44 protein-coding genes are annotated in these 42,228 nt (G+C 71.3%); 26 read left to right on the top strand and 18 right to left on the bottom strand.

Features of this window, described 5'->3' with window-relative positions; translation table 11 throughout:
- Window positions 1–96: 96 nt before the first annotated feature.
- The 6 genes from ybeY to hrcA form a co-directional block, all read right to left on the bottom strand.
- Window positions 97–663, bottom strand: a complete 567-nt coding sequence (ybeY, locus tag ACWEF6_RS33400; RefSeq protein WP_449686590.1) for an rRNA maturation RNase YbeY — start codon at window positions 661–663, stop codon at window positions 97–99.
- Window positions 660–1,727: a PhoH family protein gene (locus tag ACWEF6_RS33395; protein ID WP_013228400.1), complete on the bottom strand. Its 1,068-nt coding sequence runs from the start codon at window positions 1,725–1,727 to the stop codon at window positions 660–662. The genes ybeY and ACWEF6_RS33395 overlap by 4 nt, the downstream gene beginning before the upstream one ends.
- 86 nt (window positions 1,728–1,813) lie before the next feature.
- Entirely contained in the window at window positions 1,814–2,182 is a 369-nt protein-coding gene (locus ACWEF6_RS33390) for a histidine triad nucleotide-binding protein (RefSeq protein ID WP_449686589.1), read from the bottom strand.
- 423 nt (window positions 2,183–2,605) lie between these two features.
- Window positions 2,606–3,358: a 16S rRNA (uracil(1498)-N(3))-methyltransferase gene (locus ACWEF6_RS33385; RefSeq protein WP_449686588.1), complete on the bottom strand. Its 753-nt coding sequence runs from the start codon at window positions 3,356–3,358 to the stop codon at window positions 2,606–2,608.
- Window positions 3,359–3,361: 3 nt separating this feature from the next.
- Window positions 3,362–4,528 carry a molecular chaperone DnaJ gene (dnaJ, locus tag ACWEF6_RS33380; protein WP_449686587.1) on the bottom strand — a complete coding sequence of 389 codons (1,167 nt, stop codon included), beginning with the start codon at window positions 4,526–4,528 and terminating at the stop codon, window positions 3,362–3,364.
- Window positions 4,529–4,559: 31 nt separating this feature from the next.
- Complete coding sequence (hrcA, locus tag ACWEF6_RS33375; protein ID WP_449686586.1) at window positions 4,560–5,585, bottom strand: heat-inducible transcriptional repressor HrcA; 1,026 nt, start codon at window positions 5,583–5,585, stop codon at window positions 4,560–4,562.
- Between the two features lie 240 nt (window positions 5,586–5,825).
- Between hrcA and ACWEF6_RS33370 the strand changes: the two genes are divergently transcribed.
- Genes ACWEF6_RS33370 through ACWEF6_RS33355 form a run of 4 tightly spaced genes read left to right on the top strand, consistent with a single transcriptional unit; the run spans window position 5,826 to window position 8,201 of the window.
- Window positions 5,826–6,206 (top strand): YbaB/EbfC family nucleoid-associated protein, encoded by a 381-nt coding sequence (locus ACWEF6_RS33370; RefSeq protein WP_449686585.1) that lies wholly within the window; start codon window positions 5,826–5,828, stop codon window positions 6,204–6,206.
- The gene (locus ACWEF6_RS33365) at window positions 6,206–6,532 is read left to right on the top strand and encodes a type VII secretion target (RefSeq protein ID WP_449686584.1); all 327 of its coding nucleotides are present in this window, start codon (window positions 6,206–6,208) and stop codon (window positions 6,530–6,532) included. Before ACWEF6_RS33370 ends, ACWEF6_RS33365 begins: the two co-directional genes overlap by 1 nt.
- Window positions 6,529–7,710: a PPE domain-containing protein gene (locus tag ACWEF6_RS33360; protein ID WP_449686583.1), complete on the top strand. Its 1,182-nt coding sequence runs from the start codon at window positions 6,529–6,531 to the stop codon at window positions 7,708–7,710. Before ACWEF6_RS33365 ends, ACWEF6_RS33360 begins: the two co-directional genes overlap by 4 nt.
- Window positions 7,707–8,201, top strand: coding sequence for a hypothetical protein (locus ACWEF6_RS33355; RefSeq protein WP_449686582.1), 495 nt, complete (start codon window positions 7,707–7,709; stop codon window positions 8,199–8,201). The genes ACWEF6_RS33360 and ACWEF6_RS33355 overlap by 4 nt, the downstream gene beginning before the upstream one ends.
- On the opposite strand, the gene ACWEF6_RS33350 is transcribed toward ACWEF6_RS33355, so the two are convergent.
- The gene (locus ACWEF6_RS33350; protein ID WP_449686581.1) at window positions 8,182–9,240 is read right to left on the bottom strand and encodes an aldo/keto reductase; all 1,059 of its coding nucleotides are present in this window, start codon (window positions 9,238–9,240) and stop codon (window positions 8,182–8,184) included. The genes ACWEF6_RS33355 and ACWEF6_RS33350 overlap by 20 nt on opposite strands.
- Window positions 9,241–9,351: 111 nt before the next feature.
- Here ACWEF6_RS33350 and ACWEF6_RS33345 point away from each other — a divergent pair, with 111 nt between their 5' ends.
- Window positions 9,352–10,176: a helix-turn-helix transcriptional regulator gene (locus ACWEF6_RS33345; protein ID WP_449686580.1), complete on the top strand. Its 825-nt coding sequence runs from the start codon at window positions 9,352–9,354 to the stop codon at window positions 10,174–10,176.
- On the opposite strand, the gene ACWEF6_RS33340 is transcribed toward ACWEF6_RS33345, so the two are convergent.
- Window positions 10,148–11,638, bottom strand: coding sequence for a CoA-acylating methylmalonate-semialdehyde dehydrogenase (locus tag ACWEF6_RS33340; protein WP_449686579.1), 1,491 nt, complete (start codon window positions 11,636–11,638; stop codon window positions 10,148–10,150). The genes ACWEF6_RS33345 and ACWEF6_RS33340 overlap by 29 nt on opposite strands.
- A 133-nt stretch (window positions 11,639–11,771) precedes the next feature.
- Here ACWEF6_RS33340 and ACWEF6_RS33335 point away from each other — a divergent pair, with 133 nt between their 5' ends.
- Together ACWEF6_RS33335 and ACWEF6_RS33330 are read left to right on the top strand one after the other, a co-directional pair.
- The gene (locus ACWEF6_RS33335; RefSeq protein WP_449686578.1) at window positions 11,772–13,409 is read left to right on the top strand and encodes a PucR family transcriptional regulator; all 1,638 of its coding nucleotides are present in this window, start codon (window positions 11,772–11,774) and stop codon (window positions 13,407–13,409) included.
- A gap of 58 nt (window positions 13,410–13,467) precedes the next feature.
- Complete coding sequence (locus ACWEF6_RS33330; protein WP_449686577.1) at window positions 13,468–13,800, top strand: SSI family serine proteinase inhibitor; 333 nt, start codon at window positions 13,468–13,470, stop codon at window positions 13,798–13,800.
- A 123-nt stretch (window positions 13,801–13,923) separates the two neighbouring features.
- Here the strand turns inward: ACWEF6_RS33330 and ACWEF6_RS33325 are convergent, their stop codons facing one another.
- From ACWEF6_RS33325 to ACWEF6_RS33315, 3 genes are all read right to left on the bottom strand, one after another.
- The gene (locus ACWEF6_RS33325; protein WP_449686576.1) at window positions 13,924–15,315 is read right to left on the bottom strand and encodes a DUF4153 domain-containing protein; all 1,392 of its coding nucleotides are present in this window, start codon (window positions 15,313–15,315) and stop codon (window positions 13,924–13,926) included.
- A gap of 344 nt (window positions 15,316–15,659) precedes the next feature.
- Window positions 15,660–16,652, bottom strand: coding sequence for a HAMP domain-containing sensor histidine kinase (locus tag ACWEF6_RS33320; RefSeq protein WP_449686575.1), 993 nt, complete (start codon window positions 16,650–16,652; stop codon window positions 15,660–15,662).
- Window positions 16,649–17,320 carry a response regulator transcription factor gene (locus ACWEF6_RS33315; RefSeq protein WP_449686592.1) on the bottom strand — a complete coding sequence of 224 codons (672 nt, stop codon included), beginning with the start codon at window positions 17,318–17,320 and terminating at the stop codon, window positions 16,649–16,651. Before ACWEF6_RS33315 ends, ACWEF6_RS33320 begins: the two co-directional genes overlap by 4 nt.
- 241 nt (window positions 17,321–17,561) lie before the next feature.
- Between ACWEF6_RS33315 and ACWEF6_RS33310 the strand changes: the two genes are divergently transcribed.
- The 6 genes from ACWEF6_RS33310 to ACWEF6_RS33285 all read left to right on the top strand — a co-directional run bounded on the left by ACWEF6_RS33310 (window position 17,562) and on the right by ACWEF6_RS33285 (window position 25,330).
- On the top strand, window positions 17,562–19,121 hold the full coding sequence (locus ACWEF6_RS33310; protein WP_449686574.1) for an NCS1 family nucleobase:cation symporter-1: 1,560 nt from the start codon (window positions 17,562–17,564) through the stop codon (window positions 19,119–19,121).
- 10 nt (window positions 19,122–19,131) lie between these two features.
- On the top strand, window positions 19,132–19,914 hold the full coding sequence (locus ACWEF6_RS33305; RefSeq protein ID WP_449686591.1) for a nitrilase-related carbon-nitrogen hydrolase: 783 nt from the start codon (window positions 19,132–19,134) through the stop codon (window positions 19,912–19,914).
- A complete protein-coding gene (gene hydA / locus ACWEF6_RS33300) occupies window positions 19,914–21,296 on the top strand; it encodes a dihydropyrimidinase (RefSeq protein WP_449686573.1) in 1,383 nt (460 codons plus the stop codon). The genes ACWEF6_RS33305 and hydA overlap by 1 nt, the downstream gene beginning before the upstream one ends.
- Before the next feature lie 9 nt (window positions 21,297–21,305).
- Window positions 21,306–22,304: a TIGR03842 family LLM class F420-dependent oxidoreductase gene (locus ACWEF6_RS33295; protein WP_449686572.1), complete on the top strand. Its 999-nt coding sequence runs from the start codon at window positions 21,306–21,308 to the stop codon at window positions 22,302–22,304.
- A gap of 71 nt (window positions 22,305–22,375) precedes the next feature.
- Complete coding sequence (locus ACWEF6_RS33290; RefSeq protein WP_449686571.1) at window positions 22,376–23,812, top strand: alpha/beta fold hydrolase; 1,437 nt, start codon at window positions 22,376–22,378, stop codon at window positions 23,810–23,812.
- A 75-nt stretch (window positions 23,813–23,887) separates the two neighbouring features.
- Window positions 23,888–25,330: a type I restriction endonuclease gene (locus ACWEF6_RS33285; protein WP_449686569.1), complete on the top strand. Its 1,443-nt coding sequence runs from the start codon at window positions 23,888–23,890 to the stop codon at window positions 25,328–25,330.
- On the opposite strand, the gene ACWEF6_RS33280 is transcribed toward ACWEF6_RS33285, so the two are convergent.
- The 4 genes from ACWEF6_RS33280 to ACWEF6_RS33265 all read right to left on the bottom strand — a co-directional run bounded on the left by ACWEF6_RS33280 (window position 25,309) and on the right by ACWEF6_RS33265 (window position 28,166).
- Entirely contained in the window at window positions 25,309–26,538 is a 1,230-nt protein-coding gene (locus tag ACWEF6_RS33280) for a serine hydrolase domain-containing protein (RefSeq protein ID WP_449686567.1), read from the bottom strand. The two genes, ACWEF6_RS33285 and ACWEF6_RS33280, sit on opposite strands and share 22 nt — an antisense overlap.
- A gap of 9 nt (window positions 26,539–26,547) precedes the next feature.
- Complete coding sequence (locus tag ACWEF6_RS33275; protein WP_449686566.1) at window positions 26,548–27,360, bottom strand: siderophore-interacting protein; 813 nt, start codon at window positions 27,358–27,360, stop codon at window positions 26,548–26,550.
- A gap of 63 nt (window positions 27,361–27,423) precedes the next feature.
- Complete coding sequence (locus ACWEF6_RS33270; RefSeq protein WP_449686565.1) at window positions 27,424–27,759, bottom strand: hypothetical protein; 336 nt, start codon at window positions 27,757–27,759, stop codon at window positions 27,424–27,426.
- Window positions 27,756–28,166, bottom strand: a complete 411-nt coding sequence (locus ACWEF6_RS33265; RefSeq protein WP_449686564.1) for an SgcJ/EcaC family oxidoreductase — start codon at window positions 28,164–28,166, stop codon at window positions 27,756–27,758. Before ACWEF6_RS33265 ends, ACWEF6_RS33270 begins: the two co-directional genes overlap by 4 nt.
- Window positions 28,167–28,256: 90 nt before the next feature.
- Here ACWEF6_RS33265 and ACWEF6_RS33260 point away from each other — a divergent pair, with 90 nt between their 5' ends.
- Window positions 28,257–28,958: a TetR/AcrR family transcriptional regulator gene (locus tag ACWEF6_RS33260; protein WP_449686563.1), complete on the top strand. Its 702-nt coding sequence runs from the start codon at window positions 28,257–28,259 to the stop codon at window positions 28,956–28,958.
- Here the strand turns inward: ACWEF6_RS33260 and ACWEF6_RS33255 are convergent.
- The 3 genes from ACWEF6_RS33255 to ACWEF6_RS33245 are packed head-to-tail and all read right to left on the bottom strand — an operon-like array spanning window position 28,955 to window position 31,630.
- Window positions 28,955–29,875 carry an NADP-dependent oxidoreductase gene (locus tag ACWEF6_RS33255; RefSeq protein WP_449686562.1) on the bottom strand — a complete coding sequence of 307 codons (921 nt, stop codon included), beginning with the start codon at window positions 29,873–29,875 and terminating at the stop codon, window positions 28,955–28,957. The two genes, ACWEF6_RS33260 and ACWEF6_RS33255, sit on opposite strands and share 4 nt — an antisense overlap.
- A gap of 59 nt (window positions 29,876–29,934) precedes the next feature.
- Window positions 29,935–31,167, bottom strand: coding sequence for a radical SAM family heme chaperone HemW (gene hemW, locus ACWEF6_RS33250; RefSeq protein WP_449686561.1), 1,233 nt, complete (start codon window positions 31,165–31,167; stop codon window positions 29,935–29,937).
- A gap of 46 nt (window positions 31,168–31,213) precedes the next feature.
- A complete protein-coding gene (locus ACWEF6_RS33245) occupies window positions 31,214–31,630 on the bottom strand; it encodes a VOC family protein (protein WP_449686560.1) in 417 nt (138 codons plus the stop codon).
- 116 nt (window positions 31,631–31,746) lie between these two features.
- On the opposite strand from ACWEF6_RS33245, the gene ACWEF6_RS33240 reads away from it, so the two are divergent.
- From ACWEF6_RS33240 to ACWEF6_RS33185, 12 genes are all read left to right on the top strand, one after another.
- Complete coding sequence (locus tag ACWEF6_RS33240; protein ID WP_449686559.1) at window positions 31,747–32,187, top strand: hypothetical protein; 441 nt, start codon at window positions 31,747–31,749, stop codon at window positions 32,185–32,187.
- Window positions 32,188–32,297: 110 nt separating this feature from the next.
- Window positions 32,298–34,304: a tetratricopeptide repeat protein gene (locus ACWEF6_RS33235; protein ID WP_449686557.1), complete on the top strand. Its 2,007-nt coding sequence runs from the start codon at window positions 32,298–32,300 to the stop codon at window positions 34,302–34,304.
- Window positions 34,305–34,378: 74 nt separating this feature from the next.
- Complete coding sequence (locus ACWEF6_RS33230) at window positions 34,379–34,465, top strand: putative leader peptide (protein WP_396136942.1); 87 nt, start codon at window positions 34,379–34,381, stop codon at window positions 34,463–34,465.
- A gap of 95 nt (window positions 34,466–34,560) precedes the next feature.
- A complete protein-coding gene (locus ACWEF6_RS33225) occupies window positions 34,561–36,255 on the top strand; it encodes a nitrite/sulfite reductase (RefSeq protein WP_449686556.1) in 1,695 nt (564 codons plus the stop codon).
- The gene (locus ACWEF6_RS33220; protein ID WP_086860657.1) at window positions 36,252–36,401 is read left to right on the top strand and encodes an eL43 family ribosomal protein; all 150 of its coding nucleotides are present in this window, start codon (window positions 36,252–36,254) and stop codon (window positions 36,399–36,401) included. The genes ACWEF6_RS33225 and ACWEF6_RS33220 overlap by 4 nt, the downstream gene beginning before the upstream one ends.
- On the top strand, window positions 36,398–37,093 hold the full coding sequence (locus ACWEF6_RS33215; protein WP_449686555.1) for a phosphoadenylyl-sulfate reductase: 696 nt from the start codon (window positions 36,398–36,400) through the stop codon (window positions 37,091–37,093). The genes ACWEF6_RS33220 and ACWEF6_RS33215 overlap by 4 nt, the downstream gene beginning before the upstream one ends.
- An 11-nt stretch (window positions 37,094–37,104) precedes the next feature.
- On the top strand, window positions 37,105–38,025 hold the full coding sequence (gene cysD, locus ACWEF6_RS33210; RefSeq protein ID WP_310972388.1) for a sulfate adenylyltransferase subunit CysD: 921 nt from the start codon (window positions 37,105–37,107) through the stop codon (window positions 38,023–38,025).
- Window positions 38,025–39,287, top strand: coding sequence for a sulfate adenylyltransferase subunit 1 (locus ACWEF6_RS33205; RefSeq protein WP_449686554.1), 1,263 nt, complete (start codon window positions 38,025–38,027; stop codon window positions 39,285–39,287). Before cysD ends, ACWEF6_RS33205 begins: the two co-directional genes overlap by 1 nt.
- Window positions 39,284–40,021, top strand: coding sequence for a sirohydrochlorin chelatase (locus ACWEF6_RS33200; protein ID WP_449686553.1), 738 nt, complete (start codon window positions 39,284–39,286; stop codon window positions 40,019–40,021). The genes ACWEF6_RS33205 and ACWEF6_RS33200 overlap by 4 nt, the downstream gene beginning before the upstream one ends.
- Window positions 40,022–40,175: 154 nt before the next feature.
- On the top strand, window positions 40,176–40,805 hold the full coding sequence (locus ACWEF6_RS33195; RefSeq protein ID WP_449686552.1) for a cyclase: 630 nt from the start codon (window positions 40,176–40,178) through the stop codon (window positions 40,803–40,805).
- Between the two features lie 42 nt (window positions 40,806–40,847).
- Entirely contained in the window at window positions 40,848–41,351 is a 504-nt protein-coding gene (locus ACWEF6_RS33190; protein WP_449686551.1) for a DUF3291 domain-containing protein, read from the top strand.
- A 37-nt stretch (window positions 41,352–41,388) separates the two neighbouring features.
- Entirely contained in the window at window positions 41,389–42,156 is a 768-nt protein-coding gene (locus ACWEF6_RS33185; protein WP_449686550.1) for an enoyl-CoA hydratase family protein, read from the top strand.
- Window positions 42,157–42,228 lie beyond the last annotated feature (72 nt).

Genomic DNA, 42,228 nt, shown 5'->3' with positions numbered 1-42,228 from the left:
GGTGCGTCCAACGCACCGAACGCCACATTGGGTGCGTCCAACGCAACCAACGCCACATTGGGGCGCTTGGGCCGGCGCTGGGATTGGGGCGCGACACTAGGGCGTTTCCCCGGCGGGTGGCTCGGCGGCGGCGGGCGCGTCGAGGCCGGCGATGCCGAGGACGCGGTCGTCGGTGTTGCGCTGGGCGTCCCGCTTCTCCAGCGCGGCGACGGCCTCCTGGTACTCGCCGAGGATGCGCTTCTGGAGGGCGAACATCTCGCGTTCCTCGGCGGGTTCGGCGTGGTCGTAGCCGAGGAGGTGGAGCACGCCGTGCACGGTGAGCAGGTGCAGCTCGTCGATCAGGGCGTGGCCCGCGGTCTTGGCCTGGTCCTTGGCGAAGGCCGGGCAGAGCACGATGTCCCCGAGCAGGGCCGGTGACGCGTCGGGCGCGTCGGGGCGGCGGGAGGAGTCGAGCTCGTCCATCGGGAAGGCCATGACGTCGGTGGGGCCGGGGAGGTCCATCCAGCGTTCGTGCAGGTCTTCCATGACGTCGAGGGTGACGAGGAGGATGGACAGCTCGGCGAGCGGGCTGACCTCCATCTTGTCGAGGGCGTAGCGGGCGGCGGAGACGATGGACGTCTCGTCGACGTCGACGCCGGACTCGTTGGCGATTTCGATGCTCAACGCCGGTTGCCCTTCCAGCCGTCGTTCTGCTGGGCGTCCTGCACGGCCTGCCACTTCTCGTAGGCGTCGACGATGCTCGCGACGAGCCGGTGCCGGACGACGTCCTGGCTGGTCAGTTCGGCGAAGTGGAGGTCCTCGACGCCGGTGAGGATGTCGCGGACGACGCGCAGGCCGCTGCGCTGCCCGCTGGGCAGGTCGACCTGGGTGATGTCGCCGGTGACGACGATCTTGGACCCGAAGCCGAGCCGGGTGAGGAACATCTTCATCTGCTCGGGCGTGGTGTTCTGGGCCTCGTCGAGGATGATGAAGGCGTCGTTGAGCGTGCGACCGCGCATGTAGGCCAGTGGCGCGATCTCGATCGTGCCGGCCTGCATGAGCCGCGGGATCGACTCCGGTTCGACCATGTCGTGCAGCGCGTCGTAGAGGGGCCGCAGGTAGGGGTCGATCTTCTCGTTCAGGGTGCCGGGCAGGTAGCCGAGGCGTTCGCCGGCTTCGACGGCCGGGCGGGTCAGCACGATGCGGGTGACTTGCTTGGCCTGGAGGGCCTGGACGGCTTTCGCCATGGCGAGGTAGGTCTTGCCGGTGCCGGCGGGGCCGATGCCGAAGACGACGGTGTGCTTGTCGATGGCGTCGACGTACCGCTTCTGGTTCAGCGTCTTGGGGCGGATGGTCTTGCCGCGCCGGGAGACGATGTTGAGGCTGAGGACCTCGGCGGGCGAGGCGTCTCCGGTGGAGAGCATGCCGATGGTGCGGCGGACGGTGTCGGGGCCGACCTGCTGGCCGCCGGTGGCGAGCTGGACGAGTTCGGCGAAGACGCGTTCGGCGAACGCGACGTCGGCGGGCGTCCCGGTCAGGGTGACTTCGTTGCCGCGGACGTGCACGTCGGCGGCGAGGAGTTCCTCGGCGACCCGGAGGTTCTCGTCGCGGGAGCCGAGCAGGCTCAGGGCGGCGGCGTCGGGGATGGGAAACCGGGATTGCGCGGCCTGGACGGCGGCATCCTCGGTCTTGGCGACGTCTCCGGGGACGTCGGGTCGGGCGGCACCACCCGGTACGGTTCCGGCCACGTGGCCTCAGGCCTGCTTTCTCGGTGAGGGAGAACGGACCCCACCGATGCTACTGGCACCCACCGATCGGACGCAGGCCGGTTTCCCTAGTCCTGGTCCGGGGCCCCGAACAGCCCGAGCGGTTCGCCGCCCAGGACGTGGGCGTGCACGTGGAAGACGGTCTGCCCGGCATCCTCATCGGTGTTGAAGACAACCCGGTAGCCGCTCTCGACGATGCCCTCGAGCTCGGCAACCTTACGGGCGGTGGCAACAACATCACTCAGCAACTGAGCATCCCCGGCGGCAAGCTCGGCAAGGTTCCGGTACCGCTTCCGAGGAACGACGAGCACATGAACCCGAGCCTGCGGCCGAATGTCCCGAAAGGCAAAGGTGCTCGCATCCTGATAGACGACATCGGCGGGGATCTCCCCACCAATGATCCGTTCGAACAGCGTCTCAGCCTCAGTTCCGCTCATGAGAGCACCCTATCCACCCACACCAGACCAACACCGGATCCCCACCAGCGAGAAGGCCGAAGGCCGCCGAGCCGGCAACACGCCCTCACCAACGCAACCACCCACCCGAATCGCGGGGGGTCCGGGGGCTTGCCCCCGGCTGGGGGTCTGGGGGTTTGCCCCCCAGAGAAGAGGACGAAACCAAAGCCGCGGCTCGACGGCGAGCGAAGCGAGCAAGGAGATGCCGCGGCGGCGGTGAAGCCTGGGGGTCGCCTCACCGCGGCCGCGGCGGCCGCCGGACCGAGGGGGGAGGTGCCCGGCGGAGTCTTTCTTCCCAGTGCGCACCGAGCCGATGGTCGGTGCGTTAGTAAATGAGAGTAACGGGTCGGAGCGTGATCGCGCCATAACTGGGCGCAAAAATATGGCGTCGATTTTCGCCGTGGGCTACTGCCAACGGGTGGTGAGGGCGCCGAGGGCTCCCAGTGCCACGGCGGCCGCGGTGGAGGTGCGCAGGACCGTCGTTCCCAGCCGTACCGCGCGGGCGCCGGCTTCGCGCAGCGCGGCGAGTTCCTCGTCCGTGATCCCGCCCTCGGGTCCCACGATCAGCAACACGTCTCCTGCGTCGGGGAGCGGCAGGTCGGCGAGCCGGTCGGGGACGTCCGACTCCAGGACGATGGCCAGCGACATGGTGGCCACGAGCCCGGCCAGCTCCCCGGTGGTCACCGGCTCGGTGACGTCCGGCACGTGCGCCCGCCGCGCCTGTTTCGCCGCTGCCCGGGCCGTGGCCCGCCACCGCGCGAGCGCCTTCTCCCCGCGCGCCCCGTCCTCCCACTTCGCGACGCTCCGCGAAGCCCGCCACGGGACGATCGCGTCGACCCCGGCTTCGGTGGCGAGCTCGACCGCGAGCTCCCCGCGATCGCCCTTGGCCAGTGCCTGTGCGACCAGGACGCGCAGTGCGGGCTGCTTCTCGGTCCAGTGTTGCTCGACCGTCAGCGTCACCTGGGCGTCGCGTCCCGCCTGGACGCTCTCGACGACGCAGCGGGCCATCGCGCCGGCGCCGTCGGAGAGGATCAGTCGTTCGCCCACGCGCAGGCGGCGGACGGTTGCCGCGTGCCGGGCTTCCTCGCCGTCGAGGACCGTGCGGCCCGAGGCCGGGACCGAGGCGGCGAGGAAGACCGGCAGGGTGGTGTCGGGCACGGCTCAGCGGTGGTTCTTGGCGCGGAGCTTGGAGAACAGCCCGCCGTGCTTGGTGCCGTTGGAGGCCAGCGTCGGGACTTCTTCGCCGCGCTGCTGGGCCAGCTCGACCAGGAGGTCGCGCTGGGCCTCGTCGAGCTTGGTGGGGACCACGACGTCGATGTGGACGTGCAGGTCGCCGCGGCCGTCGACGCGGCCGGAGGACCGCAGCCGCGGCATGCCCTTGCCGGTGAGGACGATTTCGGCGTTGGGCTGGGTGCCCGGTTCGACGTCGAGTTCGTAGTCGCCGTCGACCAGGGTCGAGATGGGCACGGTGGCGCCGAGGGCGGCCGTGGTCATCGGGATGCGGAAGTTGCAGTGCAGGTCGTGGCCCTGCCGGACGAAGACCTCGTGCGGGGTCTCGTCGATCTCGACGTACAGGTCGCCGGCCGGGCCGCCGCCGGGGCCGACTTCGCCCTGGCCGGACAGCCGGATGCGCATGCCGTCGCCGACGCCCGGCGGGATCTTGGCGGTGACGTTGCGGCGGGCGCGGATGCGGCCGTCGCCGCCGCACTGGCGGCAGGGGTCGGGGATGACCTCGCCGAAGCCGCGGCAGACCGGGCAGGGGCGGGCGGTGACGACCTGGCCGAGGAACGACCGCTGGACGGACTGGACCTCGCCGGCGCCGCCGCAGGTGTCGCAGGTCTTGACCGAGGTGCCTTCGCTGGTGCCGGCGCCGCGGCAGAGGTCGCAGACGATGGCCGTGTCGACGGCGATTTCCTTGTCGACGCCGGTGGCGCACTCCTCGAGGGTGAGGCCGAGCCGGATCAGCGCGTCGGAGCCGGGCTGGACGCGGCTGCGGGGGCCGCGCCCTCGCCCGCCGCCTCCGCCGGCCGCGCCGAAGAAGGCGTCCATGATGTCGCCGAGGCCGCCGAAGCCGGCGAACGGGTCGCCGCCGCCTCCGCCGCGCGCGCCGCCGTCCATCGGGTCGCCGCCGAGGTCGACGATCTTGCGCTTCTGCGGGTCGGACAGCACCTCGTAGGCCGTCGTGACCTCGCCGAACTTGTGCTGCGCGTCTTCCGACGGGTTGACGTCGGGGTGCAGCTCCCGGGCCAGCTTCCGGTACGCGCGCTTGATCTCCTGATCGCTCGCGTTCTTGGCCACCCCGAGGATGCCGTAGTAGTCCCTCGCCACCGTCTCTGCTTCTCCTTCTGCTCTGCCCGGCTCAGCGGCCGGCCAGGATCTGCCCCACGTAGTTGGCGACCGCCCGCACCGCGGCGATCGTGCCGGGGTAGTCCATCCGGGTCGGGCCGACCACCCCCATGCCGCCGAGCACCACGTCGTCGCGGCCGTAGCCGATCGAGACGACCGAGGTGCTGCGCATCTGCTCGTCTTCATTTTCCTCACCGATGCGCACCGTGATCGCACCGGGGTTGCGCGCGGCGGCCAGGAGCTTGAGGACGACGACCTGTTCCTCAAGCGCTTCGAGGACCTGCCGCAGCGAGCCCGGGAAGTCGGCGACGTTGCGCGTCAGGTTGGCGGTGCCGCCGAGCACCAGGCGTTCCTCCGGGTGTTCGGCCAGCGATTCGACCAGCACGGTGGTGATCCGGATGAGCGCGTCGCGCAGCTCGCCGGGCGACTTGTCGGGCAGTTCGGCGACGCGCGCGGCGGCGTCGTTGAGCCGCCGTCCGGACATCTCGGCGTTGAGCACGGTGCGGAGCCGGGCCACGTCCTCTTCGACGACGACGTCGCCGAGGTCGACCGTGCGCTGGTCGACGCGCCCGTTGTCGGTGATCAGCACCAGCATCAGCCGGGCCGGGGTGAGCGGCACCACTTCGAGGTGCCGCACCTTGGCGTTGGTCAGCATCGGGTACTGGACGACGGCGACCTGCCGGGTCAGCTGGGCGAGCAGCCGGACCGAGCGCCTGAGGACGTCGTCGAGGTCGGTGCCGCTGTCGAGGAAGGTGGTGATGGCGCGGCGCTCGGCGGCGCTCAGCGGCTTGATCTCGGAGAGCCGGTCGACGAAGAGGCGGTAGCCCTTGTCGGTGGGTACGCGGCCGGCACTGGTGTGCGGCTGGGTGATGTAGCCCTCTTCTTCGAGCGTCGCCATGTCGTTGCGCACGGTGGCGCTCGACACACCCAGGTTGTGCCGCTCGACGATCGCCTTGGACCCGACGGGTTCCTGGTTGGACACGTAGTCGGCCACGATCGCGCGCAGCACGTCGAAGCGGCGTTCCTCCGCGTTGGCCACCGGTTCCTCACCTACCTCGCTCGCTGCTCGATCCGAGTTTACGGAAGCCTGAGCCGGTCGCGCTCAACGCGGCCCGCCCCCGCCGGGTAAAGAGCACGCAAACGGGCTCCCATGAATTGTTCTCGAAATACTTTTCCGACTTGAACGGGGAACCGAAAACCGGTTTGCTCCCTCTGATCGACGCAGCTTTCCCCGACGGACGAGGTCGCCGTGAACAATTTTGACCCGGCTACGGCCGGTATGCCCGAAATCGCCCGGCGCGCGGCCGAGGCGAAGGCGCGGTTGCAGCGCGTCTCGGCGACCGCCACGAGCGCCGACGGGGCCGTCACGGTCACCGTCAACACCGCCGGTGCGCTGCAGGAACTCCGGTTCGGGCCGCGTGCGGACGAGCTGCCGCGGACCCGGCTGGCCCAGGCGGTCCTGGCTGCCGCCAAGCGGGCCCAGCTCGACGCGGCGCAGCAGCTGACCGCCGTCATGGCGCCGGTGATCGGCGAGCGCAGCGAGGCGATGGAATTCCTGAAGGAACAGATTCCGGCGCCGGAATCGCCTGCCGAAGAACCGCACCGGAAACCGCCGTCCGACGACGACTTCGGCGGCCCGGTCCTGCGCCGGGGGCTCTGATGACTCCGCAGGGTCTGAGGGTCGACTTCGACGCCCTCGGCGGGCACGAGGACGAGATCCGCGAGATCGCCGGCCAGGTCCGGCAGGCCCTCGACGCGGCGGGCACCGCACAGGCCCTCGACTTCGACGCGTTCGGGCTGGTCGGCCAGGTCTTCGCGGTCCCGATCCAGGGGTGGCTGACGACGGCCGACGGCTTCCTCGCCGCGGCGGTCGAGGCCGGCCACGAGGTCGCGGACCGGGTGAAGACCGCGCACACCGCGTTCCGCGAGCACGAGCAGAAGACGAAGTGCCTGCTCGAAGGCATCGGCAAGGAGCTGCCCGCATGACGGAAAACCCGCTGGTCGCGACGGCCGAACCGGCCGGCGGCTTCTGGAGCGGCATGGGCGACGGCTCGAAGGGCGAACTCGACAACCTCAACGCGCAGACCGGCGGCGCGGGGATCTTCAACGACGCGGCGGCCACGCTCACCGACGCGCGCAACGGCGACTGGGGCAACCTCGCGCTGGACGTCGGCACGGACGCCCTCGACCTGCTCGGCGCGGCGATGGACCCGCTCGGGACCCTTGCCGGCGCGGGCGTCGGCTGGCTGATCGAGCACATCAGCTTCCTCAAGGACGGCCTCGACAAGCTCGCGGGCAAGCCCGAAGCGATCACCGCCAAGGCCATGACCTGGACGAACATCGCGAAGCAGCTCACCGAGACGGCCGAGAGCTACGAGCGGAAGGCCAAGCAGGTCCAGCAGTCGTTCAGCGACTGCGGGTCGGCGGAGGCGTACCAGCGGACGGCCGAGAGCTACGTCGGCGTGCTGCGCGGCGCGGCTTCGCACGCCGAAGGCGCGTCGACGGCGATGAACGTCGGCGCGGCGCTGGTCGGCACCGAGCGCGGGCTGATCCGGGACCTGATCTCGTCGTTCGTGGGCGAGCTGATCGTCAAGGCGCTGGCCGCGCTGGCGGCTTCGTGGTGCACGTTCGGCGGGACGATCGCGGCGTTCATCGCGGACACGGTGATCGAGGGCGGGGTGCTGGCGGAGAAGATCAGCACGCGCATCGCGAAGATCGTCGAAAAGCTGGAGGGCCTGGCGAAGGGCGCGGGCAAGTCGAAGGCGGCGCTCGAAGGCGCGGCGAACGCGCTGAAGAAGGCGGGCAACGCAGCCGACCGGATCGTGGACCGCAGCGTCGAGACGGCGGCGGGCATCGAGCGCCGGGCGAACGAGCTGAAGCAGGCGGGCCGCGAGGCGAAGCCGGCGGAGGAGACGGCGAAGGGCTGGAGCGACGCCGCCAAGGAGCGCGTCCCCTTCCGGGAGAAGCTGGAAGGCCCGGGCCGGTACTCCGAAGAGGGCCGCAGCGTCCTGAACCAGAAGAAGTGGCAGGAAGGCGACGGGGTGCCGGGGTTCAATTTCGCCGACGGGATCGGCGTGGCGACCGAGGGCCGCCGCCAGGAGAACGAGCAGTACGACCGCTACCACGAGGCCCAGGAGGCCTACGAGAAGGAGCACCCCGAGTGAACGACCGGCCCGAGGTGGAGCTGGCCAACCGCACCGGCCGGCTCCACCCCGCGCAGCGCGGCACGCTGCTCGACCTGACCTTCTGGATGACGGCGGCCGTGGCCGTCGCCGGTCTCGTGGTGACGGTAGGCATCGCCCTCGTGGCGGAGACCGCGGGAGAGGTACTGGGCACGGTGGTCCCGCTCCTGGCGATCACCGGCTGGTTCGCGTTCGTCTGCTGGCGCCGGCTCGCCGACGCGTTCGGCGGCCGGCTGGTCGCGGTCACCGGCTGGACGCACGACTTCGACAGCGCCCGCCTCACCGACGAGTACCCGATCGGCCTGCACCGGAGCCCGGAGGGGTTCAAGAGCCTCGAGTCGTTCAGCCTCCGCGCCGGCGGCCGGACCTACCCGCTGGAGCGGAAGCTCCGCGAGCGGATCGAGCCCGCCCGGAACAACACCGTCCTGATCGCGCCGCGGTCCAAGCTGCTGATCAACGTCCTCCCGGCGTAGCCCGGGGCTCGATCACCAGGTCACCGCGGGTCACCGCGCGGAGGTGGTCGCCGCCGAGGAGATCGTGCGGGTAGCCGAGTTCGATCGCGCTCACCTCGTCGAGCCGGGCCACCTGCTCCGGCGTGAACTCGACGTCGAGGGCACCGAGATTGCCCGCCAACTGGGCGAGCGTGCGGGCACCGACGATCGGGGCCGTCACGGCCGGGTTCCGCAGCGTCCAGGCCAGCGCGACCTGGGCGGGCGTGCGGCCCGCCGACGCCGCGACCTCGGTCACGGCGTCGGCCACGGCGAGCGTGCGGTCGGTGACCAGGCCCAGCCCGGCGTTGAAGCCGCGGCGGGTGCTCCCTCCGGACCCGGCGCCGCGGTACTTGCCCGACAGCACGCCGCCGCCCAGGGGCGAGTACGGCGTCACGCCGAGGCCGAGCTCCCGCGCCATCGGGATCAGGTCGCGTTCGGCGTCCCGCCGGATCAGGCTGTACTCGACCTGCAGCGCGATCAGCGGCGACCAGCCCCGCAGGTCGGCGATCGCCTGCATCCGCGAGACCTCCCAGGCCGGGACGTTCGACATCGCCACGTACCGGACCGTGCCCCGGCGGACCAGGTCGTCGAGGCCGCGCAGGATCTCCTCCACCGGCGTCGTGAAGTCCCAGACGTGCAGGTAGAGCAGGTCGAGGTAGTCGGTGCCCAGCTGCCGGAGGCTGGCCTCGACGGACGCGAACAGGCTCTTGCGGTGCGGGCCGCCGGAGTTCGGGTCGCCGGGGCGGCGCAGCGTCGAGTACTTCGTCGCGAGCACCAGGCTCTCGCGACGGTCGCGCGCGAACTCGCCGAGCAGGCGCTCGGAGCTGCCGTCGGTGTAGGTGGGCGCGGTGTCGACGAAGTTGCCGCCGCGCTCGACGTAGGTGTCGAACAGCCGCCGCGCCTCGTCCTTCTCCGCGCCCCAGCCCCACTCGGTGCCGAACGTCGCCGTGCCCAGTGCCAGCGGGGAAACCCGCAGCCCGGACCGGCCCAGCAGCCGGTAGGTGTCGAGGGTGAGAGCCATCGGTTCCTCCTGTACTCGGTCGTCGGGCACCAGCCTCGGGCCACCGCGGACCGGGGGTAAGGGAGGGAACTTCCTGGGAACACGAGTCCCACCCCGGTGGTTGGACCGGGCATGATCACCGCTACCCGGGAGCTGGCCGCGTTCCTGCGGACCCGGCGGGAACGCCTGGACCCGCGCGACTTCGGCCTGCCGGTACGCCGGTCGCGGCGGACCCCGGGGCTGCGCCGCGAAGAGGTCGCCGAGCTGGCCGGCGTCAGCGTCGACTACGTCGTACGCCTGGAGCAGGCACGCGGGTTGCGCCCTTCGGCGGCCGTGGTGGAGGCGCTGTCGGCGGCATTGCGCCTGACCGGGGCAGAACGCGCCTACTTCTTCGACCTGACCGGGCAACGTCCCCGCGGCACCGGCGACCCCGTCACCACCGCGGAGCCGGCGCTCGCCCGGCTCGTCGAAGACCTGTCACCGCTGCCGGCCATGCTGCTGAACCACCGCTTCGACATCCTGGCCTGGAACGCGGAGATGGCCCACCTGCTGCTGGATTTCGCCGAGCTGCCACCGGCCCGGCGGAACGCGATGTGGCTGTGCCTGGTGCACCCGGAGATCCGCGAGTACTACGTCGACCGCGAACGCGTGGTGCGGGAGGGGATCGCCCACCTGCGCGCCGCGTGGGCCGCGCACCCGGACGACCCCGTGCTGACCGCGCTCATCGCCGAATGCACCAGCGGCAACGAAGAGTTCGCGCGGTGGTGGGCGGAACGGGACGTCCGGGGCACCGGCCGCGGGAGCAAGGTGCTGCGCCACCCCGGCGCCGGGGTGCTCACCGTCGACTTCGAGGTCCTCGTGCCGGTGCGGGACGCCGGCCAGCGGCTGCTGATCGGCCGTCCCGCGGACGACGCGAGCCGGGCCGCGCTCAGGAGTTCCGCGGGAAGCCCAGGTTGACCCCGGCGTGCGACCGGTCCGGCCACCGGGAGGTGACCACCTTGGTCCGGGTGAAGAAGTGGAACCCCTCCGGCCCGTACGCGTGGCTGTCGCCGAACAGCGAGTCCTTCCAGCCCCCGAACGAGTAGTAGCCGACCGGCACCGGGATCGGCACGTTCACGCCGACCATCCCGACCTCGACCTCGTTCTGGAACCGCCGCGCCGAGGACCCGTCGCCGGTGAAGATGGCCGTGCCGTTGCCGTACGGGTTCGCGTTGATCAGCGCCAGGGCCTCGTCGTACGAGGCCGTGCGGGCCACCGACAGCACCGGGCCGAAGATCTCGTCCGTGTAGATCGACATCGACGGGCGGACGTGGTCGAACAGCGTCGGGCCGAGCCAGAAGCCGTCCCCGGGCACCTCGATCCCGCGGCCGTCCACCACCAGCGAAGCACCTTCGGACACCCCGGCGTCCACATAGGACGAAACCCGGGTGTGGTGCGCCGCCGTCACCAGCGGCCCCATCTCCGACGCGGGGTCGCGGCCGTCGCCGACGCGCAGCCGGGACATCCGCTCGGTGATCTTCTCCACCAGCGCGTCGCCGACCGGGTCCACGGCCACCACCACCGACACCGCCATGCACCGCTCCCCCGCCGAGCCGAAGCCGGCGGACACCGCGGCGTCCGCGGCCAGGTCGAGGTCGGCGTCCGGCAGCACCACCATGTGGTTCTTCGCCCCGCCGAGGGCCTGGACGCGTTTGCCGTGCCGGGTGCCGGTTTCGTAGACGTAGCGCGCGATCGGCGTCGACCCGACGAACGAGATCGCCTTGACGTCGGCGTGGGTCAGCAGCCCGTCGACGGCGGCCTTGTCGCCGTGCAGCACGTTGAGCGCGCCCGCGGGCAGCCCGGCCTCGGCGAACAGCTCCGCGATGAACACCGCCGCCGACGGGTCCTTCTCGCTCGGCTTGAGCACCACGGTGTTCCCGCAGGCCAGCGCGTTGGGGACGAACCACAGCGGCACCATGGCCGGGAAGTTGAACGGCGAGATCACGCCGACCACGCCGAGCGGCTGGGCGATCGAATAGACGTCGACCCCGGTCGAGGCGTTCTCGCTGAAGCCGCCCTTGAGCAGCTGCGCGGCGCCGCACGCGAACTCGACGTTCTCGATCGCGCGGGCGATCTCGCCCGCCGCGTCGGACTCGACCTTGCCGTGCTCGCTCGTGATGATCTTCGCCAGCTCGTGCTTGCGCGCGGACAGCAGCTCGCGGAAGGCGAACAGCACCCGCGTCCGGCCGGCCAGCGACGTCCCGCGCCAGCCCGGCAGCGCCGCCTTGGCCGCGGCGACGGCGGCTTCGACCTCGGCGTCACCGGCGAAGTCGACGTGCGCCCGGACCTCCCCGGTGGCCGGGTCGAAGACCTCGCCGGAGCGCGTGGCGGTCCCGCCGAACGGCTTCCCGTCGATCCAGTGGCTGATGCGGTCGGTCACGGCGGGCACTCCTCGCACTCGGCAACATCCCGTCCCGAGTCTCCGGGCAGGCGCCACGCCAGGCCATCGGCAACGTGTACGCCAGTTGGTTCGCGGCCGTACAGTCTGTCCCTGCCGATCATCTCGAGGAGCCATGTACCCGACCGTCGCCGAGGTTCTCGCGCTGCCGGTGCTGCGCCAGGGCCGCCCGCACGTCGTCGCCGGCGCCGCCGGGCTGGACGCCCCGGTGCGCTGGGCGCACGTCGCCGAAGTCGCCGACATCGCGCACCTGCTGCGCGGCGGCGAGCTGGTGCTGACCACCGGCGTCGCGCTGCCCGACGACGGCCCGGCGCTGGCCCGGTACGTCGCCGACCTGGCCGGGGTCGGCGCCGCGGGCGTGGTGGTCGAGCTGGTCCGGCACTGGAGCGACAAGCTGCCCGCGGCGCTGGTCGGCGCGGCCGACGAGCACGGCCTGCCGCTGGTCACGCTCTCGCGGGAGACGCGGTTCGTGAGCGTCACCGAAGCGGTGAACGGCCAGATCGTCGACGCCCAGGTCGCCGAGCTGCGCGCCGCCGAGCGCGTGCACGAGACGTTCACGGCGCTGACGGTCGCGGGCGCCGAACCCGGCGTCGTGCTGGGCGAGGTCGCCCGGCTCACCGAGCAGCCGGTGGTGCTGGAGACGCTCTCCCACGAGGTCCTCGCCTACGACGCAGCGGGCACCGACCCGGCCGAGCTGCTCACCGGCTGGCCGTCCCGCTCACGGGTGGTCCAGGTCGGCGAGCGGACCGGCTACCACCCGGGGTCGGGCTGGCTGGTGACCGTGGTCGGCGCCCGCGGGCACGACTGGGGACGGCTGATCCTCGTCTGCGCCGACCAGCCGCCGCACCGCCACCGGGTGGTCGCCGAACGGGCGGCGTCCGCGCTGGCCGTGCACCGGCTGGTCGCCAAGGATTCCGACGGTCTCGAGCGCCAGGCCCACCGCGCGGTGCTCGCCGAGCTGCTCGCCTCGCCCGCGCCGACGGCGGAGCTGCTGGCCCGCGCCTCGGCGCTGGCCGTGCCGCTGCCCGGGCGGCAGCTGACCGGGCTGGCGGTCCGGCCGCGGCTGACCGGGACCGCGCGCCCGGCGCTGTCGGCCCCGCCGGTGCTGCGCGAGCTGGCCGAGGCGACGGTGCTGGCGGCCCGCCGCGCGAAGGTGTCGGCGCTGGTGGCGACGGACGACCTCGGCGTGCGGGCGCTGATCGCGCTGTCCCCGGAGGCGAACGCCGACGCCGTGCTGCACCGGCTCGCCACCGACGTCCACGAGGCCCGCGGCAGCGCCCCGGGCGTCCTCGCGGTCGGCACGACGGTGTCGTCCCCCGCCGAAGCCCGCCGGACGCTGCTGGAAGCGAGCCAGGTCGCGGCGGCGGCGCTGGGCACCGGCACCGATCGGGTGGTGCACCGGTTGTCCGACGTCCGCCTGCGCGGCCTGCTGCACCTGCTTTCCGGCGACGAGCGGGTGACGGCGTTCGCGGCGCGGGAGCTCGGGCCGCTGGTCCAGCGCGACGCGGCGTCGGGCAGCCGGCTCGTCCAGGCGTTGCGGCACTACTGCGAGCAGGGCGGCAACAAGTCGGCGGCGGCCGCGGCGGCCCACACTTCGCGGACGGCCTACTACCAGCAGCTCGCCCGGATCGAGCAGGTGCTCGGTGTCCGGCTGGAGGACCCGGAGTCGATGTTGTCGCTGTATGTGGCGCTGCTGGCCTGGGATCTCACCCGGCCGAGCGAAGAAGACTCACCCGGACGTGCAGCACAGTGATCGACTCCGGACGGCCGATGACACCGATATGGCCCTACTCCCCTTCGCAGCCTGCTTGATGAGCCTCGGCTGTCTGGCGCCGGCGCACCCCCCGGCCTCGACGCTGCAGCTGACCACCCACGACACCGCCGGCCGGATCGGCTCGGTGGTCCTGACGTGCGACCCGGCGGGTGGCACGCACCCCCACCGCGACAAGGCGTGCGCGGTGCTGTCCGGCGCCGGCGGCGACTTCTCCCGGATCAACGCGCGGCACCAGGCGTGCACGCTGATCTACGCCCCGGTGGAGGCCACGGCGATCGGCACCTGGTACGGCAAGCCGGTGTCGTTCAGCACGACCTACGCGAACCGCTGCGAGGCGGACCGGGATTCGGACGAAGTCTTCGCGTTCTGAGTGCTTCCGACTGCTTTCGAACGTTTCCGATCGCTTTCGAACGCGCGGAAGCCGCCGGGCCGCCCCCACGACGGCCCGGTGGCTCCGCGCACCTCTTAACCACGCACCACCCACCGGTCCGGTTCAGCCGCAGCCGGTGACCGGGCCGAACGTCACGTCCCGGGCCGCCGAGCGGCTGATGTTCCAGGCCGGCCAGCCGTCCGGCGTGTCGTCGCGCAGGACCTGCCGCAGCACGCACGTGCGCAGCGGTTCCGGCAGGCGGGCCGAGACGACCGGGACCACGTCGGCGGAGAAGCGGGCCAGGTAGCGGTCGTCCAGGGATTTGCCGGCGGCCGCGCGGTCGAGGTTGGCGTCGGCGATCAGGCGTTCCGGATCGAGGACGGCGAGGACGAGCAGCGCCGCCGCGGCCGTGCCGATCGCCGCGCGCGGCAGCCACGCCGAGCGCAGCCGGACCAGGGCCGCCAGCACCAGCACGAACACCACGCCGAACCACAGTTCGCAGACCTCGACGAGCAGCCGCAGCACGGTGAAGCCGTACGCCTCCTGGTATGTCCACATGCGACTCAACGCCGAGCCGACGAGCACCAGGGTCAGCGCGCTGAGCGTCCCGAGCAGGACGCGCTGCCGGAGCCGGTCGGCCTTCGTCGCGTCGGGCGCCCACCGCAGCGCCGCGGCGACGATGGCCAGGGTCAGGACGGTGACGGTGCACAGCTGCCAGAAGCCGCCGCGGGCGTACTCGGCCGACGTCAGGCCGCTGGTGCGCAGGACGTATCCGGTGCCGCCGAACAGCACGACCAGCCGGACCCCGACGAAGACGCCGAACACCAGCACGAGAACGCCGAGCGGGAACGTCCACTCCAGACCGTATTCGGTCCGATGTGGACGATCATTGGACGCGCGCGGCGCCGGAGCGGCCAGGAAGTAGCAGGCCCCGGCGGCGACCAGGGTGACGACGGCGAAGACGGAGCACCACCGCGCGAGCGTCGCGACGCTGAGTTCGGGGACGACGGCGTTGACGACGGCGGCGAAGGCGGCATCGGCACTGGCCAGCAGCGGGACGAAGACCCCGACGAGCCCGGCGGCGGCGAGCACGGCGAGCGCGATCCGCCGCGCGACCCCGTCCCGGCGGCCGGCGAAACGCCCGGCCCCGCGCCCGACCCACGGGATGGCGCGGAACGCCTCGATCGGGACGGCGAGCATGTCGTAGAGGACGGAGTGCACGGTCCGTTCCCCGACGACGGAGAGGGACCCGGCCACGACGGCGGCGGCGACGCAGAGGACGAACAGCCACCCGGAGGCCCGCACGGTCCCCACGGCGAGCAGCGCGAGCGCGAGGGCGGCCCACCCGGCGTTGCGCCAGGTGAGAGCGCTCGGCTCACCGTCCCGCGAGCGCCGATCGGCAACCACGACGGCGGCGGCGACGCCCAGCCCGGAGAGCAGCCACCCGACTCCGGGCTGGTCGACGGGCAACAGGAGGGCCCCGGCCACCCCGGCCAGGCCCGAGGCAGGCAGCACAGCGGCCGGCAGCGGGACGACGGTGGACTTCGGCGGCGGAATCGGCCGGAAGAGGACGGGTTGACCGGCGACGGCGACGCCTCCGCCTGAGACCTGCGCCCCGAAGCCCGTTCGACCAGCACCACCCGCAGGCACTGCGGCCTCGCCGGAAGAGCCCGCCGGTCCCGATCCCGGCGAACCCTCCTCCTCCCGCAGCGCGGCCGCCACCGCCCGCTTCCCCCGCGGCACCCGATTCCCCGGTTCCCCGGTCCCACCCACACTGCTCTTCGGCATCTCCACCCACTTCCCGTTCGCTTTTGCGAATCACGCGTCCGCGCGTCCCCACAGACCACCGCCACCCAGCCTCAAGCCGGCAGCGTCACCCGGATCCGGCTCCCCGTGCCCGGCGACGGGTCCACCACCCCGATCGTCCCGCCGTGCAGCTCCACCGCCCACCGGGCGATCGCCAGGCCGAGCCCGGTCCCGCCGCCGGAAGGCCGCTCTCCGCGGCTGAACCGCTCGAACACCCGCTCCCGGTCCGCCGGCGCGATGCCCGGCCCGTCGTCGCACACGTCGATGCGCACCTCGCCCGGCCGCACCTGCGCCACCACCCGGACCTGCCCACCCGCCGGGCCGTGGCGGGCCGCGTTCTCCAGCAGGTTCGCCACCACCTGGAACAACCGCCCGCGGTCCGCCGTGACCACCGCCCCCTCCGGCGACACCGACACCTCGAACGTCACCCCGCGGCCCGCGAACGCCGCCTCCCCGACCACCTCCGACAACAGCGACCACAACGAGAACGACGTCAGGTGCAGCGAGGAGGCACCCGCGTCGAGCCGGGACAGGTCGAGCAGCTCGTCCACCAGGGTCGCGAGGCGCTCGGTCTGCTGCAGCGCCGTCTTCAGCGTCCCCGGATCGGGCTCCTCGACGCCGTCCACGAGGTTCTCGAGCACCCCGCCCAACGCCGTGATCGGCGTCCGCAGTTCGTGGGACACGTTCGCGATCAGTTCGCGGCGTTGCCGGTCCGCGTCCCCGAGGTCCCCCGCCATCTGGTTGAACGCCTGCGCCAGCTCGCCCACCTCGTCGCGGGTGGTCGCGCGGATCCGCCGCGTGTAGTCGCCCTTGGCCATCGCCCGCGCCGCCGCCGTCATCTCGCGCAGCGGGCGGGTCATGCCGTGGGCCAGCACCTGCGACAGCACCAGCGCGAGCACCATCGCGGTGATCGTCGTCTTCGGCGGCAGCCAGCCGATCTGCCAGTTGAAGAACGCGAACGCGATCCCGCCGGAGGCGACCATCAGGATGGCCAGCTTCAGCTTGATCGACCGGATCCGGTCCAGCGGCCGCGGGATGAAGTTCACGAGCCCGCCTCCAGCGCGTAGCCGACGCCGTGCACGGTCCGGATCAGATCGGCCCCCAGCTTCCGCCGCAGCGCCTTGATGTGGCTGTCCACCGCCCGCGTGCCCGCGGACGTGCTGTGGACGTCCCAATCCCACACCTCCGACAGCAGCCGTTCCCGCGGCTGCACCACCCGCGGCCGCCGGGCGAAGTGCACCAGCAGGTCGAACTCGATCGGCGTCAGCTGCGCCGCGACCCCCGCCCGGGCCACCCGCCGCTGGTCGACGTCGATCTCGAGGTCGCCCAGCACGATCCGGGTGCCCGCCACCGAAGCCGAACGGTCGACGCGCCGCAGCAGCGCGTGCACCCGCGCCGTCAGCACCCGCATCGAGAACGGCTTCGTGAGGTAGTCGTCGGCGCCGACGCCGAGCCCGACCAGCAGGTCCGTCTCGTCGGCCCGCGCGGTCAGCATCAGCACCGGCACCGGCCGCCGCCCCTGGATCCGGCGGCACACCTCCAGGCCGTCGAAGCCCGGCAGCATCACGTCCAGCACCACCAGGTCCGGTTCCCCGGACGCCTCCGCCTCGACGGCGGCCGGTCCGTCGTGGACGACGTCCACCCCGAAGCCCTCGGCCCGCAGCCGGGCCGCGATCGACGCGGCGATCGTGACGTCGTCCTCGACGACGAGCACCCGCCGCACTCCCGGTTCCATGACCACGACCCTAAGCACCCCCGGTGGAGACGGTTCGTGTGAAGTGTGAAGATCCTGTGGAGACGTTTCACCCTCTTTGCCGGTTCGTGACGGCCGGATGTGTGACGCAGGTCATGCACTCCGAGGCCCCTTCGCGCAATCGACAGACTGCACTCCTGATCAGCGAAGAGTGAACAGACTGCCGTTGCCCCGGCGCTGACCAGGCGCGCAGGATTCCGCAATGGCGCCGACACCCGCAGCCCAGCGCGTGCACGACGACGGCCGGGTCGAGCTCGACCCCGCCGACGTCCGGTCTCTCGAAGGCAGCCGGTTCTTCAACGAGGAACTGGCCCCCGTCCCGGTCGAAAAACGCACTTGGACCACCTACAACTACTTCGCGCTCTGGATGGGGATGGCGCACAACATCCCCAGCTACGCCCTGGCCGCGTCGCTCATCGCGCTCGGCATGAACTGGGTGCAGGCGCTGCTCACCATCACGATCGGCAACCTGATCGTGCTGGCCCCGATGCTGCTCAACAGCCACGCCGGCACGAAGTACGGCATCCCGTTCCCGGTGTTCGCCCGCGCGTTCTACGGCCTGCGCGGCGCCAACCTGGCCGCGCTGCTGCGCGCGTTCATCGCCTGCGGCTGGTTCGGCATCCAGACGTGGGTCGGCGGCGAGGCCATCTACGTCATCCTCGGCCGGCTGCTCGGCTCGTGGTGGCGCGACTCCGCCGTCGTCGCCGGGCAGCACTGGACGCTCTGGCTGTCCTTCGTGGTCTTCTGGATCGGCCAGATGCTCATCATCTGGCGCGGGATGGAGGCGGTCCGCCGGTTCGAGAACTGGACGGCGCCGCTGGTGTCCGTCGGCTTCCTGATCATGCTCGGGTACGTGCTGGTCAAGGCGGGCGGGCTCGGTCCGATCCTGTCCGACGGCGGCAAGCTCGGCTGGGGCCCGGACTTCTGGAAGGTGTTCGCGCCGGCCCTGATGGCGATGATCGCGTTCTGGTCGACGCTGTCGCTGAACATGCCGGACTTCACCCGGTTCGGCGGCAGCCAGCGCAAGCAGGTCCGCGGCCAGATCCTCGGCCTGCCGACGACGATGACGTTCATCGCGATCGTGGCCATCCTGACCACGTCGGGCGGGCACGTGCTCTACGGCGAGGACATCTGGGACCCGGCGCAGCTGGCCGACAAGTTCGCCAGCCCGGTCGTGGTCGTCGTCGCGCTGGTCGCGCTGGTGCTCGCCACGATCTCGGCGAACCTCGCGGCCAACGTCGTCAGCCCGTCCTATGACTTCTCGAACGCGTTCCCGAAGAAGATCACGTTCGCGGTCGGCGGCGGGATCACCGGCGTCATCGGCATCCTGATCCAGCCGTGGCGGCTGTACTCCGACCCGAACATCTACATCTTCGCCTGGCTCGGCTTCTACGGCGGCCTGCTCGGCGCGGTCGCCGGGGTGCTCGTCGCCGGGTACTGGGTCATCAACCGCACCAAGCTGCGGCTGAAGGACCTCTACGCCCCCGATGGGGTGTATTGGTTCAGCGGCGGCTGGAACTGGCGCGCCCTGGTCGCGACGCTGGTGGGAGCCCTGCTCGCGGTCGGTGGCGCCTACGGCGGGCCGTTCCCCGACGGCGGTCTCATCCCGTTCCTCAAGCCCCTTTACGACTACAACTGGGTGGTCGGCCTGGTCGGCGCGTTCGCCGTCTTCGCCGCCCTCTCCATGCCCTTGTCCACGACGAAGGAGGAAATCAGTGAGCGTGGTTCGAGCCGGCCTGATCCAGCAGCGGTGGACGGGTGACAAGGAGTCCATGATCAAGGCGGCGGTCGACCACATCGGCACCGCCGCTTCCCAGGGCGCCCAGGTCGTCTGCCTGCAGGAACTGTTCTACGGGCCGTACTTCTGCCAGGTGCAGGACGCCGACTACTACTCCTACACCGAGGCCATCCCGGACGGCCCCACCACGAAGCTCATGCAGGAGGTGGCCGAGCGCCACGGCATCGTGCTGATCGTGCCGATGTACGAGGTCGAGCAGCCCGGCGTCTACTACAACACCGCCGCGGTGATCGACGCCGACGGCACCTACCTCGGCAAGTACCGCAAGAACCACATCCCGCAGGTCAAGGGGTTCTGGGAGAAGTTCTACTTCCGCCCCGGCAACCTCGGCTACCCCGTGTTCGACACGGCGGTGGGCCGCATCGGCGTCTACATCTGCTACGAGCGGCACTTCCCGGAGGGCTGGCGCGCGCTCGGCCTGGCCGGGGCGAAGATCGTGTTCAACCCGTCGGCGACCAGCCGCAGCCTCTCGCAGTACCTGTGGAAGCTGGAGCAGCCGGCGGCCGCGGTGGCGAACGAGTACTTCGTCGGCGCGATCAACCGGGTCGGCGTGGAACCGCTGGGCGACAACGACTTCTACGGCCAGACGTACTTCGTCGACCCGCGCGGGCAGCTGATCGACGACGCCGCCTCCGACACCGACGACGAGGTCGTGGTGCGCGACCTCGACATGTCCCTGCTCGAAGAAGTCCGGAACACGTGGGCGTTCTACCGCGACCGCCGCCCGGACACCTACGGCCCCCTCGCGGAGGCCTGATGACCACGCTCATCCAGGGCGGTCAGGTCGTTTCGCCGTCGGGAGCCCTCCTGGCGGACGTCCTCGTCGACGGCGAGACCATCGCCGCCGTCGGGGCGCCCGGGACGCTGACCGGCGACGAAACGATCGACGCCACCGGGAAGTACGTGCTGCCCGGCGGCATCGACGCCCACACGCACATGGAGATGCCGTTCGGCGGCACGCACTCGGTCGACACGTTCTCGACCGGGACGACGGCCGCGGCATGGGGCGGCACGACCACGATCATCGACTTCGCCGTGCAGGCCAAGGGCACCTCCCTGTTGTCCACTTTGGACAAGTGGCACGGCAAGGCCGACGGGAACTGCGCGATCGACTACGGCTTCCACATGATCGTCTCCGACGTCAACGACCAGTCGCTGAAGGAGATGGAAGCCTGCGTCGGCGCCGGGGTCGGCAGCTTCAAGATGTTCATGGCGTACCCGGGGGTGTTCTACTCCACGGACGGGGAAATCCTGCTCGCGATGCAGAAAGCGCGCGAAATCGGGGCTACGATCATGATGCACGCGGAAAACGGCATCGCGATCGACCAGCTGGCGGCGCAGGCGTTCGCCGCGGGCCACATCGACCCGGTGCAGCACGGCCTCACCCGGCCGCCGGAACTGGAAGGAGAAGCGACGTCGCGGGCGATCCAGCTCGCGAAGGTCACCGGAGCACCGCTGTACATCGTGCACCTGTCGGCGTCGCAGGCGCTGGCGGCGGTCGCGGAGGCGCGCAACGACGGTCAGAACGTCTTCGCCGAGACCTGTCCGCAATACCTCTACCTGTCCATCGAGGACCTCGCGAAGCCGGACTTCGAGGGCGCGAAGTACGTCGCTTCGCCGCCGCTGCGGGAGAAGTCGCACCAGGCAGACCTGTGGCGGGGCTTGCGGACGAACGACCTGTCCGTGGTGTCCACGGACCACTGCCCGTTCTGCTTCAAGGACCAGAAGGAGCTGGGCCGCGGCGACTTCCGGGCCATCCCGAACGGGATCCCGGGCGTCGAGCACCGGATGGACCTGCTGCACCAGGGCGTCGTCGCCGGTGAGCTGACGCTCGGCCGCTGGGTCGAGACGTGCTCGGCGACACCGGCGCGGATGTTCGGGCTGTACCCGCGCAAGGGCGTCATCGCGGCGGGTTCGGACGCGGACATCGTGATCTACGACCCTTCGGCGACGCAGACGTTGTCGGCCGAGACGCACCACATGAACGTGGACTACTCGGCGTACGAAGGACGGGAGATCACCGGGCGGGTGCACACGGTGCTTTCGCGGGGGCGCGTCGTCGTGTCGCCGTCCGGGTTCTCGGGTTCGACGTCGCACGGCAAGTTCCTGTCCCGCTCGCTGAACCAGTACCTGAACTAGGAGCGGGGCATGGACTTCGGGATCGTGCTGCAGACCGACCCGCCCGCGCGGGACGTCGTGCGGCTGATGAAGGACGCCGAGGACTGCGGGTTCCGCTACGGCTGGACGTTCGACTCCTGCGTGCTGTGGCAGGAACCGTTCGTCATCTACTCGGCGATCCTGGCGGCGACGTCGTCCCTCGTGGTGGGGCCGATGGTGACCAGCCCGGGCACGCGGGACTGGTCGGTGCTGGCGTCGACGTTCGCCACGCTCAACGACATGTACGGCAACCGGACGGTCTGCGGCATCGGCCGCGGCGACTCCGCGCACCGGGTCGTCGGGAAGCCGCCGTCCACCCTGGCCACCGTGCGCGACTGCATGCGCGTGGTCAAGGACCTGGCCGAAGGCCGCGCGGTGACGATGAACGACAAGACCGTGCAGATCCCGTGGATCCGCAACGGCCGCCTGGAGATGTGGATGGCCGGGTACGGGCCGAAGGCGCTGCAGACGGTCGGCGAGCACGCCGACGGCTTCATCCTGCAGTGCGCCGACCCGGCGATCGCGCGCTGGACGATCGGCGCGGTCCGCGACGCCGCCCGGGCGGCCGGCCGGGACCCGGGCGGCATCACGATCTGCGTCGCGGCCCCGGCGTACGTCGGCGACGATCTGCCGCACCAGCGCGAACAGCTGCGCTGGTTCGGCGGGATGGTCGGCAACCACGTCGCCGACCTGGTGGCGCGGTACGGCTCGTCGGGGGCGGTACCGCGGGAGCTGACGGACTACATCCGCGAGCGGGAGGGGTACGACTACAGCCACCACGGCAAGGCGGGCAACCCGTCGACGGAGTTTGTCCCGGACGAGATCGTCGACCGGTTCTGCCTGCTGGGGCCGGCCTCGGCCCAGGTCGAACGGCTGCAGGAGCTGGCCGAGCTGGGTGTCGACCAGTTCTCGCTGTACCTGATGCACGACGACCGGGAGGCGACGCTGGCGTCCTACGGGACGCAGATCATCCCGAAGCTCACCGCGTAGGGCCCGCCCCACCGCGGATCCGGGGGCGCGCACCAGCGCGTCCCCGGTCCCGGTGCCGGGACGATCGGGTGATGAACCTTCGTGTTGCGCTGGCCCTGGGGGCCGTCGCGAGCGCAGTCGCCGGAATTGCGCCCGCGGCCGCGGCGAGCCCCGCACCGATCGTCTGGGAAGCTTCCTGCCCGGCCGGCTACGAATGCGGCCACCTCGACGTCCCACTGTCCTATCAGGACCCATCGGCGGGCACGGTCCGCCTCGCGGTGGGTCGCCTGCCCGCCACCGACCAGGCCCACAAGCTGGGCACGATCTTCTACAACCCGGGCGGCCCCGGCTCGTCCGGCCGGTTCGCGCCGGCGCTGACACCGGCGTTGCACGCCCGCTTCGACATCGTCGGGTTCGACCCGCGCGGCGTCGGCGCGAGTGCGAAGATCAGCTGCTTCACCGATCCCTCCCAGCTGGAAGTCCTGCAACGAGCCCTCGGCACGTTCCCGCTGACCCGCGCGGCCGAACAGCAGCAGATCGCCGACACCCGCGTGGTCACCGACCTCTGCGAGCGGAACGCCGGTCCGCTGGCGAACCACCTCTCGACCGGAACGATCGCCCGCGACCTGGACCGGCTGCGCGCGGCGTTCGGCGAGCCGAAGCTGCGGTACTACGGCAAGTCGTACGGCACGTACCTCGGCGAGACGTACGCGAACCTGTTCCCCGGCCGGGTCGGCACACTGGCCCTCGACGCGGTCGACGACCCGGTGCGCTGGTCGACCGGCGCCGCCCCGATGAGTTACCGCCTGCACGGCTTCGCGGACGCCCCGCGAGCGCTCGAATCCTTCCTGGCCGCCTGCGGCGCCCGTTGCCCGTTCGACTACCCGGCAATTCTCGACCGGCTCGAGCGCGGCCCGATCACGGTGACCGACACGACCGGGCGCCAAGTGGTCGTCACCTACCAGGGCGCGATCGCCCGTATCCACGACTACCTGACCGACGCCCAGTCCGCTCCCCGCCTGGCGGCCTTCCTCCAGGCTCTGGCGGATCCGGCATCTCCCGCCCCGGCAGCACAGGGCGGCCCACCGGACATCGACTCCCTCCTGGGCGGCGGCGCCACGCTCTGTTCGGACGCGGCGAATCCTCGTGACCCGGCCGTGTGGTGGAACTACGCCCGGCGCGCGGACGAAGTAGGGCGGGGCTTCGGGCCGTTCGACGTCTACAAGACGCTGCCGTGCGCAACTTGGGACGTGAGAGATCCGGGCCGCTACGCGGGACCGTGGAACCGCCCGACGGCCCCGATCCTCCTGCTGGCCAACCGCCAGGGCGACCTGGAGACGCCGTACGCGGGAGCGCAGCGAACCGAGCGCCTGCTGGGGAACGCACGCCTGCTGAGCCTCGACACGTACGGCCACGGCGCCCGCGGAAAGAGCGCGTGCATCGACGGCTGGCTGGACCGCTACTTCGGCACGGGCGCAGTCCCGGCGCCGGGCACCGTCTGCGCACCGGACCGAGGCCCGTTCGGCTGAGGCTCCCTGCCGGATGTCCTCCAGGGCGTCGCGCAGCTCGGCGAGCCCGACCGAGCCGAGCGCCAGCCGGAGCGAATGGGGCACGGCGGGCGTCGTCGCGGACGGCTCCGCGGTGGCGACGACGACCCGCCCCCGCGGAGCGCCGCGGCGATCCGGTCCCTGCATTCCCGAGGACCACGGGCGAGGGCGGTCAAGATTTTCCGCCCCAACTCGACCGCCGTGGACCAATCTCCTGATTTCTTTCCCGCGGCCAGTAACAGACGCAACGAACCCAACCGATCCAGACAGGGCATCCCCGTAACCGGACGATCTTCTTCGAGATCCGGACTGATTCCCGCACAGAACGGCACCGGCATGGACATCGCTGAGCGCGCGCAGGCACTCGCCTTGAAGATCCGCAAGCACAAGGACGGCATCGAAACCGAAGAGGCGACCAAGAACGCCTTTGTGATGCCGTTCATCAGCACCGTCCTGGGTTACGACGTGTTCAACCCGGCCGAAGTCATCCCCGAGTTCACCGCCGATGTCGGGACCAAGCGGGGCGAGAAGATCGACTACGCGATCGTACACAACGGTCAGGTGCAGGTCCTCGTCGAGGCCAAGAAGATCAATGATCCGCTCCGGATCGAGCACGCTTCACAGCTGTTCCGCTACTTCGCCGTGACGAATGCCCGTATCGCCGTCCTGACGAACGGGCAGGTGTACGAGTTCTACACCGACCTCGACGCCCCGAACCGGATGGACGCGAAGCCGTTCCTGGTGCTCGATTTCGCCGACATCGACGACACCCTGCTGCCCGAATTGGCCAAGCTCACCAAGGAGTCCTTCGACCTGGACTCCGTCATCAGCGCCGCGGGCGAACTGAAGTACATCGGGCAGTTGAAGCGCATTCTCGCGGCTCAGTTCAAGGAGCCCGAGGACGAATGGGTGAAGTTCCTGACCACGCGGGTGTACGAAGGCGCGTTCACGCAGCGGGTCCGTGACCAGTTCGGTCCGTTGGTGGCCAAAGCGGCTCGCCAGTTCCTGAACGAGCAGGTCAACGACCGCCTGAAGAACGCCCTCGGCGGGCCCGACTCCTACGTGAGCGTGTCGAGCGGCAGCGTCATCGAGCCGGAGCAGCCTGAGCCGGCGCCGGCCGTCGAGGCCGGGGCAGCCGGGGTGGCCGATGACACCGAGCGGGTCGTCACGACCGAGGAAGAACTCGAGGGCTACCGGATCGTCCGCGCCATCGTCTGCGGTGAGGTCGCCGCCGCGCGGGTGGCGGCTCGGGACACCAAGACCTACTTCGGCGTGCTGCTGGACGACAACAACCGCAAACCGATCGCGCGGCTCTGGTTCAACCGGTCGAAGAAGTACCTCGGGGTGTTCGACGAGAACAAGGTCGAAACCCGCCTGCCGATCAGTGCGGTCGAGGACATCTACCAGCACGCCGACCACTTGAGGAGCACGGTGGCGAGGTACCTCGCCACCGTGCGCACGCCGGAACCGGCGCCGGCTCAGTCCACCAGCGCCTGGTAGACCAGCTGCCGCAGCTGGGGACGGAGGCGGTAGGTGCTCGAGGGGAGCAGTTGCGTGTAGAAGCCCACCGTCAGGTCCTCGTCCGGGTCCACCCAGAAGGCCGTCGATGCCGCTCCTCCCCAGGCAAATTCGCCCGGGGACGACAACGTTCGGGCCTTCACCGGGTCCTCCAGGACCGAGAAGCCGAGGCCGAAGCCGTGGCCGTCGAAAGGCATCTCCGCGAACAGGGGACGGCCGAAAGCCTCCAGGTCCACCCGGCCCGGTAGGTGGTTGCTCACCATCAACGCCACCGTTCGCGGGGACAGCAGCCGGACGTCGTCGAGGGCGCCGCCTCGGAGGAGCATCTCCGTGAAACGCCAGTAGTCCCGGGCCGAGGACACCAACCCGCCGCCGCCGGAGAGGCAGTCCGGGCGGGATGCTCCCATGCGGCCGAATGCGTCGTTGCGGACTGCTCGGCCCGATGCCGGGTCTCGGACGTACATCGCCGCCAAGCGGGAGGGGGACGATGCCACGAAACCCGTGTCCGTCATGCCCAGCGGGGCGAAGATGCGGGACTCGAAGAACTCGTCCAGCGGCTGGCCTGACACCACTTCGACGAGCCGGCCGAGGACGTCGGTGGCGATCGAGTAGTTCCACTCCGTTCCCGGCTGGAACAGCAGCGGCAGCTTGGCCCACTGCTCCGAACACGCCGCCAGGTCGAGACCCGGCGGGGTGCCCCACTCGAAGCCCGCCGCGCGGTAGATCGCGTCCACCGGGTGGCCGTGGTGGAAGCCGTACGTGAGGCCCGCCGTGTGCGTCAGCAGGTGCCACACGCGGATCGGCGAAGTGGCCGGCTCGGTCAGCGGCGCCAGCGCCGATCCCTTGACGTACACCCGCGGCGCAGCGAACTCGGGCAACCAGCGCGAGATCGGGTCGTCCAGCTCCAGCAGGCCCTCTTCGGCCAGCATCATCGCCGCGACCGAGGTGATCGGCTTGGACATCGAAAAGATGCGCCACAGCGTGTCGGTCTCCACCGGCGAGGACGCCTCGACGTCCCGGGAGCCGCCGCGGCCGAGGTGGACGATGCGGCCGTGCCTGCTCACCACCGCGAGCCAGCCCGGCAACCGTCCATCCTCGACATACCGGTCGAAATGCCGGTCGATCCGGGCCAGCCGCGCCGCGTCGAAGCCGGCCTCGGCCGGGTCGACGTCCACTTCGAAATCCGCCATGCGGCGAGGCTACTTCTCCCGCGCCCGCTCGGCCGCCTTCTCCTCGCGCCACGCCTCGTCGTTCTTGCCGTAGCGCCAGTAACCCGAGATCGACAGCAGCTCGCGTCGCACGCCGCGCTCGTCGAGCAGGTAGCGCCGCAGCTCGCGCACGAAGCCCGCCTCGCCGTGGACGAACGCCTGGACGACGCCCTCGGGCCACGGCAGCTCGCGCACCGCCGCCGCGACGTCGCCGCCCGATGCCCGGTGCAGCCACGTGATCTGCGCGTCCGCCTTCGTGACCAGCGGCTGCTCCTCGGCCTCGTTTTCGACCAGGATCACCGCGTGGGCCGGGACGCCGGCGGGCAGCGCTTCGAGCGACGACGCGATGGCCGGCAACGCGCTCTCGTCTCCCGCCAGCAGGTGCCAGTCCGCCTCGGCGCCGGGCGCGTACGCCCCGCCCGGGCCCAGCACCAGCAGCTCGTCACCCGGCTGGGCCGAGGCCGCCCACGGGCCCGCGATGCCCTCGTCACCGTGGTGGACGAAGTCGAGGACGAGCTCGCCGGCCTGCGCGTCGAACGCGCGCACCGTGTACGAACGCTGCCGCGGCCAGTGCTCGCGCGGCATCGTCGCCCGGCACTCCTGGACGTCGAACGGCTCCGGGTACTCGACCCCGGGGACCTTGAACAGCACCTTCACGTAGGCGTCGGTGAATTCGTTCGGCGTGAACTGCGCGATCCCCTCGCCGCCCGCGACGATCCGGATCATGTGCGGGGTCAGCCGCTCGGTCCGCAGCACCCGCAGCCGCGCCGCGGGACGCCCGGACCGCCGGGGTGCTTCAGCCATCGGCCACTCCAACCATCGCTAAGGCTTACCTAAGTCAGCCTACGCGCCGAAATCGGCACGGGGCTACTCAGGTGTGCTCAGTTCCGCGAGCAACCTCCCGAACCCCCTGGTCACCTCCTTCCGGAACCCGAAGAAAAACCGGTTCGCCAACGGCACTCCCCATCGGCCCCACGACGCCGCGTTGACCACCCGGTGCTCGACGCGCGCCCCCGCCGGATCGGCCGTGACGCGGTATTCGCCCCGGTACCACCAGCCGCCCTGCACCGCGACGCACCCGCGCTCCCGGTCGATCTCCATCCGCATCGGGTGGCCACCGCCGCCCAGCATCAGCCGCAGCCGTTCGAACACCTCGGCGGGCGGCCGCGCGACCACCCCCGACGCCTCCGCAAGCGTTTTCACCCGCGTGGATCCGAAACCCGCGTGTTCTGGAACGCCGTGATCAGCCACTCGCCCTCCTCCCGGACGAGCACGAAGGACACGGTCGACTCGCGCCCTTCGTCGGCGACCGCCGCCCCGGACAGCGACGAACCGCCGCCGACGACCGCCACCGCGACATCCGGCCGGACGAACCGCACCTTCGCTTCCCCGCCGAGCGACCCGGTCAGCTTCGACCCTCGCAACGGCCCCTCGAACAGCGCCCGATGCGAGCTCTCGATCGCTTCCCGGCCCGGGAAGTTCATCCCGAAGAACGTCACGTAGTCCGCATCCTCGGTGAAGAGCCGCCCGTATGCGGCGGCATCACCGGCGTTCCACGCGTCGGCAAGCCGGCCCAGCACCCCGCGAACTTCGGCAACAGCAGTCATCACGACCCCCTTGAAACAGCCCCTACGAACATCGTTCGCCTCACGAACACCGTTCTACTCTCGAACGCCGTTCGCGTCAAGTACAGTGTTCGGGTGACCGTTCCCCCGCCGCCGTGGCGCAGCGCTCCCCGCCGCCGTGCCGCGAAACCCGTTCTTTCCCAGGCCTCGATCGTCCGAGCGGCCTTGATCGTCCTGGACGACGAGGGGTTCGACGCGGTCACCATGCGGCGGATCGCCCAGGAACTGGAGACCGGGCCCGCCTCGCTCTACGCGCACGTGTCGAACAAGGAAGAACTGGCGGAGCTGATGCTCGACGCCGTGCTCGCCGACGTGCTGGTCCCCGAGCCGGACCCGGCGCGCTGGGACGAGCAGGTCAAGGACCTCGTCCGCGACCAGATCCAGGTGATGGCCGCGCACCGCGGCATCGCGCGCATCGCGTGGGACATCGCCGTACCGGTCACGCCCAACTCGCTGAAGCAGGGCGAGGGCATGCTCGCCCTGCTTCGCGCCGGTGGGCTGACGCTCAAGCAGGCAACCTTCGCGGGCGACGCCCTTTCCCTTTACGCCAAGGCGTACGCCTACGAAGCAAGCGGCTGGACCTGGGGCGAGATCGACCAGGCCGAAGCCGGCGAACGCGGCCGGCAGATGGTCGCGTACATGCGGTCACTGCCCGCCGAGTCGTTCCCCAACCTGCTGCAGGCCGGCGAGTTCTTTTCCGCGGAAACGGCGAAGGAACGCCTCGAGTTCGCGCTCGAGGCGTACCTCGCCGGGCTGAAGGTCCTGGCGAAGAACTAGGGCCGCAGCACGATCTTGCCGCGGGTGTGCCGCCGCTCCAGCTCGCGGTAGGCGTCCCGGACCTCCTCCAGCGGAAACACCCGGGCGATCGGCAGCTCCAGCAATCCCTTGTCCAGCAGCAGACCCAGCTCGCGCAGGACGTCGGCCGACGCGCCCGCCGCGTTGCCGTCGGTCTTGACGTTGTACTTCTCGGCCGCGGCCCAGTCGATGATCGTGTCGATCCGTCCCGGGTGGATGCCCAGGTGGAGCGCCAGTTCCACGTACCCGGAGCCGAAGGTGTCCACGAACGCGTGCACGCCGGAAGGCGCGGCTTCCCGGATCCGCGACAGCACGCCCTCGCCGTAGGCGACCGGGATGACGCCGAGCCCGCGCAGCCACTCGTGGTTCGCCTCGCCGGCCAGGCCGATCACCGTGGCCCCGGCCAGCTTCGCGAGCTGGACAGCCAGGGAGCCGACCCCGCCCGCGGCGCCCGAGACGACGACGGTGTCACCCTCTCGCGGGCAGACCGCGGCCACCGCGGCGTACGCGGTCGTGCCGGCGACGAACAGCGAACCGGCGACCTCCCACGGCACACCGTCCGGCCGCGGCGTGAGGTTCTCGGCCTCGGCGACGACGAACTCGGCGTGGCTCGACCGCGTGTCGACGAACCCGATCACCTCGTCGCCGACAGCGATGTCCGAGACGCCTTCGCCGAGCGACGCGACAACCCCCGCGAAATCGCTGCCTTGTCCCGAAGGGAACGTCGCCGGGAAGCGTTCGTGCAGGAATCCCTGCCGGATGGCGGCCTCGCCCGGGTTGATCCCGGCGGCCCGCACCTCGACGAGCACCTGGCCCGGTCCTGGGACCGGCCGGGGGACGTCCTCGACCCGCAGGACCTCCACGTCGCCGTATTCGTCGAACCTGATCGCGCGCGCCATGGGGCCTCCTCTAAGTCGTTGCTGAATACAAGCAACGACCCGGCTCCCGGTTTTAATCCCTACCCGGCGAGGCGGCGGACCACGCCGTCGGCCAGCAGCCGGCCGCGGTCGGTGAGCACCGCGCGGCCCCGGGAGTCCAAAGCGGACGGATCGAGCAGTCCTTCGGCCGCGGCCGCCCGCGCCTCGGCCAGCCCCGGCTCGTCGAGCACGTCGAGCGGCAGCCCCTCGGCGACGCGCAGTTCGAGCATGATCCGCTCGAGGTGCTGGTCGTCGTCGGTGAGCACCTCGCGCCCGCCCGCGGGCGAGTCGCCGGCGGCCAGGAGCGCCGCGTACCGGGCCGGGTGCTTGACGTTCCACCAGCGCACCCCGCCGACGTGGCTGTGCGCGCCCGGACCGGCGCCCCACCAGTCGTCACCCCGCCAGTAGCCGAGGTTGTGCCGGCAGCGGGCCGCGTCGGACGCCGCCCAGTTCGACACCTCGTACCAGCGCAGCCCGGCCGAGGACAGCATGGCGTCGATCATCTCGTAGTCCGCGGCCAGGACGTCGTCGTCCGGCGCCGGCAGCTCGCCCCGGCGGACGCGGCGGGCCAGCGCCGTGCCCTCCTCGACGATCAGCGCGTACGCCGAGACGTGGTCGACGCCGGCGGCCAGCACGGCGTCGAGCGTCGCCCGCAGGTCGTCGGCGCGCTCCCCCGGCGTGCCGTAGATCACGTCGAGGTTCACGTGGTCGAACCCGGCCGCGCGCGCTTCGGCGGCCGCCGCGCCCGGGCGGCCCGGGGTGTGCACGCGGTCGAGGATCTTCAGCACGTGCGGCGCGGCCGACTGCATGCCCAGCGACACCCGCGTGTAGCCCGCTTCGCGGATGCCGGCGAAGAACTCCGGCGACGTCGACTCCGGGTTCGATTCCGTCGTCACCTCGGCCCCCGGCGCCAGCCCGAAGACGTCGCGGACGGCGTCGAGCACCGACCGCAGCCCGTCCGCGCCCAGCAGCGACGGCGTGCCGCCGCCGACGAACACGGTGTCGGCGGCGGGCGGCACGACGAGCACGCGCGCGGCGAGTTCGAGTTCGCGCCGCAGCCCTTCGAGCCAGGACTGCGGCGACGAACCGGTGTCGAGCTCGCCCGCGGTGTAGGTGTTGAAGTCGCAGTACCCGCAGCGCGTGGCGCAGAACGGGACGTGCACGTACACCCCGAACGCTCTGCTGCCCAGCCCCTTCAGCGCGCTTTCCGGCAACGCCGGATCGATCGGTGTGGCGGGGTCGGGACGCAGCTGGGGCACGCTCGAATTGTCCACCCCGTCACGCCCGGTCGCCTCAAGGGGCCGATCGGGTTAACACCTGTTACGACGCCGGGAGGTTGGCCGCCGCCCAGTCCGGATCGACCGGGATCAGCTCGATGACGTCGAGCAGCACGCCGTTCGGATCCGCGACGTAGAAGTGCCGCTGCCCGTAGACCTCGTCGATGACCGGGGTGACCAGCTCGACCCCCGCCTCTTCCAGCCGGTTCGCCTCGGCGCGGGCGTCTTCGACGACGAGGCCGAACATCAGCCCGGCCGCCTCCCGCGCGCGGTGGGCCGGCGGCACCGACTCGTGCCCCCGCTGCACGAAGCTGATCTCGTACCCCGGCGCGCCGGCGTTGACGCTGGCGAACCAGTCGAGCTCGACGGTGACCGGCAGGCCGACGACGTCCGCGTAGAAGCGGGTGGTCGCGGCGACGTCGTCGACCAGGTAGCCCGCCCCGAAACCCTTGACCTGCATCAGCGGATCCTCTCCCTCAAATCACTGTGTCCGTAGTACTCTAATCATAGTGGTAAACAGGGTGCAAGCGAGATTCCCGGCCGTAACGCTCCGCTATCGCATGCGACTTCTCCGGTATGACGGGTCTCGAAGTCGCGGTCGGCTGGCTCATCGCGTGGGCCGTGCGCAAGGCGGGCCGGGTGGGCAAGCGGGTCGACGCCGAAGTCGATCGGGCCGTCGACGCGGGGCTCGACCGGCTGCACGACCTGGTCGCGGCCAAGCTGGGCGACGATCCGGCGCTGGCGAAGCTGCGGGACGAAGCCGCGAAGACCGGCGAAGTGGGCACCCGGACGCAGGCGCGGGTCCGGCTGGCCCTCGAGGACGCCGTGGAGCAGGACCCGGACTTCACCGCCGCGATCGAGCAGGCGGTGGCCGGCCTGGAATCGACCGCCGGCTCGCACGCCGTGGTCGTCCACGGTGACGTCCGCGCCGACCACGGCGGCATCTCGATCGGCGGCGTGACCGGCGGGCAGGTGACGCTCGGGGACCCTCGGGGGCCGGACCGGTCGCAGGGCTGACCGCGTCCGGCTCGCTGCACGCCGCCCACTCCGGCACCGCCATCGGCACGGCGGGCCAGGTCTTCGTCGCCGCGTCCGGCCGGACCGCCGGCTTCGCCCCGGACACCCCGGTGTCGCCGCAGATCAACCAGCTCGCCCCGATCGTGGGCCGCGACGACGAACTCCGGCGGCTGCACGCGGCCGCCGCCGGCCGGCCCGGCCGCCCGGTGGTGCGGGTGCTGGCCGGGCTCGGCGGCGTCGGCAAGACGAGCCTGGCCCGCGCGTACGCCGGCCGGCACCGGGCGGACTACGGCGTCGTGTGGTGGGTGCACGCCGAGGACCCGGCGGCGGTCGACCGGGAGTTCCGCGCCCTGCTGGAACTGCTGAACCCGGACGGGGCCCGGCACATCCAGGACGCGGTGACCGCGGCCCACGCCGCGCTCGCCCGGCAGCCCAAGCCGTGGCTGCTGGTCCTCGACAACGTCACCGAACCGGCCGCCGCCACCCCGCTGATCCCGGCCGCGGGCACCGGCCTGGTGCTGGTGACCAGCCGGGCGACGCACTGGCCCGACCCGCTGCTGGTGCGCGTGACCAAGCTCGGCCTCGACGCCGCCGCCGACCTGCTCCTCTCGTTGAAACCGGACGACGACCGCGCCCGCGCGGTCGCCCTCGCGCGGGAAGTGGACCGGCTGCCGCTGGCGCTGGTCCAGGCCGGGTCGTTCGCCCGCGCCAACGCCCTCGACCTGGGGACCTACCTGCGGCTGTACCGGAAGAACCGCGCCGAGCTCCACCGCGAAGGACGGCTCGGCGACGACTACCCGCACACCGTGGCCACCACCTGGCAGCTGGCCATCGAGCGCCTCCCCGCCACCGCCCGCGCGGTGCTGAACCTGCTGTGCTGCTACGCCTCCGACGCGATTCCCGTCGCCCTGCTGCTGGCTCCCCCCGACCCGGCCTACATCGCGCTGCCGGCGTCGCTGGAACCCCGGCTGCGGCCGCTGCTCGAAAACGAGCTGGCCCGGCACCGGGCGGTGGGCGAGCTGCTGTCCTACAGCCTGTGCACCACGACCGACGGGCAGCAGGCGGTCGACGTGCACCGGCTGCTCCAGGCGGTCAACCGCGAACAGCTGGTGGCCGAGGGAACGGCCGACGACTGGGCGCGGGCGGCCCACGAGCTCCTGCTGGAGATCACCCCGGGCGTGCTGGACGACGCCGAGGCACTGAACCGGTGGAACGTCGTGCACACGCACCTGCGGGCGCTGCTGGAGCACCTCGATCCCGGCTCGCCCGAAACCCTGGCCACGCGCCTCGACCTCGCCGACCGCACCGGGCAGGCCGGCAACGCGGGCGACGCGCAGGCGCAGTTCGCGGCCCTGGTCCCGCTCTGCGAAACCGTGCTGGGCCCGCGGCACCCCGTCACCCTCACCACCCGCAACAACCTGGCGTACTGGACGGCGGTGTCCGGCGACACCGCCACCGCGCTCGCCGGGTGCGCCGCACTGCTGCCGGTCTGCGAAGAGGTGCTCGGTCCCGAACACCCGCTCACCCTGACCGCGCTCGGCAACCTCGCCAACTGGAGCGGGAAATCGGGCGATCCGGCGGGCGCCCGCGAGAAGTACGCGGCCCTGCACGAAACCTACGTCCGGCTGTTCGGCCACCGGGATCCCGGTACGCTCGCCGTCCGCGGCAGCCTCGCCCAGTGGATCGGCCGGACCGGCTCGCCGACCGCCGCGCGTGACGAGTTCCTCGCGCTGCTCCCGATCACCGAACGGGTGCTCGGCCCACACCACCTCGACACGTTCACCGTCCGCGGCAGCCTCGCCCACTGGACCGGCGAAGCCGGGGACGCGGCGCGAGCCCGCGACGAGTTCGTCAGCCTGCTGCCCGCCTGCCGGAACCTGCTCGGCGCGCTGCACCCCTTCACCCTCACCACCCGGCACAACCTGGCCCACTGGACCGGCGAAGCCGGCGATCCGGGCGAGGCGCGCGACCAGCTCACCGAACTGCTGCCGACGTTCGACCGGGTGCTCGGTCCCCAGCACCCCGAGGCCGCGGTCGCCCGCGCGAACCTCGCCCACTGGACGACCATGGTGCCCCCGCGGCCACGGACCGGCGTTCGCGGTCAAAAGGCCAGGTAGACGGCTTGAGTGAGCCCGGTCCCAACATCCGGACGGGGCTCGACCACATTGTGGGCACGTGAGACGCTGGCGACGTGACTCGCGCCGGAATCCGCCTGGTGGCCCGCCGCCACGTCGACCTCCGGCGTGTGGCGAGCGCACTCTGTGTCGTGTCCCGCTGACTCCCCGCCACCACCACGACGGACCGGGCACTGGTCGCGCACGGCAACGCTGCCGCGCGGCCCACGCCCTCCCAACCGCCCCGGAGGACACCCTCATGACCACGCCCACGCGCCAGACCCCAGCCCGCCCCGCGCGTGCCAAGCAGAAGCGCGGTGAAGGGCAGTGGGCGCTCGGTTACCGGGAGCCGCTGAACCCGAACGAGCGGTCCAAGAAGGACGACCACCCGCTCAACGTGCGGGCGCGCATCGAAAACATCTACGCCCACCGCGGATTCGACGCCATCGACCCGGGTGACCTGCGCGGGCGGTTCCGCTGGTTCGGCCTCTACACCCAGCGCAAGCCGGGGATCGACGGCGGCCGCACGGCGACGCTGGAGCCCGAGGAGCTCGACGACCGCTACTTCATGCTGCGGGTCCGCATCGACGGCGGCGCGCTGACCACCGAGCAGCTCACCGTGCTCGGCGAGATCTCGCAGGCGTACGCGCGCGACACCGCCGACATCACCGACCGGCAGAACATCCAGTACCACTGGATCCGGATCGAAGACGTCCCGGCCATCTGGGCCAAGCTCGAGAACGCCGGCATGACCACGATGGAAGCCTGCGGCGACAGCCCGCGCGTCATCCTCGGCTCGCCGGTCGCGGGCATCGCCGCGGCCGAGGTGATCGACGGCACCCCGGCGATCGAGGAGATCAAGCGCCGCTACATCGGCAAGCCGGAATTCGCCAACCTGCCGCGCAAGTTCAAGACCGCGATCTCCGGCCAGCCCGACGTCGCCCACGAGATCCACGACGTCGCCTTCGTCGGCGTGGACCACCCCGAACACGGGCCCGGCTTCGACGTCTGGGTCGGCGGCGGCCTGTCCACCAACCCGATGCTCGGGCAGCGCCTCGGCGCCTGGATCCCCCTGGCCGAGGTCCCGGACGTCTGGGAAGGCGTCATCTCGATCTTCCGCGACTACGGCTACCGGCGGCTGCGCTCGCGGGCCCGGATCAAGTTCCTGGTCAAGGACTGGGGCGCGGAGAAGTTCCGGCAGGTGCTGCAGGACGAGTACCTCAAGCGCGAGCTGATCGACGGCCCGCCACCGGTGGACCCCGCCGTCCCGATCGACCACGTCGGCGTGCACCCCCAGGTCGACGGCAAGTTCTACGTCGGCGCCGCACCGATCGCCGGCCGGTCCAGCGGCGGCACGCTGGTCGCCGTCGCCAAGGCCGCCGAGCGGGCCGGCTCCGGCCGGGTGCGGCTCACCCCGCAGCAGAAGCTCGTCGTGCTCGACGTCCCCGAGGCCCAGGTCGCCACCCTGTCCGCCGAACTGGCCGAACTGGGTCTGGAGACGAAGCCGTCGCCGTGGCGGCGCGGCGTGATGGCCTGCACCGGGCTGGAGTTCTGCAAGCTCGCCATCGTCGAGACGAAGGCCCGCGCGCAACAGCTCGTCGCGGACCTCGAGAAGTCCCTCGCCGACATCCAGGACGGCCTCGACACGCCGGTGACCGTGCACCTCAACGGCTGCCCCAACTCCTGCGCGCGGATCCAGACCGCGGACATCGGCCTCAAGGGCCAGATCGTCACCGACGCCGACGGCAACCAGGTCGAGGGCTTCCAGGTGCACCTCGGCGGCGGGCTCGGCCTCGACGCCGGGTTCGGCCGGAAGCTGCGCGGCCACAAGGTGACTTCGGGCGAGCTGACCGGGTACGTCGAACGGGTCGTGCGCAATTACGTCGCCGGGCGCGAAGACGGCGAGCGGTTCGCGCAGTGGGCTGCCCGCGCCGACGAAAGCGCGCTCCAGTGACCGAACGCGCGGCGCCGTACTACTGCCCCTATTGCGGCGACGAGGACCTCCGGCCGGAAGAGAACGGCGGCTGGCTGTGTTCTGCTTGTCGCCGGGTTTTCTCGGTCAAGTTCCTCGGACTGTCCCTTCCGGAGGTATCCCGATGACCGCCACCGCCGACTACAAGACCCTCGCCGAACGCGCTTCGCGGGAACTCGCCGACGCGACCGCGGAAGAAGCGCTGCGCTGGACCGTCGACACGTTCGGCGACGACTTCATCGTCGCGTCCAACATGCAGGACGCCGTGCTGATCGACCTCGCCACCAAGGTGAAGTCCGATGTGGACGTTCTGTTCCTGGAGACCGGTTACCACTTCCCGGAGACGATCGGCACGCGCGACGCCGTCCAGACGGTCTACCCGGACGTGAAGATCGTGAACGCGCAGGCCGCGCAGAGCGTCGCCGAGCAGGACGCGGAGTACGGCCCGAAGCTGCACGACCGCGACGCCACGCTGTGCTGCAACCTGCGCAAGGTCGTGCCGCTGCGCAAGACGCTGGCGAACTACTCGGCGTGGGTGACCGGCGTCCGGCGCGTGGACGCCCCGACCCGCGCGAACACCCCGATCGTCACCTGGGACGACCGCAACGGCCTGGTCAAGATCAACCCGATCGCGGCGTGGACCGACGACGAGTTCAACGGCTACATCCGCGAGCACGGGATTCTCGAGAACCCGCTGGTGTCGATCGGGTTCCTGTCGATCGGCTGCGCGCCCTGCACGGCTCGCGTGGAGCCGGGGCAGGACCCGCGCAGCGGCCGGTGGGCGGGGCAGAGCAAGACCGAGTGCGGACTGCACGGCTGAGGAAGGGACGCATGACGACCTTGGAGCCCGCGACCGATGCGGCACAAGACAACCTGGCGGCCTTGGAGTCCGAGGCCATCCACATCTTCCGGGAGGTGGCCGGCGAGTTCGACCGCCCGGTGATCCTGTTCTCCGGCGGCAAGGATTCCACGCTGCTGCTGCACCTGGCGATCAAGGCGTTCTGGCCGGCGCCGGTGCCGTTCCCGCTGCTGCACGTGGACACCGGGCACAACTTCGACGAGGTCATCGAGTTCCGCGACCGCGTCGTCGAGCGCCACGGCCTGCGCCTGGTCGTCGCGAAGGTGCAGGACTGGATCGACGACGGGCGCCTGGAGGAGCGCGCGGACGGGATGCGCAACCCGCTGCAGACCACGCCGCTGCTCGACACGATCGCCGAAAACAAGTTCGACGCCGTCTTCGGCGGCGGTCGGCGTGACGAGGAACGAGCCCGGGCCAAGGAGCGGATCTTCAGCCTCCGCAACGCCTTCGGCCAGTGGGAACCGCGCCGGCAGCGGCCCGAGCTGTGGAACCTCTACAACGGGCGGCACCGTCCGGGCGAGCAGGTCCGCGTCTTCCCGCTGTCCAACTGGACCGAGGCCGACGTCTGGAACTACATCGCCCGCGAGAAGGTCGAGCTGCCGTCGATCTACTACGCGCACCAGCGCGAGGTCTACCTGCGCGACGGGATGCTGCTGGCCGAGGGTCCGTGGGGCGGCCCGCGGCCCGGCGAAGAGGTCCGGGAGCTGACCGTCCGCTACCGGACCGTCGGCGACGGTTCGTGCACCGGCGCGATCGAATCCACCGCGGCCACCGTCGAAGAGGTGATCGCCGAGGTGTCGGCTTCGCGGCTCACCGAGCGGGGCGCGACCCGCGCCGACGACCGGATGTCCGAGGCGGCCATGGAAGACCGCAAGCGTGAGGGGTACTTCTGATGAGTTCGCTGCTGCGCCTGGCCACCGCCGGGAGCGTCGACGACGGCAAGTCCACCCTGGTCGGCCGGCTGCTGTACGACACGAAGTCGGTGCTCGCCGACCAGCTCGACGCCGTCACCCGCGCGTCCGTCGACAAGGGACTGTCCACACCGGACCTTTCGCTGCTCGTCGACGGCCTGCGCTCGGAGCGCGAGCAGGGCATCACCATCGACGTCGCGTACCGCTACTTCGCCACGCCGAAGCGGTCGTTCGTGCTGGCCGACACGCCGGGGCACGTGCAGTACACGCGCAACACGGTGACCGGCGCGTCCACCGCGCAGCTGGCCGTGCTGCTGGTCGACGCGCGCAAGGGCGTCATCGAGCAGACCCGGCGGCACGCGGCCGTGCTGGCCCTGCTGGGCGTGCCGCAGCTGGTGCTGGCGGTGAACAAGATCGATCTGGTCGGCTACGACGAGGCGACGTTCACGGTGATCGCCGAGGAGTTCGCCGAGCACGCCCTTTCGCTGGGCTACGAGCGCGGGTCCGTGCTCGCCATCCCGGTGTCGGCGCTGGAAGGCGACAACGTGGCGACGCGCTCGGAGCGGACGCCGTGGTACACCGGGCCGAGCCTGCTGGAGCACCTGGAGGACGTGCCGGTCGCGCCCGATCCGCACGACTCGGCGCTGCGGTTCCCGGTGCAGTACGTGATCCGGCCGCGCACCCCGGAGTACCTCGACTACCGCGGTTACGCGGGCCAGATCGCGGCGGGCACGGTCCGGCCGGGCGACGAGATCGTCGTGCTGCCGCAGGGCATCCGCAGCCGCGTCGAACGCATCGACACCGCGGACGGACCGCTGGCCGAGGCCGGCGCCGGGACGTCGGTGACGCTGCTGCTCACCGACGACATCGACATCTCCCGCGGCGACCTGATCGCCGCCGCGGACGCGCCGCCGCGGATCACCGACGAGATCACCGGCACGCTGTGCTGGCTGTCGTCCAAGCCGCTGAAGCCGGGCGCGCGCGTGCTGGTCAAGCACGGCACCCGCACGGTGCAGGCACTGGTCGACGAGCTGCACGCGCGGTTCGACGAACAGACCCTGTCCAGTGTGGACTCGCCGGCGTCGCTGGAGCTCAACGACATCGGCCGCGTCACGCTGCGGCTGGCCGAGGAGCTGGGCGTCGACGACTACGGCGTCAGCCCGCGCACCGGCGCGTTCCTGGTGATCGACCCGAAGGACGGCGACACCCTCGCGGCCGGCCTGGTGGGTGAGCGCTTCTCGTGACGCCACCCCTGGTCGCCGTCGCGCACGGCAGCCGTGACCCCCGCTCGGCGGCGACCGTGCGGGCGCTCGTCGACGTCGTGCGCGCCCAGGCTCCGGGCGTGCCGGTGCACGAGTCCTTTTTGGACCTTTCCGCACCGCTCGTCACGGAGGTGCTGCGGGGGTTGTACGACTCCGGCCACCGGACGGCGGTCGTGGTGCCGTTGCTGCTGGGCAGCGCGTTCCACGCCCGGGTCGACCTGCCGGCGTTGATCGACTCGGTCGTCTCGGACTGCCCGGGCTTCCGGGTGCAGGTTTCGGACGTGCTGGGCGCCGACCCGGCGCTGGAGGCGGTCGCCTTGGACCGGCTGGCGGCGGCGCCTCACCGTGGGGGCACGGGGGTGCTGGTCAGCGCGGTCGGTTCGTCGAACGCTTCCGCGAACGCGGTGGTGGCTTCGCTGGCCGCGCGGTGGGAAGAGCGGCTGGGTGTCCCGGTGAGCGAGGCGTTCGCGTCCGCCACCCAGCCGGACATCCCCACCGCGGCGGCCGCGTTGCGGACGCGGGGCGTGCGGCACCTGGTCGTCGCGTCGTGGTTCCTGGCGCCGGGCCTGCTGCCGGACCGGATCGCCCGGCTGGCCCGTGAAGCCGACCCGGGCGCGTTCGTCGCCGAGCCACTGGCGGACGACCCGCGCGTCGCGGACGTCGTCGTGGCGCGGTACGCCTCCGCAGTCAGCGGGTTGCTCCGCCAGTACGCCTGACACCGCCGAAAGGCGAGGCTTTTTCACATTTTCGTTACCCAGCGCGCATGGGAACGGTAAATCCTTGACGTCCTACTTAACTTGCCGGTAACAATCGGGTCGGCTGCGCAGCTTTCCTCCCTCCCCTCGTGAAACCGCAGGTAGGTGGACACAGATGAAAGCGCTTCACTTTTCCCGGATCGCCGCGCTGACCGCGGCCGTGGTACTCCCCCTCGCTCTCGCCGCTCCGGCGTCGGCGGCCACCAGCGTCACCTTCGACTGCCAGGCCAACGCGCCGATCGTCGGGCCGCAGAAGGTGGCGCTGAACCAGGACGCCGACGTCAGCGCGCCCGCCACGGTCGCTCCCGGCGGGGCGTTCGACGTCGTCATCGATCCCGCTCCGAACACCGTGCCGGGCACGGTGAGCGGGAACAAGGTCAAGAACATCAACACCTTCGCACTCAAGATCCCCATCCCGGCGAACTCGTCGTACGTCGGCGCGGATCTGGCGGGCGGTTCCGGCCTGGGCGCCACCCCGCCGAAGATCTCGGTCGCGAACGGCGTCGCCACGCTGAGCTTCCCCGGCCCGATCGCCGGCGGCGCGACGTTCGAACTGCCCACCGTCACCGCGCACCTGAAGGCGGGCCAGTCGGGCACGATCCAGACCAAGCTGGCCGGCACCGGCTACACCGACCCGGGCCTGACGTTCAAGGCGGTGGCGAGCACGATCATCGGCGACCTCACCGCGCCGACGGCCTGCTTCCCCAACCCCAGCCCGGTCTTCACCACGACGACCATCGGCTGAGCACCGGATCACCCTACGGGCGAAAGTCCGTAGGGTGATCGCATGGGGAACTTCGAACTCGCTCAGGTCAACATCAGCCGGATGAAGGCGCCGCTCGACGACGAGTCCTTCCGCGACTTCGTCGACGCCCTGGAGCCGGTCAACGCCGTCGCCGACCGCGCGCCGGGCTTCGTGTGGCGGCTGCAGACCGAGGACGGCGACGCGACCTCGGTCCGCGCCTTCGAATGGGACGTGCGCGGCACGTCCGGGATCCTGGTCAACATGTCCGTGTGGACGTCGGTGGAAGCGCTGGCGGACTTCGTGTTCTCCGGCGAGCACCTGGCGATCCTCAAGCGCCGCCGCGAGTGGTTCCACCACGTCCGGGACGTGATGACCGCGCTGTGGTGGGTGCCCGCCGGGTACCGGCCGACCACCGCCGACGCCGAAGCGAAGATCAAGCACCTGCGCGTCCACGGTCCGACGCCCGAGGCGTTCACGCTGAAGCAGCACTTCTCCCCGGCCGCCGCCGCCCGGCAGGGTGAGGCCGATTGGCTGTGCCCCGCGTAACACCGGGCGGGCGAGGCGGATGTGCAAGGGTGTCGGCATGGCTGACGAACTGGTGCACTACGACGTGGTGGGCGGCACCGCCACGATCACCCTGGACTCCCCGCACAACCGCAACGCGCTCTCGGCCCAGTTGCGCCGCGAACTCTCGGACTCGCTGGCCAAGGCGGCCGCCGACGACGCCGTCCGCGTGATCGTGCTGACCCACACCGGGCCGGTGTTCTGCGCGGGGATGGACCTCAAGGAGGCCCGCGGCGCCGGCGCGGGCGACCAGGGCGTGAACGAGTTCCCGAAGATCCTCGAACAGCTGTGGACCAGCCCGAAGCCGGTGGTCGCCCGGCTGGCCGGCCCCGCCCGCGCGGGTGGCATCGGCATGGTGGCGGCGTGCGACATCGCGGTGGCGGTCCCGGAAGCGACGTTCGCCTTCTCCGAAGTCCGCATCGGCGTCGTCCCGGCCATCATCTCCCTGACCGTCCTCCCGCGCCTCGACCCGCGCGCGGCGCACGAGCTGTTCCTGACGGGCGACACCTTCGACGCCCGCCGCGCGGTCGAGATCGGCCTGCTGAACTCGGCGACCGACGACCTCGACGCCGAAGTGGCCCGGTTCGTGAAGTCGCTGGCGGCGGGCGGCCCGAAGGCGCTGGCCGAGACGAAGGCGCTGCTGAGCCGTCCCCGCCCGGCGACCCCCTCGGACGGCTTCGAGGAGATGCTCGGCCTGTCGGCGAAGTTCTTCGCCAGTGAGGAAGGCCAGGAGGGCATCCTGGCCTTCGCCCAGAAGCGCAAGCCGAACTGGGTCCCCCAGGCCTGAAGCGCCCCAATGTGGCGTTGGTTGCGTCCAGCGCACCCAATGTGGCGTTCGGTGCGTCCAACGCACCGAACG

It is taken from the genome of Amycolatopsis sp. NPDC004772 (assembly GCF_053601215.1).
Note: the sequence above shows the minus strand (reverse complement) of the source record. Positions and strands in the feature narration are given on the sequence as shown.

Coding starts and splice junctions, on each gene's coding strand:
- ACWEF6_RS33390 (WP_449686589.1), bottom strand. CDS start 2,182: ATGAGCGGAACTGAGGCTGAGACGCTGTTCGAACGGATCATTGGTGGG.
- ACWEF6_RS33370 (WP_449686585.1), top strand. CDS start 5,826: ATGCCCGAAATCGCCCGGCGCGCGGCCGAGGCGAAGGCGCGGTTGCAG.
- ACWEF6_RS33365 (WP_449686584.1), top strand. CDS start 6,206: ATGACTCCGCAGGGTCTGAGGGTCGACTTCGACGCCCTCGGCGGGCAC.
- ACWEF6_RS33360 (WP_449686583.1), top strand. CDS start 6,529: ATGACGGAAAACCCGCTGGTCGCGACGGCCGAACCGGCCGGCGGCTTC.
- ACWEF6_RS33350 (WP_449686581.1), bottom strand. CDS start 9,240: ATGGCTCTCACCCTCGACACCTACCGGCTGCTGGGCCGGTCCGGGCTG.
- ACWEF6_RS33345 (WP_449686580.1), top strand. CDS start 9,352: ATGATCACCGCTACCCGGGAGCTGGCCGCGTTCCTGCGGACCCGGCGG.
- ACWEF6_RS33335 (WP_449686578.1), top strand. CDS start 11,772: ATGTACCCGACCGTCGCCGAGGTTCTCGCGCTGCCGGTGCTGCGCCAG.
- ACWEF6_RS33330 (WP_449686577.1), top strand. CDS start 13,468: ATGAGCCTCGGCTGTCTGGCGCCGGCGCACCCCCCGGCCTCGACGCTG.
- ACWEF6_RS33310 (WP_449686574.1), top strand. CDS start 17,562: ATGGCGCCGACACCCGCAGCCCAGCGCGTGCACGACGACGGCCGGGTC.
- ACWEF6_RS33305 (WP_449686591.1), top strand. CDS start 19,132: ATGATCAAGGCGGCGGTCGACCACATCGGCACCGCCGCTTCCCAGGGC.
- hydA (WP_449686573.1), top strand. CDS start 19,914: ATGACCACGCTCATCCAGGGCGGTCAGGTCGTTTCGCCGTCGGGAGCC.
- ACWEF6_RS33295 (WP_449686572.1), top strand. CDS start 21,306: ATGGACTTCGGGATCGTGCTGCAGACCGACCCGCCCGCGCGGGACGTC.
- ACWEF6_RS33290 (WP_449686571.1), top strand. CDS start 22,376: ATGAACCTTCGTGTTGCGCTGGCCCTGGGGGCCGTCGCGAGCGCAGTC.
- ACWEF6_RS33285 (WP_449686569.1), top strand. CDS start 23,888: ATGGGGCACGGCGGGCGTCGTCGCGGACGGCTCCGCGGTGGCGACGAC.
- ACWEF6_RS33280 (WP_449686567.1), bottom strand. CDS start 26,538: ATGGCGGATTTCGAAGTGGACGTCGACCCGGCCGAGGCCGGCTTCGAC.
- ACWEF6_RS33275 (WP_449686566.1), bottom strand. CDS start 27,360: ATGGCTGAAGCACCCCGGCGGTCCGGGCGTCCCGCGGCGCGGCTGCGG.
- ACWEF6_RS33255 (WP_449686562.1), bottom strand. CDS start 29,875: ATGGCGCGCGCGATCAGGTTCGACGAATACGGCGACGTGGAGGTCCTG.
- ACWEF6_RS33245 (WP_449686560.1), bottom strand. CDS start 31,630: ATGCAGGTCAAGGGTTTCGGGGCGGGCTACCTGGTCGACGACGTCGCC.
- ACWEF6_RS33240 (WP_449686559.1), top strand. CDS start 31,747: ATGACGGGTCTCGAAGTCGCGGTCGGCTGGCTCATCGCGTGGGCCGTG.
- ACWEF6_RS33225 (WP_449686556.1), top strand. CDS start 34,561: ATGACCACGCCCACGCGCCAGACCCCAGCCCGCCCCGCGCGTGCCAAG.
- ACWEF6_RS33215 (WP_449686555.1), top strand. CDS start 36,398: ATGACCGCCACCGCCGACTACAAGACCCTCGCCGAACGCGCTTCGCGG.
- cysD (WP_310972388.1), top strand. CDS start 37,105: ATGACGACCTTGGAGCCCGCGACCGATGCGGCACAAGACAACCTGGCG.
- ACWEF6_RS33205 (WP_449686554.1), top strand. CDS start 38,025: ATGAGTTCGCTGCTGCGCCTGGCCACCGCCGGGAGCGTCGACGACGGC.
- ACWEF6_RS33195 (WP_449686552.1), top strand. CDS start 40,176: ATGAAAGCGCTTCACTTTTCCCGGATCGCCGCGCTGACCGCGGCCGTG.
- ACWEF6_RS33190 (WP_449686551.1), top strand. CDS start 40,848: ATGGGGAACTTCGAACTCGCTCAGGTCAACATCAGCCGGATGAAGGCG.
- ACWEF6_RS33185 (WP_449686550.1), top strand. CDS start 41,389: ATGGCTGACGAACTGGTGCACTACGACGTGGTGGGCGGCACCGCCACG.